Annotated in this window: 54 protein-coding genes, 1 tRNA gene and 6 pseudogenes (1 of these 61 running past the window's edge); 19 read left to right on the top strand and 42 right to left on the bottom strand. The window is 32.5% G+C overall.

Features of this window, described 5'->3' with window-relative positions; genetic code table 11:
- Positions 1–225 precede the first annotated feature (225 nt).
- Both ArsFIN_RS04350 and trmB read right to left on the bottom strand, forming a co-directional pair.
- On the bottom strand, positions 226–552 hold the full coding sequence (locus tag ArsFIN_RS04350) for a YggL family protein (RefSeq protein WP_026823824.1): 327 nt from the start codon (positions 550–552) through the stop codon (positions 226–228).
- Positions 552–1,271 carry a tRNA (guanosine(46)-N7)-methyltransferase TrmB gene (gene trmB / locus ArsFIN_RS04345; RefSeq protein WP_026823825.1) on the bottom strand — a complete coding sequence of 240 codons (720 nt, stop codon included), beginning with the start codon at positions 1,269–1,271 and terminating at the stop codon, positions 552–554. Before trmB ends, ArsFIN_RS04350 begins: the two co-directional genes overlap by 1 nt.
- Positions 1,272–1,520: 249 nt before the next feature.
- Here trmB and mutY point away from each other — a divergent pair, with 249 nt between their 5' ends.
- The 4 genes from mutY to ArsFIN_RS04325 all read left to right on the top strand — a co-directional run bounded on the left by mutY (position 1,521) and on the right by ArsFIN_RS04325 (position 4,256).
- Entirely contained in the window at positions 1,521–2,561 is a 1,041-nt protein-coding gene (mutY, locus tag ArsFIN_RS04340) for an A/G-specific adenine glycosylase (protein WP_026823826.1), read from the top strand.
- A gap of 24 nt (positions 2,562–2,585) precedes the next feature.
- Positions 2,586–2,858, top strand: coding sequence for an oxidative damage protection protein (locus ArsFIN_RS04335; protein ID WP_026823827.1), 273 nt, complete (start codon positions 2,586–2,588; stop codon positions 2,856–2,858).
- Positions 2,859–2,927: 69 nt separating this feature from the next.
- The gene (gene mltC, locus ArsFIN_RS04330; RefSeq protein WP_026823828.1) at positions 2,928–3,998 is read left to right on the top strand and encodes a membrane-bound lytic murein transglycosylase MltC; all 1,071 of its coding nucleotides are present in this window, start codon (positions 2,928–2,930) and stop codon (positions 3,996–3,998) included.
- 182 nt (positions 3,999–4,180) lie between these two features.
- A tRNA-Phe gene (locus ArsFIN_RS04325) sits at positions 4,181–4,256 on the top strand.
- A gap of 35 nt (positions 4,257–4,291) precedes the next feature.
- On the opposite strand, the gene ArsFIN_RS04320 is transcribed toward ArsFIN_RS04325, so the two are convergent.
- The 3 genes from ArsFIN_RS04320 to ArsFIN_RS04310 form a co-directional block, all read right to left on the bottom strand.
- Positions 4,292–5,476, bottom strand: coding sequence for a hypothetical protein (locus ArsFIN_RS04320; RefSeq protein ID WP_026823829.1), 1,185 nt, complete (start codon positions 5,474–5,476; stop codon positions 4,292–4,294).
- A gap of 240 nt (positions 5,477–5,716) precedes the next feature.
- A protein-coding gene (locus tag ArsFIN_RS04315) for an IS5 family transposase (protein ID WP_135677396.1) occupies positions 5,717–6,561 on the bottom strand; the annotation gives its coding sequence in 2 pieces (ribosomal slippage) (positions 5,717–6,216 and positions 6,216–6,561; 846 coding nt in all).
- A gap of 37 nt (positions 6,562–6,598) precedes the next feature.
- Positions 6,599–8,830, bottom strand: coding sequence for a hypothetical protein (locus tag ArsFIN_RS04310; RefSeq protein ID WP_051297184.1), 2,232 nt, complete (start codon positions 8,828–8,830; stop codon positions 6,599–6,601).
- 317 nt (positions 8,831–9,147) lie between these two features.
- Here ArsFIN_RS04310 and ArsFIN_RS28730 point away from each other — a divergent pair.
- Positions 9,148–10,366, top strand: a pseudogene (locus ArsFIN_RS28730) (IS91 family transposase).
- 29 nt (positions 10,367–10,395) lie between these two features.
- On the opposite strand, the pseudogene ArsFIN_RS04300 reads toward ArsFIN_RS28730, so the two are convergent.
- Positions 10,396–10,509 (bottom strand): annotated as a pseudogene (locus ArsFIN_RS04300) (ATP-binding protein); the annotation flags it as partial.
- Positions 10,510–10,573: 64 nt separating this feature from the next.
- Between ArsFIN_RS04300 and ArsFIN_RS04295 the strand changes: the two are divergent.
- A pseudogene (locus ArsFIN_RS04295) lies at positions 10,574–11,726 on the top strand (IS3 family transposase).
- 24 nt (positions 11,727–11,750) lie between these two features.
- On the opposite strand, the gene istA reads toward ArsFIN_RS04295, so the two are convergent.
- On the bottom strand, positions 11,751–12,455 hold the full coding sequence (istA, locus tag ArsFIN_RS04290) for an IS21 family transposase (RefSeq protein WP_246067336.1): 705 nt from the start codon (positions 12,453–12,455) through the stop codon (positions 11,751–11,753).
- A 121-nt stretch (positions 12,456–12,576) separates the two neighbouring features.
- Between istA and ArsFIN_RS04285 the strand changes: the two genes are divergently transcribed.
- The 6 genes from ArsFIN_RS04285 (at position 12,577) to ArsFIN_RS04260 (ending at position 17,137) form a co-directional block, all read left to right on the top strand.
- Entirely contained in the window at positions 12,577–13,794 is a 1,218-nt protein-coding gene (locus tag ArsFIN_RS04285; protein WP_135677489.1) for a phage portal protein, read from the top strand.
- A complete protein-coding gene (locus ArsFIN_RS04280; protein ID WP_026824207.1) occupies positions 13,791–14,129 on the top strand; it encodes a phage head closure protein in 339 nt (112 codons plus the stop codon). The genes ArsFIN_RS04285 and ArsFIN_RS04280 overlap by 4 nt, the downstream gene beginning before the upstream one ends.
- A complete protein-coding gene (locus tag ArsFIN_RS04275) occupies positions 14,125–14,424 on the top strand; it encodes a head-tail connector protein (RefSeq protein ID WP_026824208.1) in 300 nt (99 codons plus the stop codon). The genes ArsFIN_RS04280 and ArsFIN_RS04275 overlap by 5 nt, the downstream gene beginning before the upstream one ends.
- Positions 14,425–14,895, top strand: a complete 471-nt coding sequence (locus ArsFIN_RS04270) for an HNH endonuclease (protein ID WP_135677488.1) — start codon at positions 14,425–14,427, stop codon at positions 14,893–14,895.
- A 240-nt stretch (positions 14,896–15,135) separates the two neighbouring features.
- Positions 15,136–15,501, top strand: a complete 366-nt coding sequence (locus tag ArsFIN_RS04265; RefSeq protein WP_135677454.1) for a phage terminase small subunit P27 family — start codon at positions 15,136–15,138, stop codon at positions 15,499–15,501.
- A complete protein-coding gene (locus tag ArsFIN_RS04260; protein WP_135678158.1) occupies positions 15,476–17,137 on the top strand; it encodes a terminase large subunit in 1,662 nt (553 codons plus the stop codon). Before ArsFIN_RS04265 ends, ArsFIN_RS04260 begins: the two co-directional genes overlap by 26 nt.
- A gap of 474 nt (positions 17,138–17,611) precedes the next feature.
- Here the strand turns inward: ArsFIN_RS04260 and ArsFIN_RS04255 are convergent, their stop codons facing one another.
- The 34 genes from ArsFIN_RS04255 to ArsFIN_RS04090 all read right to left on the bottom strand — a co-directional run bounded on the left by ArsFIN_RS04255 (position 17,612) and on the right by ArsFIN_RS04090 (position 48,804).
- Positions 17,612–18,883: a glycoside hydrolase family 68 protein gene (locus ArsFIN_RS04255; RefSeq protein WP_026822335.1), complete on the bottom strand. Its 1,272-nt coding sequence runs from the start codon at positions 18,881–18,883 to the stop codon at positions 17,612–17,614.
- A 548-nt stretch (positions 18,884–19,431) separates the two neighbouring features.
- Positions 19,432–20,397, bottom strand: a complete 966-nt coding sequence (locus ArsFIN_RS04250) for a hypothetical protein (protein ID WP_135677487.1) — start codon at positions 20,395–20,397, stop codon at positions 19,432–19,434.
- Between the two features lie 18 nt (positions 20,398–20,415).
- Entirely contained in the window at positions 20,416–22,182 is a 1,767-nt protein-coding gene (locus ArsFIN_RS04245) for a hypothetical protein (RefSeq protein WP_135677486.1), read from the bottom strand.
- The gene (locus ArsFIN_RS04240; RefSeq protein ID WP_135677485.1) at positions 22,142–23,605 is read right to left on the bottom strand and encodes a hypothetical protein; all 1,464 of its coding nucleotides are present in this window, start codon (positions 23,603–23,605) and stop codon (positions 22,142–22,144) included. The genes ArsFIN_RS04245 and ArsFIN_RS04240 overlap by 41 nt, the downstream gene beginning before the upstream one ends.
- 382 nt (positions 23,606–23,987) lie before the next feature.
- Positions 23,988–24,266, bottom strand: a complete 279-nt coding sequence (locus ArsFIN_RS04235; protein WP_051296968.1) for a helix-turn-helix domain-containing protein — start codon at positions 24,264–24,266, stop codon at positions 23,988–23,990.
- Between the two features lie 172 nt (positions 24,267–24,438).
- Complete coding sequence (locus ArsFIN_RS04230; RefSeq protein ID WP_026822338.1) at positions 24,439–24,981, bottom strand: hypothetical protein; 543 nt, start codon at positions 24,979–24,981, stop codon at positions 24,439–24,441.
- Entirely contained in the window at positions 24,982–25,203 is a 222-nt protein-coding gene (locus ArsFIN_RS04225; RefSeq protein ID WP_026822339.1) for a hypothetical protein, read from the bottom strand. It abuts the gene before it with no gap.
- Positions 25,181–25,846 (bottom strand): hypothetical protein, encoded by a 666-nt coding sequence (locus ArsFIN_RS04220; protein WP_026822340.1) that lies wholly within the window; start codon positions 25,844–25,846, stop codon positions 25,181–25,183. The genes ArsFIN_RS04225 and ArsFIN_RS04220 overlap by 23 nt, the downstream gene beginning before the upstream one ends.
- Positions 25,827–26,372 carry a hypothetical protein gene (locus tag ArsFIN_RS04215; RefSeq protein WP_162143411.1) on the bottom strand — a complete coding sequence of 182 codons (546 nt, stop codon included), beginning with the start codon at positions 26,370–26,372 and terminating at the stop codon, positions 25,827–25,829. Before ArsFIN_RS04215 ends, ArsFIN_RS04220 begins: the two co-directional genes overlap by 20 nt.
- A 9-nt stretch (positions 26,373–26,381) precedes the next feature.
- Positions 26,382–27,038: an EscJ/YscJ/HrcJ family type III secretion inner membrane ring protein gene (locus ArsFIN_RS04210; protein ID WP_135677484.1), complete on the bottom strand. Its 657-nt coding sequence runs from the start codon at positions 27,036–27,038 to the stop codon at positions 26,382–26,384.
- A complete protein-coding gene (locus ArsFIN_RS28725; protein ID WP_135677483.1) occupies positions 26,992–27,171 on the bottom strand; it encodes a lipoprotein in 180 nt (59 codons plus the stop codon). Before ArsFIN_RS28725 ends, ArsFIN_RS04210 begins: the two co-directional genes overlap by 47 nt.
- A 1-nt stretch (position 27,172) precedes the next feature.
- On the bottom strand, positions 27,173–27,472 hold the full coding sequence (gene sctI, locus ArsFIN_RS04200; protein WP_051296970.1) for a type III secretion system inner rod subunit SctI: 300 nt from the start codon (positions 27,470–27,472) through the stop codon (positions 27,173–27,175).
- A gap of 37 nt (positions 27,473–27,509) precedes the next feature.
- Positions 27,510–27,821 (bottom strand): type III secretion system needle filament subunit SctF, encoded by a 312-nt coding sequence (gene sctF / locus ArsFIN_RS04195; RefSeq protein ID WP_081700630.1) that lies wholly within the window; start codon positions 27,819–27,821, stop codon positions 27,510–27,512.
- A gap of 12 nt (positions 27,822–27,833) precedes the next feature.
- Complete coding sequence (locus tag ArsFIN_RS04190; protein WP_026822343.1) at positions 27,834–29,012, bottom strand: PrgH/EprH family type III secretion apparatus protein; 1,179 nt, start codon at positions 29,010–29,012, stop codon at positions 27,834–27,836.
- Positions 29,013–29,154: 142 nt separating this feature from the next.
- Complete coding sequence (locus tag ArsFIN_RS04185) at positions 29,155–29,391, bottom strand: acyl carrier protein (protein WP_034249403.1); 237 nt, start codon at positions 29,389–29,391, stop codon at positions 29,155–29,157.
- Positions 29,392–29,625: 234 nt separating this feature from the next.
- Entirely contained in the window at positions 29,626–30,747 is a 1,122-nt protein-coding gene (locus ArsFIN_RS04180; RefSeq protein ID WP_026822344.1) for a hypothetical protein, read from the bottom strand.
- 16 nt (positions 30,748–30,763) lie between these two features.
- Positions 30,764–31,888 (bottom strand): IpaD/SipD/SspD family type III secretion system needle tip protein, encoded by a 1,125-nt coding sequence (locus ArsFIN_RS04175; RefSeq protein ID WP_026822345.1) that lies wholly within the window; start codon positions 31,886–31,888, stop codon positions 30,764–30,766.
- Positions 31,889–32,004: 116 nt separating this feature from the next.
- The gene (locus ArsFIN_RS04170; protein ID WP_026822346.1) at positions 32,005–33,096 is read right to left on the bottom strand and encodes a hypothetical protein; all 1,092 of its coding nucleotides are present in this window, start codon (positions 33,094–33,096) and stop codon (positions 32,005–32,007) included.
- A gap of 15 nt (positions 33,097–33,111) precedes the next feature.
- Positions 33,112–35,112, bottom strand: a complete 2,001-nt coding sequence (sctE, locus tag ArsFIN_RS04165; protein ID WP_026822347.1) for a type III secretion system translocon subunit SctE — start codon at positions 35,110–35,112, stop codon at positions 33,112–33,114.
- A 28-nt stretch (positions 35,113–35,140) separates the two neighbouring features.
- Positions 35,141–35,671 (bottom strand): SycD/LcrH family type III secretion system chaperone, encoded by a 531-nt coding sequence (locus ArsFIN_RS04160; RefSeq protein ID WP_034249404.1) that lies wholly within the window; start codon positions 35,669–35,671, stop codon positions 35,141–35,143.
- Between the two features lie 107 nt (positions 35,672–35,778).
- The gene (locus ArsFIN_RS04155) at positions 35,779–36,816 is read right to left on the bottom strand and encodes an EscU/YscU/HrcU family type III secretion system export apparatus switch protein (protein ID WP_026822348.1); all 1,038 of its coding nucleotides are present in this window, start codon (positions 36,814–36,816) and stop codon (positions 35,779–35,781) included.
- Between the two features lie 9 nt (positions 36,817–36,825).
- On the bottom strand, positions 36,826–37,596 hold the full coding sequence (gene sctT, locus ArsFIN_RS04150) for a type III secretion system export apparatus subunit SctT (protein ID WP_034249406.1): 771 nt from the start codon (positions 37,594–37,596) through the stop codon (positions 36,826–36,828).
- A 9-nt stretch (positions 37,597–37,605) separates the two neighbouring features.
- Positions 37,606–37,860, bottom strand: a complete 255-nt coding sequence (locus tag ArsFIN_RS04145) for an EscS/YscS/HrcS family type III secretion system export apparatus protein (RefSeq protein ID WP_026822349.1) — start codon at positions 37,858–37,860, stop codon at positions 37,606–37,608.
- Between the two features lie 12 nt (positions 37,861–37,872).
- A complete protein-coding gene (locus ArsFIN_RS04140; protein ID WP_026822350.1) occupies positions 37,873–38,535 on the bottom strand; it encodes an EscR/YscR/HrcR family type III secretion system export apparatus protein in 663 nt (220 codons plus the stop codon).
- A 34-nt stretch (positions 38,536–38,569) separates the two neighbouring features.
- Positions 38,570–39,502, bottom strand: coding sequence for a FliM/FliN family flagellar motor switch protein (locus tag ArsFIN_RS04135; RefSeq protein WP_026822351.1), 933 nt, complete (start codon positions 39,500–39,502; stop codon positions 38,570–38,572).
- Positions 39,499–40,551, bottom strand: coding sequence for a SpaN/EivJ family type III secretion system needle length determinant (locus ArsFIN_RS04130; protein WP_026822352.1), 1,053 nt, complete (start codon positions 40,549–40,551; stop codon positions 39,499–39,501). The genes ArsFIN_RS04135 and ArsFIN_RS04130 overlap by 4 nt, the downstream gene beginning before the upstream one ends.
- Positions 40,520–40,990 carry a hypothetical protein gene (locus tag ArsFIN_RS04125; RefSeq protein ID WP_026822353.1) on the bottom strand — a complete coding sequence of 157 codons (471 nt, stop codon included), beginning with the start codon at positions 40,988–40,990 and terminating at the stop codon, positions 40,520–40,522. The genes ArsFIN_RS04130 and ArsFIN_RS04125 overlap by 32 nt, the downstream gene beginning before the upstream one ends.
- Complete coding sequence (gene sctN, locus ArsFIN_RS04120; protein ID WP_026822354.1) at positions 40,974–42,266, bottom strand: type III secretion system ATPase SctN; 1,293 nt, start codon at positions 42,264–42,266, stop codon at positions 40,974–40,976. The genes ArsFIN_RS04125 and sctN overlap by 17 nt, the downstream gene beginning before the upstream one ends.
- Entirely contained in the window at positions 42,266–42,667 is a 402-nt protein-coding gene (locus ArsFIN_RS04115; RefSeq protein WP_026822355.1) for an InvB/SpaK family type III secretion system chaperone, read from the bottom strand. The genes sctN and ArsFIN_RS04115 overlap by 1 nt, the downstream gene beginning before the upstream one ends.
- A gap of 17 nt (positions 42,668–42,684) precedes the next feature.
- Positions 42,685–44,709 (bottom strand): EscV/YscV/HrcV family type III secretion system export apparatus protein, encoded by a 2,025-nt coding sequence (locus ArsFIN_RS04110; RefSeq protein ID WP_026822356.1) that lies wholly within the window; start codon positions 44,707–44,709, stop codon positions 42,685–42,687.
- 28 nt (positions 44,710–44,737) lie between these two features.
- Positions 44,738–45,796, bottom strand: coding sequence for a type III secretion system gatekeeper subunit SctW (gene sctW, locus ArsFIN_RS04105; RefSeq protein WP_162143412.1), 1,059 nt, complete (start codon positions 45,794–45,796; stop codon positions 44,738–44,740).
- 41 nt (positions 45,797–45,837) lie between these two features.
- Complete coding sequence (gene sctC, locus ArsFIN_RS04100; protein WP_034249407.1) at positions 45,838–47,457, bottom strand: type III secretion system outer membrane ring subunit SctC; 1,620 nt, start codon at positions 47,455–47,457, stop codon at positions 45,838–45,840.
- The gene (locus ArsFIN_RS04095; protein ID WP_135677482.1) at positions 47,429–48,217 is read right to left on the bottom strand and encodes a helix-turn-helix domain-containing protein; all 789 of its coding nucleotides are present in this window, start codon (positions 48,215–48,217) and stop codon (positions 47,429–47,431) included. The genes sctC and ArsFIN_RS04095 overlap by 29 nt, the downstream gene beginning before the upstream one ends.
- A 101-nt stretch (positions 48,218–48,318) precedes the next feature.
- Positions 48,319–48,804 carry a winged helix-turn-helix domain-containing protein gene (locus ArsFIN_RS04090; RefSeq protein WP_051296971.1) on the bottom strand — a complete coding sequence of 162 codons (486 nt, stop codon included), beginning with the start codon at positions 48,802–48,804 and terminating at the stop codon, positions 48,319–48,321.
- A gap of 1,643 nt (positions 48,805–50,447) precedes the next feature.
- On the opposite strand from ArsFIN_RS04090, the gene ArsFIN_RS04085 reads away from it, so the two are divergent.
- The 3 genes and pseudogenes from ArsFIN_RS04085 to hemB all read left to right on the top strand — a co-directional run bounded on the left by ArsFIN_RS04085 (position 50,448) and on the right by hemB (position 54,147).
- Positions 50,448–51,593, top strand: coding sequence for a trans-sulfuration enzyme family protein (locus tag ArsFIN_RS04085; protein WP_026822360.1), 1,146 nt, complete (start codon positions 50,448–50,450; stop codon positions 51,591–51,593).
- Between the two features lie 26 nt (positions 51,594–51,619).
- Positions 51,620–53,038, top strand: a pseudogene (locus tag ArsFIN_RS04080) (Na+/H+ antiporter NhaC family protein).
- Between the two features lie 131 nt (positions 53,039–53,169).
- The gene (hemB, locus tag ArsFIN_RS04075; RefSeq protein ID WP_026822361.1) at positions 53,170–54,147 is read left to right on the top strand and encodes a porphobilinogen synthase; all 978 of its coding nucleotides are present in this window, start codon (positions 53,170–53,172) and stop codon (positions 54,145–54,147) included.
- A gap of 30 nt (positions 54,148–54,177) precedes the next feature.
- Here the strand turns inward: hemB and crcB are convergent, their stop codons facing one another.
- Complete coding sequence (gene crcB / locus ArsFIN_RS04070; protein WP_026822362.1) at positions 54,178–54,561, bottom strand: fluoride efflux transporter CrcB; 384 nt, start codon at positions 54,559–54,561, stop codon at positions 54,178–54,180.
- A 212-nt stretch (positions 54,562–54,773) separates the two neighbouring features.
- On the opposite strand from crcB, the pseudogene ArsFIN_RS04065 reads away from it, so the two are divergent.
- From ArsFIN_RS04065 to ArsFIN_RS04055, 4 genes and pseudogenes are all read left to right on the top strand, one after another.
- Positions 54,774–55,027: pseudogene (locus tag ArsFIN_RS04065) on the top strand (hydroxylamine reductase); the annotation flags it as partial.
- 179 nt (positions 55,028–55,206) lie between these two features.
- Positions 55,207–55,317: pseudogene (locus tag ArsFIN_RS28720) on the top strand (IS6 family transposase); the annotation flags it as partial.
- 563 nt (positions 55,318–55,880) lie between these two features.
- Positions 55,881–56,630 carry a hypothetical protein gene (locus ArsFIN_RS04060; protein WP_135677481.1) on the top strand — a complete coding sequence of 250 codons (750 nt, stop codon included), beginning with the start codon at positions 55,881–55,883 and terminating at the stop codon, positions 56,628–56,630.
- Between the two features lie 851 nt (positions 56,631–57,481).
- Positions 57,482–57,671: the 5' end (the start) of a hypothetical protein gene (locus tag ArsFIN_RS04055; protein WP_026822363.1), read on the top strand. It continues 746 nt past the right edge of the window; only the first 190 of its 936 coding nucleotides appear in the window; it begins with the start codon at positions 57,482–57,484; the stop codon falls past the right edge of the window.

Here is a 57,671-nt window from a genome sequence, read left to right as displayed (position 1 = left end):
ATTCAATTTATTTTTCTTTAATTAATATTAACTAAAAAATAATAAGTGATTATCCTTAAAAAAACAGTTTTACAGTATAAAATACTATTAACAACCCTATTTACACCAAAAAACAATCGTTATAGATAGATTAAAGAATCACTTATACTTACTCTTAGGTTAGACAAATTAAAGATGCCAAAAATACTTAGTAACAATAATCTGTCTAATAATATTTAAAACAGATTAATCCCACCAAATATCAAATAATTCAGAAGTAACCACCTTCTTCATACCTTGGTTTTTTAACCATTCTTCGACTAATTTACGGTGCTCTTCTGTACATTTGCCAGTTTTTTCCATACAGATTAATCCTTCCCAATCTAAATAACCACTGGCATCCATCGCTAAACCATTAGGCTGAATAAGCTCTATAATAAAAGTATCAACCATACTATCAATCTTATCAACCGGTGTTTTAGCAGGAAAAGACCAATTTACTGAGAAACCAACCTCCTGAAATTCGTCTATATGTAGTTTTTTACGTAAACGGCGGCTACGCTGCTTAGACATTATTTTATCCTCTCAAACATAAGATCAAATACACCATGGCCTAACTGTTGGCCACGCTTTTCAAATTTAGTTATCGGTCGCGAAGCGGGTCGCTCAACATAATCGCCTGCTGCTGACAAATTTCGATAATTCCGGATTTCATGCATAACATTTAACATATGCTCGGCATAAGGCTGCCAGTCGGTTGCCATATGAAATATACCGCCTAATTTCAATTTATGTAAAATAAGCTCCGCAAAAGGTTGCTGCACAATTCGCCGCTTATTATGCCTTACTTTATGCCAGGGATCGGGGAAAAAAAGTTGCACCATATTTAACGAATCATTTGGCAACATTTTCTCCAATACCTCAATTGCGTCATGACACATGACGCGTAAATTACTCAAATTAGCCTGTTTGGCTGCAGCCAAACAGGCACCAATTCCCGGAGCATGGACTTCAATGCCCAAAAAATTTTTAGCTGGATTTTGTTCTGCCATGGTAACTAATGATGCTCCCATACCAAAACCTATTTCCAGGATCACCGGTGCATCATTACCAAATAGTGAATCCAATGATAGCAGCTGACCGGTAAAATCTACTCCCATCTTAGGCCATAACATTTGCAGCGCATTTTCCTGACGAGGAGTTAATCTTCCCTGACGGCGGACAAAGCTACGAACACGACGTATAACTTTGCCTTCTTCATTAACTTCTGGAGTAATAACATTTTTCATCATAAGTATTGAGATTATTTTTACCAATTAATACTATTCATAATAGTGACAATTATATTACGAGTAGTTGAATATGAAAATGGCTGATAAAAAAGCATTACTTTATTGACGGAATAAAAAGCCTGATCAAAGCTAATATCTGATTAAAAAGTAAAAATATATATTCCTAACAACAAAACGGCTATTAATGATACCACTGCTCATATCAAAACCTGCTTTTTATAAAAACTGTTTAGAGTAAAGACATTTTATATGGATACACTGCAATTTTCTCATTCTGTACTTAACTGGTATCATCGTTATGGGCGCAAAACGCTTCCCTGGCAACAAGAAAAATCACCCTATCACGTCTGGTTATCTGAAGTCATGTTGCAGCAAACACAAGTTGCTACCGTGATCCCCTATTTTGAGAAATTTATTAATCATTTCCCTGACATCACCTCTTTAGCAAATGCTTCACAAGATGAAATATTGCATCTATGGACTGGCCTCGGCTACTATGCCAGAGCTCGCAATTTACATAAAGCAGCCCAACAAATTGTGGCAAACTATGATGGCAATTTCCCTAATAAATTTGAACAAGTTATTTCGCTGCCAGGTATCGGACGCTCTACCGCAGGCGCTATTTTATCGTTATCACAAAATCAACATTTCCCAATCTTGGATGGTAACGTAAAACGCGTGCTTACACGTTACTACGGCATTGCAGGTTGGCCCGGTAAAAAAGAAGTTGAAAACCAATTGTGGACTCTCAGTACCCAGGTCACTCCTGCTAATGATGTCCAATATTTTAATCAAGCGATGATGGATCTCGGTGCTATGATCTGTTGTCGTAGTAAACCTAAATGTGAACTTTGTCCGTTACAAAAAGGGTGCCATGCTTTTATAAACCATAGCTGGCAAAATTTTCCTGCCAAAAAACCTAAACAACAAATTCCTGTCAAAAGTGGCTGGTTTTTGATTTTACAATATGAAAATTCAATTTGGTTAGAAAAACGCCCTCCTTCTGGTATTTGGGGAGGCTTATTTATTTTTCCACAATTTGATACGCTTAATACCCTAAATGAGTGGCTTGATAATTCAGGTATTGTATATAACAAAATAGAACAACTTATTACATTTCGTCATACTTTTAGCCATTTTCATTTAGACGTTATCCCTATTTATGTCACTATTAATCAATTTTCCGCTTGCATGGATGAAACGAAAGGGCTTTGGTATAACTTACAGCAAGATATAAAAATAGGCTTAGCAGCACCGGTTGAAAACTTACTTAAACAATTTAAAAATTAACTTTGCCATTCTGAGGATTACTTAATGAGTAGAACTATTTTTTGTACTTTTTTACAACGTGAAGCTGAAGGTTTAGATTTTCAGCTTTATCCTGGTGAAATAGGTAAACGGATTTTTAATCAAATATCTAAAGAAGCCTGGGGACAATGGATGAGCAAACAAACCATGCTGATCAATGAAAAAAAGCTTAGCACGATGAATCCTAAAGACAGAAAATTACTAGAGCAAGAGATGGTAAAATTTTTGTTTGAGGGGCAAGACATTCATATCGAAGGCTATACCCCACCCGAGAAATAATGCTCAACCCATCAGAATCTTGACCATTCTGATGGCTTTTTATCTGACAAACTGTGAATGACATGTGATATGAAAAAGCTGCTGCTCCCTATCTTCATTGCCCAACTTTTGCTGGCTTGCTCCAGTAAAAAAGAAATCTCATTTCATCCTGAATATGTCAAAGATACCAATGGATTTGATATTTTAGTTCAGCAATTTGCTCATAATATTGAGAATATTTGGGGTATTCACGAAGTCCTGATTGCGGGGCCAAAAGATTACGTCAAATATACGGATCAATACCAAACCCGTAGCCATATTAATTTTGATAGCGGCCGCATTACAATTGATACTATTGCTGGCGTAGAACCGAAGGAATACTTAAAAAAGGCAATTATTACTACCCTATTGATGGGAGAGGATCCAGGTTCCATTGATCTCTACTCTGATATTAATAATATCGCTATCAGTAAAGAGCCGTTTTTGTATGGACAAGTACTTGATCACACAAATCAACCGATCCGTTGGGAATGGCGAGCAACAAAATTCGCCGACTATTTATTAGAAAATAAATTACAGCGACGTCAGTCAGGCCTGCACGTCATCTGGTCAATTACCATCCAATTAGTGCCAAATCACCTGGATAAACGTGCTCATAAGTATTTACCGTATATCCGCCAGGCAGCGGCAAAATATGGCGTTGATGAATCGTTGATCCTGGCAATTATGCAAATAGAATCTACTTTTAATCCTTATGCAGTGAGTCGCTCTGATGCCTTAGGTTTAATGCAGATTATGCCAAACACCGCAGGTAGAGACGTTTTTCGTGCCCAAGGAAAATCAGGCATACCCAGTCGCAATTATTTATTTGATCCGGCCAAAAATATTGATCTAGGGACCGCCTATTTATCATTGTTACAAAACACTTATCTAAATGAAATTACCAATGCTACCTCGCGTCGCTATGCGATCATCACCGCCTATAACGGGGGAGCTGATAGTGTTTTAAGAGTATTCCATAACGATAAAAAGCTGGCAGCCCAAATTATTAATCAAATGCCACCGGGTGACGTTTACCAAACATTAGCGACTAAACATCCGGCAGCTCAATCACGTAATTATTTGATTAAAGTAAATAATGCGCAGAAAAAATACCGTTAATGACCTTTTTACTTAGTTAAATTGGTACCCTGATAAAAAGGGTACCATTTCTACTTGGCGCAAAAGCTTAGAACAATTTTTATATAGCACTACTTAAATTGTTGAAAAAACAAGCATAAGAAAGCGTATTGCTATAATTTTAATTGACGAAAATATTATAATCAGGTTTAATACGCCCTGTTGCCCGGATAGCTCAGTCGGTAGAGCAGAGGATTGAAAATCCTCGTGTCGGTGGTTCGATTCCGCCTCCGGGCACCACGTCCTAGTACAGTTATTGAAACTGAGTATTTCAATTATTTTTTGAAATCACCCTCGATTGAATATTGATTTAATGATTTTACTGCTTCAATGTTTATTCCCATAAATTTATCCAACAAAGTATAAGAGTTATTACTTAAAGAAAGAAATTCAATCATGAGTTCAGCAAATTCATCTGCATTAGTAACTTTTTTTATCTTTAATAGTCTATCGATTTTAGGGAATAAATATTTACCTAATTCACCATTATATCCATAATATTCTGGATGCAATTGTAAAAATTTATCAATAGTTATTTTTTTGGAAATTAATTTGACTAAGTCCAGTATTAAGAGGGGTACTTTATCTTCCAACACATGTTCAATACTTTCTGCTATATCGAGCAATTTATTTGTGTTTTCAAATAAAAACAATAATTGCTGCCAAAATAAAGTATTCAGATAACTCTGCTCACTGGCAAGCTTTAAATCATCCTCACTAAGGTAAACCCCGGCTTCATATATTTTAGGCGTTGGTGCTAATGGTTGATTTGTTACGCCAAAACCTTTTTCTGCTGAAAATGGGTGTATTATTACTTTTTTATTTAATTTATGTGCTATCACTTGACCAATAGGAATGCTACCAAATGGCCCAAAACAAGATTGTAATTCAATGACTTCTACTTTTTGCCAATTATTAAAACCAAGAGATTGTATTGCTAATCCTTCAATAATATTACTCAGCTCAGAGCCATCCATATAATTTACACTAGACGGTATTCCTTGTGTTTTAATAAATAATCGATTTCCGTCTAAATTGAAAATGGCATCTTTCCCGAGTAAAGTTTCTTGCCGGCTTCCCTGTACATTAACTGAACCTGAAATAACATTAACATTATTAAATTTGCCATTAATAATCTTCTCAAATTGAGAAGACAAAATAATATCATTAGAATTTTCTGTGGATACTCCTATGCTAGCGCCATTGCTAATCACAAATTTACCCTCACCTAAACTTATCATCATACTTTTTAATTCATAATCCAAGTCATAAAAAACCACCAAACGACCCGTTGGCAAAGAAGATAATTGCGTAGCACTGTTTATTGGTTTTACATTTGCTAGCAAGCTTCTCACACTTTTTGATTTGTTGTTATTAGTGCGAAGTAACTTCAAGTCTTCATAAAAAACTAACGCCTGTTCATCAGATAATACGTTAGCTTCCTTTAAAGTTTCTGCCATATATTCTGGTAATTCAACGAATTCTTCTTTTAAAGATTTTTCAACTACTTCATTAAGTGAATTGTGTTGTATCTGTGAACCTTTCGCTTAACCCACATAGGCATTTAGTTTTGTTACTGGCGTAGTATATTGCTCTAACTGACCTTGAACAAATAGGCCAATCTGTTCTGCCATAATAATACCATTGTTATTTTTAAGATAAGGGCATAATTTATTATTTTCTAGACTAGGCTGTGTCCCTTAATTGCGTAATCGGCGGTAAAACAAGCGAATGCAGCCCAGTTTCACCATTGCTAGATAGTTTCTTGCCGTTTTTTCATAACGTGTAGCGATCCGGCGATATTCCTTTAAACGGCCAAAACACCTTTCCACAACGTTGCGATGGCGATAAGCATCACGATCAAGTTGCGAGCGTCCATCTGAAGCCAGTTTTTCATTTGATTTTCGGGGAATAACCGTTTTCATCCCTTTTCTTTTCAACTCGTTACGTAGCGCATTCCCAGAGTAGGCTTTGTCAGCCAGTACCGTATGACCACGACGCTTCATGCTGCCGTTCTGGCGTTGCACGCCAATGCCGTCCAGGAGTCGTAGCGCGAACAGGCTTTCGTGAGCCTGCCCAGCACTCAGTACGATGTTTAGCGGGATGCCGCTTCCGTCAGTCGCCATGTGGATTTTGGTGCCATAACCACCTCGTGAGCGACCCAAGCTGTTATCGTCGGTAATATCGGGATGTTTTTTTGAGCACCAGCCGCACATTTGAGAGCACGAATATTACTGCCATCCAGCGCAATGGCTGACCAGTCAACCAGTTCATGAGCATCAAGAAATGAAAGCAACTTATTGAAAATAATGTTAATAGTTCCATCCTTTGACCATCTGTTGAAACGGTTATAAACGGTTTTCCATGGGCCGTAACGTTCAGGTAAATCACGCCATGGGGCGCCTGAACACAGTATCCAGAACATGCCGTTGACGATTTTGCGATGTTCTGCCCACGGCCGACCGACCCGCGAAGATGTCAAAATGGTTGGCAACAAGGGCTCAATGATTGCCCATGCTTCATCAGAAAGATCGTAGCGAGCCATAATTCAAAGTATCGTAGAAACAGATGGATACTATAGCTCAAGCAATTAAGGGACACAGCCTAGAAAATAAGCCATTGCCCAAACTAACCAACATCGAAACAAGCTTTCCTTCTTGGTTATTAAAAAATATAATTTCTCCTGGCTTAACGAGTAATAATTCATCCATGCTATTAATTTGACGGTAATTATCTAGTGCTTGCAACCACAAGCTTTCGCTATTTTTAATATTTTCATTCTGTAATATCTTTGATAATGCTCCTACTAATTTTTTCTTATTCTCTTTATTTAATAATATATTAGCCTGATATAAAACCTCAGCTATATAGTTGATATTATCTTTGGGTAAATTATTAAACCAATACATTTCATGTAATATATTGTGAATTGAATTGTTGTTAATTAAGCTATTAAATTTGTCTATAAAATTCTTTTGTCCTGTAAGTTGTGCAGAATACCAGGCTGGCTTTGTTAATGCTTTAGAATTTTTAATAGCTTCAGCAATCTGTAAATTTAAATATTTTTTGAATGAGCCTTCCGCTATTTCCTCGTTGACAAAATCATTATACCTAACAACACTATCAGCAAAAGCTTGCCGATATCTATTTTCCCATACGGCTTCTTCTAAAATAAGTGGACCATCTAAATTTGAATTACTAATATTTTTAAAACGTTCGGCTGTTAAATCAAAAATATAATTTTTATCCTGTTTTTTGCCAACCACAGCAAAATGCGTTATCGGGGTTTCATCTTTCACATTCTGCCAAATATATATTGCTCGATATTTAATATCAACCATACCATGCTGACGCATAAATAGGGCAACCGCACTCATTAAAACATTATCCTCTGCAGCAGGATTATTAATTATTTGAGCAGTAGAAGGATTGAATTGAAGTTCAGTTAGATATTCAGTAGCGGTTATATCATTTGTTAAATTATTTGGCTTGAAGGCAGGTTTAATTTCCAGTAAATATTGATTTTCATTTTTAATAGACCTTACGCCAAGTCTTAAATTATTTTGACTATGATGAAAATCATTAGCTAACTGTTGGATAGCATCTTTATCAATCTGAAGAATTTTTTGGTTAAACTTGTATTTTGCATAAAGATTAATTCCTTTTGACGTGCCTTTAGCTACCTGAATAATAGCCTCTGGAATCACTACGCCAAGAGTTTCCGCCATAATATTAATTACTCCTTCTTTTAAATAATTTTTATATTCAGCTTCTGTATCACTAATCGACGCTTGTAAAAATGAAGGCGTTGCTGATAAAACGCTACCATAAACAATCCCGGGGATATTACCCATTAAAAATGTAAAAAAAGTATAAGGAAATGTTATATCCTTAAGTCGATTAAATAATTCAAACAGCAAGGCCTCTTGATGGGATCTAATTAATACATCGGCTTTTTTTATATTAAAATTAATAATATCTTCAAATAAAAATGAATAATCCTCATTTTCTCTTTTTAATTTAAGTTGAGAAGGATTAATCTCACTGTAATTAGTGAAATGTGCCGCTACCCATAATTTTAATTTTTCACTTACGGTAATCGCGCGTTTAAAATCGCGGAATGAGGGATAATGAAGACATTCACCGGTAAAAATTGATATCACGGCAATAGGTGTGTTTTCCGGGTCAATGCGATTAACCTTTTTATCAATGCCAGTAACAGGTCCGCGATCTTTATCAAAAAAGATTAACAAACCCGGACTATCTTCCACTAAATAGTATAAAACGTCCTTTTTACCATAGGTAGTTAATAATTGGATTCTAAAGTCATTAAACAGCTCTTTTATCTCCTCATTTTTTTTAACTTCTTCCATTTCCGCAATATAACTATTCTGGATATAAGGAGAATTTATTTTACTAATAAGTTCTGTTGTATATTGAGTAGGATATAAAGCGCCTAATTCTTTATCTAATTTATAATTCGTATTTTCTGATAACCATTTTCGCTCTTTACCTAACATAATATCACGTACAGTATATAATTTTGCAACAGATGGGTGATAATGATTGATAGCAGCATTCAATTCAGGATTAAATGAAGTAGCTGTATAAGGAAATTCAACTAGATCATTTAAGTTAGTATGGCTAACATTATGCTCTTTACTTATTTTGGCTAAATATGTTTTTAAATAAGTCTCCATATTGGGTATTTTTTCTTGTAGTTTATCTTTTTTTTCTTTTAATAAATCAATATTTTTTATCAAATCAAGCTCTTTTTTTACTTGTAATGCTTCTTCATCTAAATATTTAATCAACTGGGAATTATATTTGTCAGGGAACTTTATTTTAATATTGTTTCTGGTTATTAAAGGAGAATTTTCACCTATTATATGACGAACAAGATAATCAAAAATAGTGAAAGTTGAATATTGGGTTTCATTATTAGTATTAATATAGCTATAAATAATTTCTGTATTGATGATATCTTCAATTGATAGATCCCCAAAACATGTTTATCAGTTTCATAAACTTGACAAATTTTTGAGAACATAAGCACGCCTTTGGCGTGAGCATCGCGGCAAAGGCGCTCTATTTCTAGGCAATTCCCTTCTCGTCTTTTATACTCTGCTCTATGTACATCCCCAGACCTGCAAAACTGCTATTTCAATACGATGACGGATGGAACCTTTTCATCGAAAATAATCACGTAGATGAATGGCAACTACTCTCTGTCGAAAAGATGCTCGCCTGCAGCACCTGCGCTATGGGCGTTCGCCGTTATTGCTGTTCTTCACCTGAATGCTCTCATTCACGCTTCTTTTGTCAAACCTGTAAATCCAAAGCCTGCAGTGCGTGTGGCCTCAAAGGCACCGAACAGTGGATTGCCCAGCAGCGCCATATTTTGCCGGATTGCGAATGGCAACATATTACCCTCACTATGCCTCACCTACTTTGGCCTTTTTTTAACAATAACTGGTACTTGCTCAACCAACTCTTTCTCTGTACAGCCCGCGCCATGCTCAAACACGCCAAGCGCCAAGGCCTCGAAATTGGCATTTTTTGTGCGCTGCATGCTTACGGTCGCCAACTCAATCAACATCCGCATATTCATTTATCCGTCACGCGTGGGGACTCACTCAATATGACACCTGGAAACCGATTTTCTTTAAAAGAAAGACGTTGAAAAGGTCTGGCGCAGTGCGGTCATTCGACTCCTTAGGGATAACTATTTTCAGTTACAACCCAATAAATTGCCTGGCTTCGGGCACATTCGCAATTATCAGACCTGGTGTCGTTACCTCAATGCCCAGTTTCAACGTTATTGGAAAGTACATTTTGCCAAAAAGACACGCGGGGCCTGGCATAATGTGAAATATCTGGGCCGTTATCTTAAACGTCCCCCTATCTCCGCTTCTCAATTGAAACACTACAGCGGCGGCAGCGTGGTTCATCATTACTATGACCACCACAGCCAACAATACAGACGACAGACCTTATCCCAAGAAGAAATGATACGGCGTTATGTCAGTCATATCCCTGCGCGACATTTTAAGATGATCCGTTATTACGGTTTTTTAGCCAATCGCAAACGCGGGTGCTTATTACCGAAGGTGTATGAGGCGTTAGACATGATATCTCCTAATGTGCCTGAAAAACCTGGGTTTGGGGCCCTTATCAAAGGTTTTTTAAATACTGACCCGTACCAATGTATTTTATGTGGAAACCGATTGCGGTTTATGAGTGCGGAAAAAGGAATACACGCCGTCACTTTACTGTCAGAAAGGCGGGATAAAATGGTCAAAAAACGATGGTGTCAACGATCACCGAAAACTGATCCACTTTTTATCTAAATCCGATCAATCAAAATTGATCCACTGTTTTACTCAGTTATTGCTCCTGAGCGCCGCTTATCTTTCAATCGGTAGCTTTCACCGCTTAATTGCAGTACATGCGAATGATGAAGTAAACGATCAAGCATAGCGGCAGTTAATGTAGTGGTCTAATAAAACTGTAGAGATTTATAGCTTATAATTAAGCCAAATCTTATAGGTATAAATATGACCCGAAAAGTAAAAGTAACCTTTAGCGGAAAGCAAAAACTGGAATATGCAAAACTCATGGTTGAAGGTGGATATAGCAATATCCAAGTTGAAAAAATATCCGGTGCGGGTAAATCTGCCGTATCACGATGGAAGCAACAATATCTTGCCGAGTTAAATGGGAATACGCCTGTAAAATCAAAAGCGTTAACACCCGAGCAACAGCGCATACAAAATTAGAAGTTCAACTTAAGCGTGCTCAGAGGGATAATGACATATTAAAAAGCCGCGGCTTACTTCATCCTCGACAATCAAAACTCAAAATCGTGAAGCAACTGAAAATCATGTACCCCAATTTTACGGTCACTGAGTTATGCCATCTTTTTGAAGTAAGCAGCAGTAGTTTTTATTATGAAACGAAAATACCGACAGTTGAAAATGAAAGACTGTGTGGCGAAATCAAACGTATTTTTTATACATCGGGTCAAATTTATGGCAAAAGACGTATTCAAGCCGAGTTAAAGGGTTTAGGCACCAAATTGGCACTTATAAAATATCGAACATCATGAAATTAAATCAATTAGTTGCAATTAGACCAACGAAAAGCACTACTATCACTCATCGGGTAACGAACATCGATATGCCCCTAATTTGCTTAAACGACAATTTTCCCTGAACAGCATAATCACTATTATGTCGGGGATATCACGTATATTAGACATCACTATGGGTGGAGCTATTTAGCCTGTGTGTTGGATTTAGCCACCAAAGAAATTATTGGTTATGCCTTATCAACAAAACCGGATTCGAAATTAGTGAAAGAAGCCTTAGATAACGCAATTGAACGGCAATTACCGGATACGACAAGTTTGATGTTCCATTCAGATCAAGGTTGCCAATATTCATCGGAGGAGTTTAGGGCGCACCTCTTTGAACGGAAAATAACTCAAAGCATGAGTCGGCGAGGTAATTGCCTCGATAATGCCGTGATGGAAAGATTTTTAGGAGTTTAAAGACAGAAAGACTTAACCGTTTATCGTTTATGAATCATCAATCTGTTGTCTGTGAAGTTGAAAATTATATTCAGTTTTACAATTATTATCGACGCCATTCAACGATTGGTTATTTAACGCCACATCAAAAATATCATGAACTAAAAAATGCCGCTTAGATCTTCTACAGAATTTGTTGACCATTACAGCTCTACTTTCCCTTTCGTTTTTGCCCTGTAGGGCTTGCAAGCCTTCAATTTAAACCCGTAATCTTTCGACATTTGAAGCATTTCGACATGTAATTTATGATCACCTTCTGCATAAGCATCCCGTTCGATGATGAGGGATTTTGCGTTATCACACAATACTTCCTGTGGTACACCACCAAAGTAGTCGAAAGCTTCTCTTAAACCTTGCTGCCACGATTCTGCTCGTTCATTATCAAAGAACTTTACATAACTCGCACGCGAATAGCCTAGCGTTGCAACAAACGCTTTCAGCGATTTTTTACCTCGCCGGATGCTGGTGAAGTCGATTTGCATTTGTTGACCTGGCTGTGTTTCAAAACGGACGACTACTTCGGGAACAATGCTTGGTTTAAATTGACAAACAAATCGGCGTAATTGAGCAATACCACCTTGATAGCCGTTTTCAACTACCTCATCAAATAAGACTGTTGCAGGGATCCAATCAGGTTTAGCCAGTTCAATTCGCTGAAGCAAATAAGGTTTAAAGGGGGATAATTTAGTCGGTTGTTGACTTCTTTTAGCATAAGTTGGCATTGTCTGTTGTTGTAAATGATGTTTTACGGTGTTACGGGATATACCCAACTCACTGGCAATTTTTCGAAGGCTTTGTCCTTGTGCAAAGCGAACATGAATATCCACAAATATCTCCTTGGTTAACATAAATTATCCGTACAAAAATGTGCGAATAATACCAAGTGGATCAGTTTTAGATGATCGTTAGTGGATCAGTTTTGCATGATCGGTGACACAATCGGTGGCTACAATTATCTGAGGTGGAATAATGTGGCCATTCAGACATAAAAAGGCAGAAGAACGCAGCCTTAGTATTGATGAGTTCCTGTCACTGGCTGGCATTCCTAACAGTCGGTCAGGCGAATATGTCTCACCGATAACCGCAGAAGGCTTACCCGCTGTTATCAATGCCGTTACGGTGATTAGTGAAGCGGTGGCGACGATGCCCTGTTTTTTATATCGGGTACACAATGATAAAGGTATGGAATCACGGGAATGGCTAAGTAACCACGTGGTAGATTATTTGCTCAATGAAAAACCAAATGATTGTCAAACACCTTTCCAGTTTAAACGAACCCTAATGCGCCATTGCTTACTCAATGGTAATGCCTATGCGCTTATCACATGGGGTAAAGACGGACAGCCCGCTTCATTACATCCTTATCCGCCGAGTGCGGTTGTACCTGAACGATTAAGTGAGCACCGTTACCGTTATACGATAACCGAGCCATACAGTGGTCAAGTCCGTATCTGTCTGCAAGAAGAAATCTTACATTTACGTTACGCCACGGATGATGGGTTTATGGGACGTTCACCGATTACGATTTGTCGGGAGACATTAGGTTTAGGACTAGCCCAACAGCGCCACGGCGCGAGTGTGATGAAAGATGGCATGATGGCAGCAGGGATTATTAAATCCAATGAGTGGCTGAATGATGCCAAAGGGCAAAAAGCCCTTGACGCGCTTGAACGTTATCGAGGCGCAAAAAATGCGGGTAAAGTGCCAATCCTTGAAGGTGGAATGGGATATGAAAAATTAGGCATGAGTAATCAGGATGCAGAATGGTTAGCTTCCCGCCGTTTTACGATAGAAGATATCGCCCGCATGTTCAATGTCAGCCCTATTTTTCTGCAAGAATATTCCAACAGTACCTACAGTAATTTTAGTGAAGCCAGCCGCGCGTTTTTAACCATTACCATGCGCCCTTGGTTAGCGAATTTCGAACAGCAAATCAAATCGGCACTACTACTTAATGTTCCGCAATCCGGTATGCGTTACCAAGTGGAATTTGACACCGCCGATTTACTCAGAGCCAACCCAAGAGAGCGTTTCTTAAGTTATGAAACGGCGATTAAATCCGGTGTGATGTGCCCCAATGAAGCCCGTGAACGGGAAGGCTTACCGCCTCGTGATGGCGGTGATGAATTTAGTCAGGCGTGGAAACAGCATATTGAGGTTAAGAAACATGCGGAGGACAACGCATGAGAGCAGGACGATTAAGACATCGTGTGACGATTCAGAAACAAGAGATTACATACGGTAATCTAGGTGACCAGCGAGTAACCTGGGTAGATGTTGAAGATGTCTGGGCAGAAGTAAAAGCGCTACGCGGTCAGGAGTTATTAACCTTTGGTACTCGCTATCCTCAAGCCATCGTCAAGATTTGGATGCGTTATCGTCCTGATATCACGATTGACAACGCCATTGTGTATAAAGGTGCTAATACACTGGGTTCTCGATTTGAGATAGCCGTTGTTTTATCCGATGCACGCCAATCAAGATTAGAATTGATTTGCAAGGGAGGAGGACGATTTGATTAATGTAAAAATCCCTTTAAATGAAATCAAACAGCATTGTCGATTAGAAGAGAGTTTTACGCTGGATGATAAATTATTAACCACGTATGCCGAAGCAGCACTTGAAGCCTGTCAACAACATATCGGCAAACGGTTTGATGAAGGATTGACATTCACGCCAGCAATTAAGGTTGGGTGTTTGCTCTATATCGGATTGCTCTATGAGAATCGGGAAATGGCAACAGATGTTGAGCTTAAAGAAGTCCCCTTTACGATTAAATCGTTATGGTCAGTGTATCGAGATATTGGAGTGTATTAAATGCCGTATCAACCATTAAAAAGATGTACAGAGCCAGGCTGTAGTACCCGAGTGAAATCGGGTAAGTGCGAGGCGCATAAACGAGCAGCCAGACGCAGAGTAGAAAAACAACGTGGAACGCATACCCAGCGTGGCTACTCCAGCCAATGGGCTAAATATCGTCTGATTTATTTGAAGGAGCATCCTCTTTGCGTGAAGTGCGAAAGTCAGGGGATATATACACCCGCTAAAATCGTTGACCATATCATCCCAATCGATGGAGATAGCGATGTACTGTTCTGGTGGCAAGATAACCATCAATCATTGTGTCAGGGATGTCATAACCGCAAAATTATTCAGCAAGATCCAATAACTAAAGCACAGCGTAAAGCTGGCATGTTCCGTGAGCAGGAAGAAAAAGCTGCTCATCGTAATGACTGGATACACGAGTATAACCTTAATGGACGAATATCAGATAAATCAATTGATTAAGGGATTACTTAGACATAGCCAAGGTTATCGACGCGTTAAGCCAAGCGCGAATAAATCCTACGTTAAACGATTGACTCAGCGTGACCGTGAGCTAATGGAATGTTTTAGGAATCAGCCTTGGAAGTAGGGGGTGGGGGAGTTAAATATGACAACCCCCTATTGCGCTGGGACCGCACGTCAATCGAATTTTTATGCGCGGTCATTTTTTTGAAAATAAAACAATAAGGAAAACAGTAGATTATGGCAAGAGCACCCAAAGCCCCTAGCTATCTTGATGAGATTGCTACTACAGAATGGAAAGCTAAGGCAAAATTCGTTGCAGAGCGTAACGACCTGAACCCCACTGATTGGAGTAGCTTTGAGCTGTATTGCGTCAACTATTCCATTTACCGAAAAGCCGTTGCAGACCTCGCAGAACGCGGATTTAGTATCGCCAACAGTCAGGGAAGCGAAAGTAGGAACCCCGCATTAAGCGCCAAAGCTGAGGCAGAAAAAACCATGATAAAAATGGCCTCCCTATTAGGTTTTGACCCCGTATCACGTCGCCGTAATCCGGTAGAAATGCAAGAAGAAGATGAACTTGACCGATTGGCATCAATACGCTGAGCGCGTCAGAAATAGCGATATTCCGGCCTGTAAGCGCTTAAAACAGGCGGTTAATCGTTATTTTAATGACCGCAATAATCCCGTTTATACCTTCGATACGCCAACGGTAGCACGTTTTATCGCTTTTTCCCGTCTCTGCCCCCATGTAAAAGGACATCTTCGAGGTAAGCCCATTCAATTAGAACCTTGGCAGCAATTTGCTATAGCGAATATTTTAGGATTCAAAGAAGTTAGCACGGGAAGAAGAAAATATCGTAGTGCGTATATCCAAGTGCCAAGAAAGAACGCTAAGTCTACATTGGCTGCAATACTGGCTAATTGGTTTTTAATCATGGAAGGGGGGCAACAGGATATTTATACGGCAGCCGTGAGTCGAGACCAGGCACGCATTGTTTTTGATGATGCCCGTCAGATGTGTTTGCTATCCCCTAGCCTAAAGAAACGGCTGACTATCCAGCAACATAAAATAATTTATCCTAAAAATAACAGTTTGCTAAAGCCGCTTGCTGCCAAAGCTGCCACCATTGAGGGCACTAATCCGAGTCTGGCGATCGTCGATGAGTACCATCTACACCCTGATAATGCGGTTTATTCCGCGCTTGAGTTAGGGATGGGGGCACGCCCTGAAGCACTACTTTTTGCCATTACCACCGCAGGGAGCAATGTTATTTCAGCCTGTAAACAGCACTATGATTATTGTTGTCAGATATTGGACGGTGAAGCGCAGAATGAATCACTCTTTGCCCTGATTTATGAACTAGACGAAGACGGTGAGCTTGATGATGAGCATAACTGGGTTAAAGCCAATCCTAATCTTAATGTCTCTGTAGAAAGTCATGCCCTGAACGATACGATTAAAAAAGCAAGGGGAATTCCCTCACAATGGACAGAGATGTTAACCAAACGATTTAATATCTGGTGTCAGGGTCAAACGCCGTGGATGGGTGAAGGGGCTTGGGCTGCCTGTCAACGGGACTACAAGGAAACGGATTTAAAGGGACAAACCTGTTATGCAGGGATGGATTTATCCTCAACAAACGATATTACTAGCGTCTGTTATACCTTCCCACAAGAGAATGCGCTCTTGCTATTGAGCCGTCACTATATCCCCGAAGCGCAATTACAGAGTCCAGCGAATAAAAATAGAGCAATCTATCATCAATGGGTGCGGTTAGGCTGGCTGAGAACCACCAAAGGCGATTGTATTGATTATGACCGTATCAGAGATGATATTCTCAAAGACAGTGAGCAGTTTGAGATTAAGCTCATTGGCTTTGATACGTGGAATGCGACTCATCTTAGAACGCAATTACAGGGTGCAGGTTTAGATGTTGAACCCTTCCCACAAACCTATATGCGTTTAAGCCCTGTCGCCAAGTCAGCAGAAGTGTTTGTTAATCGTCAGAATATCCACCATAACGGCGACCCTGTTTTAACATGGGCGATCGCAAATGTAGTGATGGAAACCGATGCAAACGCCAATATTAAACCGAACAAGAAGAAATCGGCTAATAAAATCGACCCGGCCTTAGCGTTTCTGATGAGTTTTGGCACATGGCAGATAGAGCATGAGGACTTTACCTTTAGTTTGACCGATGAGCAGAAACAACGATTAGCTTCATTTGATGGTGTGTAGCGGGTTGATGGATATGAGGTATTTTGAAGATTATTTTTTATTTATCTTGTTCTCATGTTGTGTTTTGTTTATAGACTCGTTCGGTGTATTGCGTATAAATACCTATATAAATAGTAACGCTAAATTACCTTTATTTTTAACAAAAAATTATTATTTATCATTTATTTATATTTAATTGGTTAGTTCTTTTCTGATAAATCAAATAAATATTTATTTCTCAATGACTATTAGGTAAAAATCTTTTACATCAATGCTAAATTATCTATCAAAATAATTTTATCTTTCTTACTGACTAATCGATATGAGCTAATAGCTGTATAAAAGCAACAACTCAATGTTATAGGTTAATTTTCCAGCTATAAATTGAAACTAATAAATTAAATAACAGAAAATATCAAATTAACCAGAAAATACGATTCTTAAATTACTATTCATCGGAACAAAATTTAAAATAGATTTAGCAACTAAAACTAGTTAACCACTACATCTCTTTCTTACGACGATATTCTCCATCGGCGGAATATAACCATAGCCAAACTCTTTCACCATAAATGTACGGTTTCCTTCAATTTTGACTTGGATCGTTGGTGCTTCAGTTCCACCAATGCGATATTGTCCTTTACCATCATCGATATTAGGATTAGGAATATTATCAATAAATGATGTGACTAAGCCATTGGGCATAACATAATGTGAGTAAGTTTGATAAGGGCGAGCCGATGGATTGCCAAGAACTAATCCAGAGCCATTTAATGGTTCATAAGGTCCGGTCAGCTTGTTACTAACAAAACCATATACCCCATCAGGTCCATTTAAACCGTCAGCATAAGTGTACTGATGACTGACGGTAAACAAATAATATTTACCGTCTTTAAATACATAATGCGGTCGTTCAGTCTGATCATTCACCCCCACAGCAGTGACCAATGGCGGAAGTAACTGCCAGTTTTCGCCAGATTTGTCTGTTGCTACCGCAATTCCTATACAACCACACTGAAAACGCGCCCCGCCAACCTCTTCATATCCAGGCGGAATGTCCCCCATATCATCACTGGTAATAATATGTGTACCACGTTCACCGGCTACATTGGCTTCAAAAACCATATAAAGCTTACCATCGATAGGATCGATAAAAGGCCATGGATCGCGAAAATTCCAGTATTGATTTTGTTCTTCTGTCTGATAATAAAAACCATCCGCCGAGAATAGCTGGCTCACTTCGTCAAAACCGACCATTCTAACATCACTGTTCGTTGTAACAACCCGACCACAAATTTTAGCCATGCATGCACCAGGGGTTACACAGGAATAATATAACTCTATTTCACCTTTATCATTCATAAGAATCGGTGTTCCAGCCCATTCTCTACTAGTAGGTGAAACCCCTTCTTGCATCACTCGACCACCGAATTCCCAACTTTGGCCATCTCTTGAATACCAAAAGCAGATACGAGCACGACCGTGACGATCATGCCAATCACTCGTTATATCGTAGCGGCCATCTTCGTATTTAAATAAATCTGGACGTCTTTCGGCCGTTAACGTAAAAATGATTGACCATCCATTAACCGAAACAATCGTTCCATCTAACTTTCTAAGCGGCATGGTATCCCAGATAAACAACGTTTCATCCATAACCGGAAAATTATAATCAATAAGTGGCTGCGTTGTTGTTGGATCATCAATACAAACTTTAAGCACATCCGCTCTAGTCCAACGACTACTTTTAAATGCTAGGTTAGTCATTTTTCATCCTCAAAATAAATATCTTACAAAACACAATTAATAAAAAATTCAATAAAGTCATTTCTTTATTTTGTTACTTATTAAAATAATTAGTAAAGATAATTTTGATAGTTTTTAATTTGGCATTAAAGCTAATACTATTTCATTAATAGATAAAGATATGGCAAATTTTATTTGCTGATTTTAATGTTTATTTTTAATTTAAAATTTAATTAAAAAAATAAAAGTATTTTTTTAAAAATTTAAATAAAAAATTTGCCACTGTCATTGATAATGATATTTATCCTATTGCAAGCACAGCAATAACTTTTAATGCTTAACCGCAATATCCAGCGTTAAATAGTAAAAATTTTCATACCAATCTTCTAAGATATCCGAGCGGAAAAGTGTTTTAACACCAGACACCTTTAATACCTTTTTAACGGCAATGATTCTACTATCATCGTTATGGATAGCAGAATTCAACGCGTCTGTATTTTTTACGGCTAAGCAGATTTATTATCAGTTACCTCTACAGCGGCTAATAATATTGTCATCTGTTAAGGCGATTATATATTAGAGAGATAGTTATCCAATAACTGAAATGAATATCTATTTAACGAGAAAACAGCAATTATCTGTTCAGCAAAACTTTGTTCATTACCCGGTATATCCTTTGCCAATAAAGTTTCTAATGCTAACTTTATCCCAGCGGGCGGAACCTCTGTTAAACCGTCACTATAATATTCTGTATGCAATTGTAAGAAATCATCAATGCTCATTTTTTTTAACACTAATTTTGCTATATCGTGGGTCATTGATTCAATAATGTTGTCCGCTTTATTATGTTCTACTGCCCGGGCAAGGCGACTATTAACCATTGTAACGTTTTTGTAGAGTCCAAGTAATTTATTCCAAAAGTTATGATTGCGCATGTGTTGCTGATTAATTAGCCATTGTTGGGTAAAATTTAAATCACTCGCTGGCATAAATGTCTTAGGGTATGGCCGCCACCATTCGGGATTTTGCGCAATCTTTTCACTGTATGTTAGCGGGTAAGCTGTGACTTTTTTGCCTAATTCATTGGCTAAAACCTGCCCAGAAGGATACCTACCATAAGCGCCAAAGCATGATTGTAACTCGATAGCGCCGACACTTCGTAAATCAATCGTATCTTGTGTTCTTAACATTAAACCTCTAACAACATTGGCAAATTCTATTGAATCCATATAATTAATAATCGATGGTGCCCCATGTGCCCTAATCAGTAATTTATTACCTTTTAAACCAAAAATGGAATCTTTACCTAACAATGACGCTTGTCGCATCGCCAATAAGTTAACCTTACCTGCCGTTACTTGATAGGGACCAAATTTACCATCAGCCAGTTGGGTAAAATTACCACCAAAAACCAATTCCAAACGATCGGTATGCCTAATGGCAAATTTTCCATCACCCAAGCTAACCATTAATTTCTTAACAGAAAAATTATTTTCGTGAAAAGCAACTAGGCTACCTTTAGGTAATGACGCCAATTCTGAATAATGATTAATTTATTTTTGCTGAGTCAACAATTGTTGTAACGCTCTTTGATGATTAGTGGAAGAATATAGTGATTTCGCCACACTATAGAATACCAATGCTTGCTCGGAAGATAACTCACCTGATTGCTCTAATAGTTCAGCAATACATTTTGCTGAATCTGCCATCGGCTCTGAGGCTAATTTTTTAGCAACCTGCTCTATTGGTTGACCATAGCTGTATTTTGCGCCTTTGGGATAACCGGCCCAGACATTTAATCCACCGACTTCCAATGAACCAGAATGTTTTAAAATACCACCTTCAAATTGACCTAGTTGTTCTGCCGTAATAATTTTCTTGCCATCACCTAAACTGGCATCTAATAGGCTATTTTTTATACCGGCAAAACGGCCATTACCAACACTAACCATCGCATGTACTGGCCTGTCTGTATTAGTCACTGTTTTGGTAAAAACAACAAGTTGTCCTTGTTTAATTTGCAAAAGATCATCTATGGTTGTTATTTTTTGCACATCATTAAATAAATCACTATTAGGCAAAAAATCAGTATAATGTTTTGCCTTCTTTAAATTTTCTATTAATGAGCGTTCTTGTAGTTCAGTAATGATATTTGCTTGTTTTAATATATCAGCAATGTAAAGTTCAGCTGATTCATACTTTATCCCAGCCAACATATTTGAGCGAATAGCCTCCCTTATGCGATTTCTCGGCGCCAATCCTATATAACTCATAGTTTTATTAATATTCTGTGGTTGCAACGTCATCCTTGTTGTTCCTAGCGCTAAACTAGCTGTAACAGTTCGATTTATGCCATAATGGGTCAAATCATCCACAATATTATTTGGTGCAACAAATACATCTTTAGCTAATTTAGTCTTGGCATAGAGCGTCGCTGCCTTAGAAATTATCTTTTTTAAAACCACAAGAGTGACTCTACCCGCAACTTCTAAAGCCATCGCAAAGGCGGCTTGTTTTAGATAATTATTGCGCTCTTCTTCAGTATCACTATTAGCAGCCTGGCCAAGTAAAGGTAAAACAGAAATTAAACTACCATATAAAAATCCAGCTACAGGGCTCATAAAAAAAACAGGTGCTATAAATAATTTAATATATTCCAATATGATAAATATTTTATCTTCACTATGAGAAAAAACTAATACATCTATATCGGCCAGATACTTTTCTAATATATTTTCATATAAATAAGAATAATCTTTACCCTTCTTTATTAGTCTTAATTCAGCAGCAGCCATTTTATGAGCTAGCGGAAAGTGATAATTAAACCAGGCACTTATTTCTTTATTATCTTTTATTTTATTTTTCATATCACGTAATGAACTAAATTGCAGACGTTGACCGGTAATAATCGAGATCACACTAATTGGAGTATGCTCAGGATGGAGGTTTTGATAATTAATTTGGTCATTCCCAGTGCGATCCATTATTTCATGCTGTGCATAAACTAACAATGATGGGCAATTTTCGATAAGATAATAGGGTTTATTTTTATTGTTATAAACAGTAAGTAACGTATCAATATAGTGATAAAAATTATTTTTCGAATTACCATTATTTTTTAATTGTTCTATCTTATTAATATAATCATTTTGAATATCAACTGAATCTATTTCTTCGATTATTTTTTTATTATATTTATGTGGAAATTTTCTATTTAAAGAATAATTAATATAACCTAATTCTTGTGATATATATTTTCTGTCCAAACCTATAAGAATATCATATATTGTAAATTTTTTTGTATTTGCTAACTGGATCAAAACTACTTAAAGATCCTAAACCTTCTTTAGTTATTTTATAATCTACTTCATCTGTTAAAGAAAGAGGTAGCACCCGATATTTAGCTTCTAAATTAGATAAAAAATTAGTTAAATATTCAGCTGAGCTTGGTATTAATTTATTAATATCATTTAATTCTTGTTCTAACTTTTGAAAATTTTTAATAAAATAATAATGTTCTTTAATATTTTCACACTCTTCTTCCAGATAATAAATTAAACCAGGTTGAAATTCAGCCGGAAATTTTAGTTTAATATGATCTCTTTTTGATAAAGGAGAATCAATTTCTTTTATATGTCGTAACATATATTCATGAATAGTGGTTGTATCAACTTGTGTTCTACCATTTTGATCTTTATAACTATAAACATACTCAGTTGATGTAATATCATCTAATGTTAATTTACCAAACACGTGTGCATCAGTTTCATAAATAGAGGCTAAAACAGATATTGCATAAATATTTAATGTTTCTATTTCTGGATTAATTTTAGCTTTACCTCTATTAAGTCTTGTTATTATTTTATTTGCTGCATTAATCATTTCATATACTTCTGCTTTTTCTGCCACAGTTTTATTTTTCCAACCGTCTACATTAAGTATAATTATATGCTGAATCAGATTTTCTTTATTAAAATGTATCGGTGTTTTTACTATACTTTTTAATTTATTTTCATATAATGCTTCTATCATATTTAAATAGTGATCAGAAACACATTTATCAGTTTGATCGATTAAACTAATAATATTATCTAATCCATAAATAAATGCTTTATTACTATCGGCGGAAAAGGAATAATGAAAATTTTTTGCAATTGTATTGCTTAACGCTTGAATAAACCGAAAAATAGGAATTGTGTTTATTGAAAAGCCTAGTGTACTTAGTTGATGAACACGAGTGGATTTTTCTGCTATCAACAATACTTTACGACAAACTTCAATATCATTTTCAATTCCAAATATTTCATTTTGTATTATTTTATATTTCTGTTCATCTGTTTTTAATACCGTTAATTGCTGTCGACAATTTTCTAGTTGTAATTTTTTGGTATCAATTTTATCTTTGACTGTAACATAATAATCCAACCCAGTTATGTTATTTAGATGTTTGATATTATTGTCAGCAGCATTAATTAAATTTAGAATATCAACAAGAATTTCGCTTGAAATTGTTTTCTTTACTTGTGTATTGCGTATATTTTCTGCGCGCTGAGCACTCCTTGCATTCATCATTTCAAAATGATCAGTGATTTCAAGCGCACTATCTGACGATATCACCGTCGTCGGTTTTTCATCTAATATATGTTTTGCTAATTTGTCTTTCTTTAGCTTATTATTACTCTCATTGTCCGTGTCTAATTTGCCAGGATTTATATTTGTAATACGACTAGAAGTTATTTCCATAAAATATCTCGATTAAACAACAAATTATTTTTAAAAATAAAATTACTTTTATAAAATAATAATTAGCAATAGAAGAATAACCGTCAGAAAACATATATTTCCTTATATTATCAAATAGTTATCTAGCAAATAGGAATAATTTATTCAATACAATTAAGCCAAATATAATATAATTATACTGGTGTAAATTTAGCTAAAACCAATAAAAACCCCCATTTTCTATCAAAAAATGGGGATAATAACACTGTATTGGTTATTAAAAAGAAAAATAAAGATATAGTTTATTTTTTTGTAGAGACGAAGAAGATTCTATTTATAAATTATAGCAATATTATCTTAATTTTTAATTTTAATAGACCGTTCAAAATAAACTGAACATATACTAACGTTTATTTTTAGTTACCATTAAACAATTTCCCATACTATAATAATCCTCCCAAAAATTAATTCTTGAATTAACAAAATAACTTTCTATAGCGATATCTAGTACCCTTGAAACTTTAATCAACCATTCAACATTAATCCTAACTTCACCTCTTTCATAGCGAGAAAGATGCTGTTGGCTAATACCTAATAAGGCTGACAGATCTGCGGCTGAAATTTGCAATTTTTGTCTTTTTTTTCTTATCATTTGTCCAATATTATAATTTATACAATCCATAATATTCACCATCAAATGAGACATTTAGCATGAAGTTATATTAACTTAAATATTAATCATAATCATGATGAGAAAATTAATAAATACTAAAATATAATATTTAAATAAAATAAAAGGCTAACTTATGATAAACAAGTTATTTTTTATAAAAAAGAGCTGTCAACTATTTATATTAACAATTCATGTAATTATTTAAACTTTTTTTAAATAAAACATAATCAATCTCATACCGTGAGATGGTACTAACTTTATTTCTCAACATATAAATGGGTTGATAATCAGGTGCTCCAACTTGCTCAATTTTGCTACAGATCATCCTTTTCTGCTTATCTTGCTGCATAAATTTATTTAAAATAATCCAAAAGGAGTTATATTCAGCTTTTGTTAAAAAAGCTAAATTTTCAGTCAATAAATCATGATGAACTTTTCTGGCATAAAAAGTATTTATACGATTGGCATCGTAATAGGTATAACTTCCGGCTAATAAATAAAGAAACATACCATTTTTATATTGATTAATTTTTATACAATCGACCATTCCCTTATACAAAACAATCGGTGTAAATTTATTGAAATTACCTTTTACCTTTGCACATTCTAGATTGTTATTTAAACCGCTAATTGGTGAAATATTCTGATCAGGAAAAGTATGGCAACCACTGATAATGCAAGAAAAAAATATGATAAGATAAATAAAAATTGTTTTACCTACCATTTATAATCCTTCCTTTTCGCTTTCTTCAGCTTTTTCATATAGTTCACGTAGTTGACTATAGAAAAGGGGATCTACGCCAGTTTTTTTATTTACCGTGCAGGAATCATGATAATTTGTAGCTTTTCCATTTTCTTTTAATCTATCATCTAATGATTTAGTTGTTTCGGTAATAGGAGATTCTATAATAGATGACATAATATTATTCATCATCGGAATTTTCATGGTTTTTTCCTAAAAGTGAAAGATTATCGATAAGTTGATCAATATTTTCGATCATTTCTTTATAAAAATATTTTTCTTGTATAGATAAATTTATATGTTCTAATATCAAGTTATGTTCAAGTCTAATCATATTATCTTTATATTTAATAAGAAAATAGTTTTCAGCATGATAATCAAAAATAATATTTTCTTGTTTGAACTCAATACAATTAACAATTTTATAGTCTAACTTTTTATATAATTCTGGCTGAATAATAATAAGTTCATCTTTCTCTAAATTATTAGAAAAACTAGCTAAACAGCTATTGATAAAATAAGCAACTAATTTTTCATCATCAATAATCTTATTTAAACATTGATTAATTTGATTTAGTACTTTTTGCTGAATTGCATGATAAATATCATCAGAATTTTTAAAATAACAGATAATATTGTCAATTATACTCTTTAACCCAGCTTTGTAGCCAATTAAAAATGCTTCTTTGCTTACTCTATCCGACTCTTTAACTGCATTTTTGACTATAGCCTCGGCATAATTTTTAGACTTTTCAGTAATTGAAAATGCTTTATTATGTTCAGTCAATATCTCTTTTTTTAATAAGACATTATCTATTATATTGAGACTATTGATATCTTTTTGCATATTGAACAGCCAATTTTAATAAATTAAATTGCGGATTTATTTTAGCGAAGTTATAATCATCATTGTCTATTCGAGGAAATAATATCGCCAATCTTTTCATTACTGTATCTGACAAATAATCTTGATATATATATATTTCTTTTCTGGCCAATAACCATAAATCAATATCAGAAAAATTGTTTTTTGCGACAAACACGAAATCATCAATAATATTTAACTCACAAAAATTTCTTATACTTTCATCTAATTTTACTATTTTTCCACTGCGAAATAATAGTGAACGATAGCGTAAACAAGCTAACATAAAGGAAACTTCCAATATTACATTCCAATTTTTTATAATATATCTTTCGATATGGTTGCAATTAAAAGTGCTATCAATCGGCAGGGAATAAAAATTTATTACTACACTATTAAAAATCGACCGACAAGCTTTATTATTAAAAATTGCAGGAAGAGAAAAATGATCGCTATGCATCCAAGATATCGGATCATATAAGAAAAAATTAATTGTATCACTAGACATCATAACCATTTATTTATTACTTCTATCTTTTAGAATAAGTTTTTCTTTAATGAAATTTGTCATAGAATTATTATTCATAGTAAGTAATGCTGGTACCTTTCTATTTTTATTTATCAAGAAAAATAGAAAACAGATAATTAAGATAATAAAAATATTAGCAAAAAATAACCATATAAAACTAGAGGTTGTACCCTGATGATTGGATATTGATTTTAATCGATTTATCTGTTCCATTTCTGTGGTAACTACAGAAATATCATCATAACTTACGCCATTTACACTATTTTTTAAAAATCTTTTTATATCGTTAATTAATAGGTTTACATCCTTGATCGTATCATTATATTTAATTAATGCCGAGACATGATATTTGTGCTCTTTTTTATTTTCAAGACTATTTAACTCATAGCTAATATGCACATGAGCCGTTACGATGCCTTCAATAGAATGTAAAGATTGTGCCAACCTCTGTTCAATACCTGAATAGAGGCGTGCTTTTTCAGCTAACGGTGATGATACTAAGCTATCAGACGGAAACATTTGCGCAATTTCTAATCTGGGTTTACGTGGTAAACCGTAACGATTAATCAAATCTACCGCCGGAATAAAATCTTCTTTTTCAATATAAATAATATAACCCGATTTTGCGCTCTCTTTTATAAGCATCAATATTATTTTGTTGTAATAAAGCTATCACTTCATTAGCTTGATTTTGATCCAAATTTTTAAGTAATTCCTGTTGATTACAACCGGTTAATAACAGCAATAACAAAATTAAGTTGAGATAAAATTTTTTCATACTAGGTTTTTAATAATGTTTCAACCGCGGTTACTCCTTTGCGAGAGAGCGTTTGTAACAGAGAAAGGCGTAAATTATAATCTGCCGTCCTTTGTTGAAGATAACTTAAACACTTTGGATCCGAATAATTTGCTGGGTTATTTGCTATATTCAATATTTGTTCGTATTCCATTTTGGTTGTATGAGATAGCCTAGCAAAATGCGCTATTAAATAATTATCTAAGCCGTCCAAACCAGGATGTAACTTAACAATATCAGTAATATGATTACTAACAAAAGAATTAATAATTTTTGTTATCATAAATCACTCTTAATAAAAAAATATTTTTCCATTAATTTTAACGGAAATTGGAAATAATATTGTTATCAACATCTTTAAGCGCTTTTATTACGTTAGATTGGAGATTACGATACAGAGTATATTCAGAAAGTAGAGATTGATATTTAGCTAACAGCATCGGATTTGATGGATCCTTAGTTAATTCACCTAAGGTGTTATTAAGAGCGGTATTCATTTCTTTCACACCATTATCAAAGCTTGCCGCTGTTTTAACCAGATAACCACCAACAGACTGTGTTGCATCAAATTTCTCTTGTTTGTGACCAGTATTAGCTTTATTAACGTTGCTACTGCCAATTGTTGCCGCCATATAAACCTCCTGTTAATTTTTATTAAAATAATAGTGAAATGGAGAAGTACGTATATAATTTTTACTACCATACCTAAAAGATTTATCTTGTAGCCAGTCACTATTTAACTCAATAGTAAAATAAATATAATTTTTTCCCCAATTTTGATAAAAATTATTAATAAATAGTTTTATTGACTGTATTTCCTGATCACTTAAATTATCTAAGATAAAAAAAGTAATACTATTTTTAGAGACAATTTTTTTATAATTTATTTTTAGTTTTTTAATTCCATTTTCTGAAATATTTTCAATATACTTATCGCTGATCGACTTAAAAACTACATTTTTTATAAATAAAAAATCTTTTTTTAATTTTTTGATCAGATAAGATTTTTCTTTATCTGTTAAGCTTGCCCTTTCTTTACTAAGTGATAGGACTGGCTGCTCAGCTTTATCCAGCTCAATAGCATGAAAATAAACTAGCGGAAAATTTTTTCTTAACCAGCTAGAAAGAGCTCTTATTTGCTTTTTTTTTGACAATACTTTCACTTGACTAGCATCATCGCTATTATTTAATAACTTTATAGCATGATATACATAACGTTCTTTGTTTGCTAACAGATATATAATGTTATCCTGCCCATAACTTATTCGATAATGTTCTAAATCATTACGCAATAAAACAGAAAGCTTAGATATTTTTCTTTGTTCACTAGTAAAATAAAAATAAGCGCAAATACCTATCACTAATGATATCAATAAAAAAAATAATGTAATGGCTAAATAATTTTTCTTGACTGGAGAAAATCTCTCTGCCGTTATATCAATAATCGGGTAACGGTAATGTAAAACCTCTTCACTAAAGCTATCACCTATGTTACGAATCGCAAATGAAAGGTCGTTAACATGGTTTATTTCATTCAAGATAATACTTTTTTCATTATTTACATTTTCATTACTGATTTCCCTAACAATAATATTACCATTAGCATTTAATGTATTATTTTCAATAATTATTTCAAAACTATATTCACGATCAATATAAGGAATATAAATAAGGTTATTTGGATATGAGGTTCCCTTATGTATCGTCTCAATAGTGTTATCATTTGTGACCATAAAAACAGTATGAAGATTATCAAGCAAAAATTCACACCCAGCTAGTTTTCCATTTAGGATCCTAAAAACAAGTTGTTTATCTTTATTCATCTCCATACAGTTAATACTTATCTAATTATTACTTTTGACTACAATACATTTTTTTACAAAAAAAAGCATAATCAGATAATCATCAAATTATAATGATAATTAGCAAATAAAAAAATAAACCATGTAATATTTACTAATGTAATTAATTTTTTTTATTTAAAACTAATTCAGATAAACCTAAAAAATTATAGATATCACCAACAGTTTCTATATTTTCAATATCTTTACGGGTGAAATTTATCTGATAATAATTTTCTAGCTCAATAAATAAATCTATTAACATTAAAGAATCAGCCATACAATCATATATTAAATGCATTTCTGCTGAAATTTCTGCAATGGATAAATTGAAACTTTTTGCAATAATATTATTTATCATTTTAAAACCTAAATTATCTATGTATTATATTATCTCAACGTAGATAGTAAAAAAATTTATTAAAAATAATATAGTACTATATTATAAAACAGAGCACTATTTTATTAAATTTGATATTTTTAAATTATAATTATTAAGCAAATAAATTGTTTTATTTATAAAATAAAATTTTAACTACATTTTTACTAATATAACTTTAATTATTTATATAATTCAACAATAACAATTGACAAATTAAGTATTTTTGGGATTATATTCCGGTTGAAATTCTAATCGATACTCTGGCTTCCATCCCATAATATATTTAACATTTTGAAAATTAGTTGCCAATGTTTCAAGCGGAGCACTCGCTTCATCTGATAGTTGTTGAAAAATACCTTTATTATTTTCAATTGATTGGGTACAAAAATTATCATTATGGTGATTTTGTGTAATATCACTAGCAGCGGCTGCTTCTATACCATATTTGTTTGAAAAATTTAATGAATTAAAAGCAATAAATTCACAATTAACTATATTATTAAAGCGCATTAAAATATCTGCTTCATTATTGATAGTTAGCATTCTTTTATCATAAAAAATATTAAATCCTGCTGAAAAAAGCTGTCCATTTTCTATTTCACTATCAATTATTCTATGCTCTATACCATATTGCTTAAAATGAGCATATAATTCTGTTAATGCAAGCTCTTTGATATAATCAGCAAATGATAATCCATTTTTATTTATAGTTTCGCTATATCTAGTTAATAAATATTTAGCCATTTTTTGGAATTTAAGCGTATCTTTTACGTAGCTAGTGGTTGTGCCATTTAATATGCTTATATCACATTTATAATCTACTACTTTTTTAAAAAAATCATTAAATTCTTCATATATTTTCTTTTTATTATTCTTAACTAAATTTGATGTTAATATAAAATTATTTAACGCAATAAAAATATAGAGATATTCTTTTTGTTTTTTGTTTAGTTGGTTAAAAGAATGTTTTTTGAATATCTCCATGCACCGATTTAAAATTAACTGACTGCTCTTTTCTAATCGATCTAATTGACGATCAAAACTCATCACTATTGCTGTTTTTTGATCTGGCATTTTAATCTTAGCTTCATATATACGTTCACTTAATGAAACAGTATCACTCTTATCAATATTACTATCAATTCTATGGTTAACCACTATATTAGGTTGTTTAGGATACACAATACCCGCTATCGAATCTTTATTACTATTACTAACTTTCAGGATCTTACTTACGTACACATTTGATGTATCTTCAGGATAATTAGTTGGATCTATGGGCTGACTAAAATTTGCGGTTAAACTAGCTTTACTAATACAAGATGGATTAGGCATAACTCCTCTCCAATTATTAAATAGTAAGAAATGATTTATTCGATTCTTGTAATTCCCTAATTGTATTGGTCAATATTTTAATAACATTATCGTAAATAGCATTCGCATTTGAATATTTCTGCGTCACCGTTTGTGAAATGGTTTGTGCTTCTGTTTTAAATTGGTCGAAACCAGATTGCCATGCCGCCCACCGTGCTGAATTATATTTAACATCTGATAAAAATTTTTTTTCACCTTTTTTATCGCTAACCTTTGGAAACTGGTTGATTATTTCATCAATAAAGCTTATATCCATTTTAAGATAAATATTTTTTCCGTCATCAAAGATGCATTTTTTGTTATTCAAACCAAGCTGTCTAAACCATGCCTCCGCCTCACCTTGATTTTTTAGATAACCTTCAGCGGGTACCAGCCTTCTATCTTTATATTTGTCTTTTAGCGCTATAAGCTTATCAATTATCTTTTTTGTTTCATCAAACTTAAATTCAATCGTATCTTTATCAGTTTTAATAGCATCTTTAAATGAGGCAAGTATTTCATTAAGTTCTCTTAGCGCATCCGCATAAGATTTAGCGCTATCCTGAAAAACTTTTAAATAATCTTTATTAATATTAGTAATACTTTCATATAAGCTTATAGCGATTTCTCGGCTTGATTTAATCTGAGAAGCATTAGTATTATTAAATAATGAATTTTTGGCACCAGGTATATTTTCTTCTGTATATTTATCTATTGCACTACGCATTTTTCTAATTTTTCTAGCAGTCACTTCTCTGTTTTTTCCCTCATAATCAAGGATATCCAAATACGATGCTATTTCCTGACTTTCTATTTGTTGGCCACCACGCAGGGCGTCTGCAAATGACAACAAACGTTCATTATTATTTATCTTTTCTGCCTGCTGATTTGCTTTTTCACTCCCTGCCGGAGTTTCCATTGCCTGAATTAACTTTTTATTTTTCCTAACTAAATCTTCATTACGGTTACGCAAATATTCTAGTTGATTTAATTCAACATCCTGATTAGCAATAACCGTTTTGCTATGACTTGCTTGGGAATAATGACTATTTGTATTATCACCATTATCATCATTTTTATAAAAAAATGATGCCTTATTTAAAACGGGATTATTAATTTCCATTTTCATACCTGTAAGGAGCTTGACTAAAAATTCTAATCAGGGCGCTTAATATTCGCCTTAAATTTCAGTCGTATTAGTCTAGCAGATTACTTTTTATCTCAAATGTCAGAAACATATTATCCAATAATAGATCGACAAGTTTGCGCTCTACGTTGACATTCTTCCGAGAGCGACATTAATATTTGTTTTAATAATGCTTGAAATTCATCTTGGGCTTTTTTAGAGATTTGCGCTATGTCACTAAAGGCACGTTCTTTTGCCAAATCAACCTGCGATTGCGCTGATTTTTCTGCCTGCACTGTTGCATTCTGCTGTCCGGCCATCTGGCCTACCACGGCTGAATTTTGATTTAGCGCATTTGCCGCCACTAAACCTTTTTGCGCCTGATTTTGCGTTTCTCGTCCAGTTAACTGAAACATCTGTGCTTGGGTTTGAGATTCCTGTGATTGAGCCATAAAAACTGCTGCCGTGTCATTATCTGTACCGGCACGAGATGCATTGTAGGCCGCATTTCGCTGCTCTATTGCATCTGCATTTAATTTAACGGCTTGAGTATCATGAAGTTTCAATGACGAATTTTGTTTAGATAAACTTTTAATTGACCCAAAAGTACCAAGACCAGCCATGGTAATGGAAACCCCTGCTGTTATCATTGCTTGTTTTTTCCCTTCCTGCGCCGCTTCAACCATATTATTAGCACTTGATTTAATTGAATCATAGGCGATCTTTACCTCCATATTGGCTAAATGACGACGCGTTTCTAACTGAGTTAAAGCCGCCATCAACATTGCCTGAATTAATTTATCCAGGTTACCGGTATAGCCATTAGCCAATCGGGTGATCTCAAAATGATTGCTATCATTTATGTTATCATCAATGTTGATAAGCCCTTCTTTATCTTTAACTGATTGCAAAAAGTTAAATAATTCTGAGCGATTTTCAACCTTAGCGAGTAAGCTTTCAACAGCGTCTTTTACATCACTAGCTAAATCTTTTCCACCAATCTTGACAGGTTTTCGTAATACAGGTTTTACTAATTCATCGTCTGTTATATTTATATTATTTATTATATTTTTTATATTAGCTGCTGTTGGCGCAGATCCAGCTAAAGAAGGTTTTTCCGTATTAGAAATACTCTCTACATCATCAATATTAGGATTAGTTGGGTATGAGATAGCTTTATTATCAGAATTACTTATTGCTGTCATATTTTCCTCTTTAATTTAAGCACGCAAAGACTTACTGATATATTTACTAGTATCATTTTGAGCAGTAATTATCTCTGTTATATCAGAAAATAATTTCATGATGCCCTCTTGCTGATGTTTATAAGTTGTAAATAAATGCTGTGAATCATCCATTAAACGGTCAATTTCATAGCGATCAAACAACATATCAGCATTGATATTGGCTTTCTGTAACTCAGCATTGGCAACATTAATTCTCAATCCTCCTTGTGTTGCTGTATTGCTAAACATGATCGCTTGATTAGCCATAGCTAATCGATTGCCAGTAATTCTCATCAAACGATAAATTTCTTCTGGCGTACTTAACTTCATATTTTTAAATACTGACTCATTAACGTGTTGAGTTGCTTTTTCCATCATCGCTGAAATCTTACTGGCAACTTGTTCTAATTTTTTTGTAAATTCATTAATTATTTTTTTTATCGCCACTGATGTTTGATTACTCATATTTCTTACTGCATTGGGAATAATTTTCTTTATTACCTGAGTAATAGCTTGTTTAGCGACTTGCATAATGGAGTTGATAAAAGTTTGTGACATTTTTTCAAAAAGAAATTTTGCCGCCGATTTTGCCACATAAGCTAAAGCAATAATTGCCGCAACCGCGATCGCCGCAGTTGCAATGGCTTTGACCATTGATGATAAATCAGTGCCAGCGGCCTTATCGATCTCTTTTAATAAATTACCAAGTGGCGTATATTCCAATATCGCATCGACAACTTTACCTATCATCTCCATTAATGGCATAAAAACATGCTCCATTAACGGACTCATGATCCTATCGGTTAATGATCGACCTGTCGCTTTTTCGGCAATAAAATCTGCTGCTAATAACGCTACACCAACCGCCATTAAAGCAATACCAGCGCCGCCAAATAACGCAGCCGCTGCACCAATAGCCATAACCAAACCACCCAAAATTTGTCCGACACATTTGGCTATTTTTTGCGTTTCTTCAGCTTTTTGTACCTGTTGTTCATATTCTTCCGCTTTGCGTTTCAGTTCATTTTGATTCGCCGTCGCTCGTTTACGATTGATCTCAAGATCATCCTTTAATTTATCAACAGTACTATTACCAATAGTAATAATTAATGTTGTTAAAATTTCTAACAACTTAGCTGTGTTTGACAGAGCTTCTTCAATATGCTGTTCAATAGGTTTATCGCTTTCTATTTCATTTGCTTTAAATTCACGCAATTTATTTAGTGCATCATCAAGTAAATCAGCACATTGCGCTACATTATTAATAGCAGCTTCACACTCATTTGATTTCATCTCAAATAAGTTATTTAATTCAATTAATTCATTTTCTTTTTGGTTAACAAAATTAGCAAGCCCATTTATTTCTTCTTCTAATTTTTTTTCTAATAAGAAACTATTATCAGTAAGATTTTCTGTTATATTTTCTGTTATATTTTCTGTTATATTTTTATAATCTAGCTGCTTGCTATCCAGTTCATTTTTTTTAGCGCTAACTTCATCCTCAAGTGTTTGTTTACAAGATTTTAGTTCTTGTAGTTTTATCATCATGTTATTTAAACACACTAATTGTTGTTGATATTCATGATTCAGCTGGTCAATTTCACTTGATAATTGATTAGCATTTTCAGTCTTAGCTTTTAATTTAATGTTAAACATTTCAATTCTTAGTTTTAAATTTTCCCCTTGAAGATCAATAGTAATTTTTTGCATTTCAGCCAAGATAAATAATAAGTTACCTTTTCCTGACAGTGAAGAATTTGGCTTTCTAATTTGTGGCATATCGATTAAGCTGTTAGAAACCTCATTATTAGGATCTGATTTTAGAATTAGCTCTAACTTAGCTTTATTATTTAATTGAGTTCTTTCTTTGGGAGAAATAGTTATTTTATTTTTAATAACGCTAGCAATTTCATTAAAATGATCATCACTGACATTTTCATTATTAAAATTATTAGAAAAATTTTTCCTTATATTTAATGTGTCTATCTCTCCCATATAATAACTCCTAATTATATATATGTTATTATGAAGTTGAACTTTCCGTTTTCACTTCTGATTCTGATAATCTCGTTTCTTTAATAACTTTTCGATAAACTTCAGCTTTTTTTACTAACTTAGCATCCGTACTTTCATTACAAACCAAATCAAAACAATAAAGGGCTTTAGCAATATCACCCATTTGTAAATGGCATTGGCCTGAATAAAAAACAGGACAATGATTATCTTTTGCCATTACATAAGATAAAGCATAAATATCACAAGCTTTGGCATAATCCTTTTTAAGCTGATAGACAACGCCTAACCCAATGAAATAATCCGCATTTTTTAAATCGTACATACATAGAAATTTAAAAAACTTTTCGGCTTCATCTAGCCTACCTTGTTGATAAAATTCATAAGCATGCGCGTAAATATTCTCTATAACATTTTCATCTATTTCATAGATATCTTTTAGTGTTGCACCCGTATTCATAACTGTCAGAATAGTTTCCTCAAGCCCAAAACTATCTTGTTCATTCTGAGTAAGAGATATATTTTCATTATTACAGGGCATAGTAAATCTCCTGAATTGCTATTAGCATTCATTTTCATAATTAAAACAGATAAATAAATCATGTTCACATAAATAACGCTCATACAAAAAGTAATTCTTTATGTGATTTAGTTATCCCACTCATTTTCAACTTTTTGCAACCAACTTAGAATTTTAATTACTTCACCAATTTCCTCTAAATTAATAAAAGAATAAAGTTGGTGTGTATTATATATTCGACGTGCTAATACAATATTCTCTATCACCGGTACGCCCTCTTTTTCAGCATAAGCACGTGCAGCCAGTGCTCGTTGATTGGTTTCCAATACCGAAACCATTGGTATTGCAACTATTTGTGGATTTAAATAGATACCAATAATAATATGTGTTGGATTAGCGATCATAAATTTGGAACTCTCAATATCACTTTTTACTTGTTCGGATAAAATCTCAACATGCAATTCTTTTCTTTTTGATTTTATTTCAGGATTTCCTTCCTGTTCTTTATATTCACGCTTAACTTCATTTTTATCCATCTTTAAATCTTTAATGTGAATAAAATATTCTGCAACTGCATCTAAAATTAAAATAATGAAAGATGATAATAATAAAATAATAATAAAATTACTAACTAACTCTTTCCAAACTATGAAAACACTTTCAATATTTAAATAAATTTGAGAAAAAATAATTTTTTTATTATTATTCCAATAAATATATGTAACAATAAAAAATATTATAATAAATAAAAATGTTTTAATGAAATCTTTTATAGTTCTAATACTAAATATCTTTTTAACCCCATTAATAGGATTTAAATTATTAAAATCAAATTTTAATACTTTAGTTGCAATTTTAAATCCTGTCTGTGCCATTGTTGTGAGCATAATAATTAATATACATAAAAAAAGAAAAGGTAAAAAAATCTTTAACGCCGTAAAAAAAAGAACAAAAGTATAATTTAGTGGTGTGATACTATGATTATTTTTTAATGTATTTGCCCAAATTTCTATTATAGTTGTAAAATTAATATAATTCGTCAAATATAAACAACCTAAAAAAATAAGGCAACTAATAACCAAGTCTTTGCTTTTAAAACTTTTTCCTTTTTGCGCTGCATCTTTTAATTTCTTAGGTGTTGGTTTCTCTGTTTTGTTTGCTGACATAGCTTTCCATTAGATACTGTTTTGCATTAGTTTAAAAGATATTTCCTGCATGATTAATACCGTTTCACTAAACGATGAAGAAAAATAAATCATCAATATAGTAAAACAAATTAGACTTTTAACAGTTAAAGCAATAGAAAAGGGATTTAATTGTGGAGCATATCGACCAAGCAGTCCAAGCATAATTTCAGTGACCAGAAAAATAATAATTAATGGACTCGCTAACATTACTGCTTTTGAAATTGCATAAGAAATAAAAGTTAAGATATTTGAAATTGATGGAAATTTCATTGAAAAAGGTAGCCACAAACGATAACTATGATGATAAATTTCTAAAGTTGTTATCACTCCATCATTAGCTAAAAATAGTGTCACCGCAAATAAATTAAAAAAATTAGCCAGTTCGGATGTATCTACACCATTAATAGGATCAATACTACTACTTAATGTCGCTCCTCTTTGATTATCAATAATATTTCCGGTTATTTGTAAAACACAAAAAGGTAAAGAAATAAAAAGAGCAATCATTAATCCAATAATAACTTCTTTTAACAAGATAACTAAATAACCCATCGATTCTAATTGAGGTAACTCATATGCATCATATGGCCATACCCCCATAGCAATAAATAATGAAAGAGGAAATTTTATTGTGGGAGATAGAATATTGTTAGATAAAAATGGAATAATAGAAAATATTGGAAAAATACGCGATGCTATGATCACTAAATGAGATAAAAAATTATAAATATTAAAATAAAAATTGGTATCTATATGCATAATATTACATCACGATAGAGCTAATTTAATAACTTCATGCGCATAACTTAAAAGAACTTCGCTATACCAACCTGATAGTAAATATAAACACCCCATTACACCAATTAACTTTAATCCAAAAGGCAAAGTTTGCTCTTGTAGTTGAGTTACCGTCTGAAAAAGTCCAACTAACAACCCAATTATTGTTGCAACTATGACGGGTAATAATGAAAATATTAATATTAAATATAATGCTTTATTACTTGCAAAAATAATATTACTCATAATTTTTATACATTATCCTGCTGCTAGTTCAATATACTGAGTTATTAATCCTTTTGACAACAAGCTCCATCCATCTAAACATATAAATAAAATTAACTTTATGGGAACAGATATTGTTACCGGACTCATCATCATCATTCCAAGCGATAATAAAATACTTGAAATAAGTAAATCGATAACAACAAAAGGCAAATATAAATAAAATCCGATAGTAAAGGCGTTTTTTATTTCACTTAAAGCATATGCTGGAAGTAATGAAACAATAGAACTATCATTACCATTTTCATATTGATTATCATTTCCATCATCCGATTTTTGATGTAATTTATCAAAAAATGAGACTAAATCTTTATCTGAATATTTTATTAAATAATTTTTATATCCACTTAGGCCAGAATTTACTGAATTAATAATAGAATCAATATCTTTATAATCTATATTCACCTTATTAAATTCTTGATAACTGGTTTTTACTATTGGTAGTAAGACAAAAAATGACAACATTAATGCTATACCATTTAACACCATGTTAGAAGGAATTTGCTGTAGTCCTAAAGCATTCCTTGCCATAATAAAAACAATAGAAAATTTTATATAGCATGTTCCCGTCGCTATAATAAATGGTAATAAAGTAGAAAACGCCAATAGGGTAATCAGAGAAATATCATTATTCATAATTTCTATTTTTACTCTCTATATTAGTAATTGTTTATTTTTCGTTATGAAACAAATGAGTGATCTCTACACCTAATCTATCTTCAATCCATATTATATTTCCTTTTGCAATTAAAACTCCATTAGCAACAATTTTAACATTATTTTCTGCTGCTAAGTCACATGGTAATACTTTACCTTGAAAAATATTTTCTAATTCCAATAAAGGAATTTTTCTTTTTTGTAAAATATATTCAAGGGTAATAGGAATATCATCTTTAGATCTTATTTTATCGCCAGGCTCAATTAGAATATTATCCTCACTGATTGTATCATCAATACTTTCATCATAAAAATTAGTATTTACCATATAAACACCATTATCGTTAGTAAAATGACCAATAACTTTGTTCTGAATAACCACATCATACGTTTGCTGATTTACAAATAAAATATCACCCACATTAATCTTATTTAAAGTTGATGCAGTTATATTACTGAAACCCATTCTGAAAATTAATTCCACTGGAATATGATCACATTTATATTTTTCTAATTTACTTACATGATTCAAGTTATTATCAATATCATGGATCCATATATTACCATAATCTGTCCTAAGCATAGCTATAATATTTTTATAATCGCTATCATTACAACTAACTTTTCCATTACTATATATAGCATTAAATTCTAATTCAAAAGGTAAAAGTTTATTTATTGTATGGCTATTTAAAAAAAGAGCTTCTAATTCTTCAAATTTCCAGGCATACATAGATAAACCGTTTAAATCTGGTTTTATTAATTCTAACCATTGACTTAAATCTATGATCCCTTTCCAATTTTTATTAGTAAAAAAGGATAATAAAAATTCTCCATTTGGTAATGGAAATTTCTTTTGACTAATTCCTTTTTTTTGCCAAGAAATTAACAATTGTTTAAAATTAATTTCCTTGTAGCTTTTTATAGGAAAATAATTTTTTATCATTCTTCATCCTCGGAAACTATTCGATACTTATCACTTTTTTCATTATATTCATCTTTATTATCTTGTTTTATAATGAAAAAATTTTTTTCACAACTATTATTACTATTTAAATAGTTATGAATTCTATTATCAACTAATGAATCTGAAGGACAAAAGCTAAATAATGGATAATGCTGTAAATTCTTATTTATACTTATATCCACATAATGTGTTTTTCCCCATTTTTTAAAATAATATTTTAACTCTCTATTTTCATTACTATTAATAAAGCTATTTTTTATATTTTTATTTTTTAGTGAATTTTCAAATAAGGGTAACTCTATATTTTTATTAAACTTTTTTTTAGACAACAAAAATGGAGTATGATAATCGTAATCATTACTACTTTTATAACTTACTGGTATTGTTTCATAACTGGCTGTTAAATTCATTTCTTGATTGTAAAATAAATTATTTATGCTACATTTTTTGTTCTGTCCACGAGATCCTAAATCAATAGTGTCAACTAAAGTCGTTATATAACTAGCATCAACTGGATTACTGATACTTAATTTATTGCTAGTATTTTCTTTTTTTACAAGGCTATGTTCATGTTTTATAAAGTGTATTTGGCTGGATATTTTATCAGTGGAAATATAATTTTTATGATTGTTAAATTTATCATTCTTTATCTCCTCTCCATTTGCAAAATCTTTAAATATTGAGTGATTACTTGTTATAATATTTTTTATATTAGCTTCAGATAACTTTAAAGACATATCATAACTTTGATTATCTACTATTACACTATCTTTTTCTTCATTTTTTATTAAGAAATTAATTTCATCAATATTTCTAGGATAATCAACTTCTTCAATTTCATCTTTATATTTACCATCATAAAAAAAAGCATTATCATTTGATAAATCAAAATCATTAGTTTTTGTTAAATCAATTTCAGATAATGATTTATTATTTTTTATATTCTCTTTAATAATATCATCTAATGAGCATGTTCTATTTTGCTTTGATTGCATATTATGAATTTTTATTGAGCTTACTTTTAGCATAAAGAACTTCCTCTATTTCATTTTCTTCAATAAGATATTTCCTTTGAATAATTTTAATCATTTCTTTTTTTAACAAAAAAATATACTTTTCACTTTTCATGTGTAAAATTTTTTTAATATTTAATTTTTCTTTTTTTTCTATAATAATAGCCTGATGGGCAGCTTCTTTTTTTGCTTTCTCCAGTTTTAAATCGATTAATTTATGATTAAATACAGCTTGTTTTCTTTTTATTGCTAATAACTCATCTTTTGATAAAAATCCCACATTATTAATATCTGCCAATAAGCTATTTATAAATAAGATTTCTTTATTAATTTCATTTATTTCATCTTCTATTATCATTATCTTGTTATCTAATTTTTGTATTAAAATATCGTTCTGATTTATTTTTTGACATATTAGCGCATGCCTTTTTTTTACATTACGATAAAATCTCATACATCTCCTGTTTTATTGATTCAAAAGATTTTTTTTCATCAGGAGATTGCATAAGCCAATTATTTATTTTGTTATATTTATATAACATTTCATCATTTTCACGGTTTTCACCTTCTTTATATTCGCCTAAATCGATAAATATTTTCAATTCTTCAATTTTACTTAAGATTTTTTTTACTTGAGCGACATGACTCAAATGTTTCTGATCACATATTTGAGAAGCTACACGACTTATACTTTGTAAAATACTAATAGCAGGATAATGACTCTTTTCTGCCAACTTACGATTTAGATAAATATGTCCATCAAGAATAGAACGGATCTCTTCTGCAATCGGATCTGGCTCGTCATCATTTTCTAATAATATAGTATAAAATGCTGTTATTCCCCCTTTTTGTGTAAGCCCCGGCCGTTCCAATAATTTTGGTAATGCTTCAAATACAGATGCTGGATATCCTCGTCTAGCGGGTGGTTCTCCCGCAGCCAATGCTACGTCGCGTAATGCCCTTGAATAACGGGTTATTGAATCTAAAAAAAGTACTACGTTACTTCCAGCATCGCGAAAATATTCAGCAATTGTTGTGGCAACCAGCGCAGCATTTACCCGATCGATTGAAGAGTAATCAGAAGTTGCATAAACAATAACGCATTTATCGATATGACCAGTTTGTTTCAATGTATCAACAAATTCAGTCAGCTCACGCCCCCGCTCACCTATTAATGCGATAACAAAAATATCTGCACTGGCATGCTGTATCATCATATGTATCAGTGAAGTTTTTCCACATCCAGCAGAAGCAAAAATACCCAATCGTTGACCAATACCACAGGTAATTAGCCCATCAATCGCTTTAATACCCGTTACAAAGGGATGTTGTATTGGTTTTCTTTGCAAATAATTTGGTGGACTTTGGTTGATGCCACGCTTTTCATTAGTTAATAAGCCACGGTTTTCTTTAAAACGTTCAGCAATGTGTCCCATTGAATTAATGACACAACCTAATAAATTTGGTGAAAGTTTTATGGTAAAATGTTCTTTTGATGGAATAATGACACTCTCTTTTGAGATCCCTATCGATTCACCTATTAGCCCTAGTATTACAGTCTCTTTGCGAAAACCCAGCACTTGTGCCTTGGCAATAATTTTTGTATCCCGCCAGTTTTTATGAATATGGCAAATTTCACCAATTTCACAATCAGCAATATTGGCCTCAATCATTGTTCCTAATAGAGACTGAATCTTATATATTCTATGGCTTAAGGTGAGTTGATTCATTAATGCAGCATCTCTGAGTAATTATTTATTAAGTGAAAAAATTCCTCCAATGCCGCAGAAAAGCCTGCTCCATCGGCTAAATATGCTGGTGATACAACGCCAGCCAAATTAATATATCTATTACGAGAAATTAATTGTAACTGTTTTGTCACGGTAAACTGACATTCTTCCATTAATTTTTTTAATATTTTTTCGCTTAATTGATAAATCACATTACTTTCCTCTTCGCACAGAGGGCTCCACAACCATACATAATCATCATCAATGCTTATATTGATATCTAAGGAATTACTAAATTCTAATGTAATCGTAGAATGTCCATCAAAATCAGAAATTAAATTTTTATCACAACCACTATGTACCAGTGCATCACGAACTAATAAGGCAATATCAATATGCATACTCTCTCCATTTAGCTTTAAATCGTTCTTAATACATTTACGGAAACCGTTTCTGTTAATTCACCAAAAGAAATAACATCTACATTGTTAAATTTATTTTCAACAAATTTTTTTAAAAATCTTCTAATATCAACTGAACATAGAATTACGAAATCATTATAAGAGAAAGGCAGACTATTTAATGCTATTGAGATTTTATCTAATAAATATTCAGACTCTTTAGGTTCTAAATTCAAAAATGCACCAGCCGAGGTATTCCTAATATTACCTCGAATAACCTCTTCATTTTCATTTGATAATAAAATAACGTTTAAATTATTTCCTCGCGAAAATTTATGACAAATATATCTTCCCAATGCACTACGGATATGTTCCACAAGTAAGATAACATCTTTCTCCTTTGGTGCCCATTGTGCAATAGTTTCCATAATTAACTTCATATTTTTTATTGATATTTTTTCATTAATTAGCCGTTGTAATATCTCAGCTATTCTTTGAATAGTTGCATGTCTTACGACTTCTTTAATAAGATCTGGATATCTTTCTTCTAAATTATCAATTTCTTGCTTAGCTTCTTGTATACCAAAATATTCGTGTACATAACGAGTGAGTATATTGGCTATGTTAAAATAAATTTCATCTATATAATGACGACATAAATAACCTATTTCTTTTATTTTTTCATAATCCGTTTCATTTATCCAAAAATCATTATTAATAGTCATCTTTTCGATCCCAAGATGTTCAATTTCATCTGTTTTATTAATAAGACGATATCCATCACATCTAACATAGAATTGATCTGCTTTTATTTCATTAATCAATAACAACATAGTATTTTCTTCTAAATTATCAGAATCGCTTATTATTATATCAGGTAAATTTATTCCATATTCTAAATAAAAATTATTCTTTAATTTGGCAGAAATATTTTCTTTCTTTAATTTTTCAATTACGCTTTTATTAACAACCAAAATTAAAGGGATCGTTTCATTTGTTTTTTTATTGATTACTCCTTGATTATCTATTTCCAAATCCGTTATTTCATTCTTTGTAATTAATGTTGTATCTTCTTTCTTTGGTTTATTTTTTTTAAATTGAAGATAATAGATACTAGCCAATATTGCCGAAATCAATAAAAAAACAATAAAAGGAAAACCAGGTAAACTACCAATACTCAGTGCAATAATTGCTGAAATAATCAAAATTAAAGGATTAGTCAATAATTGGTTAATTATCGTTCTGCCTAAGTTTTCATTATCACCATTAACTCTGGTAACCACAAAACCTGCCGCAATCGCTATTAATAAAGCAGGTATCTGTGCAACTAATCCATCACCTACCGTCAAAATCGTATATGTAGCCAAAGCATGCGAAAAATCCATATGATGCTGACTAATACCAACACTAATACCACCGATAAAATTTATGAAGATAATAATAATACTAGCAATTGCATCACCTTTGATAAATTTCATTGCACCATCAAAGGATCCATAAAGCTGACTTTCCCGTTCGACCACACTACGGCGACGTTTAGCTTCTTCCGCATCAATAATACTAGAGCGTAAATCAGCATCAATACTCATTTGTTTGCCTGGCATACCATCAAGAGAAAATCGAGCAGCAACTTCGGCAACACGTTCTGAACCCTTAGTAATAACCATAAACTGTACAATAGTCACTATGGCAAAAATGACAAACCCGACAACTAAATTATCAGCAATAACAAATTGTCCAAATACAGCGACAATCTCCCCTGCATCAGCTTCACTTAATATTAATCGGCTTGTACTGACGGTTAACGATAATCTAAATAATGTTGTTATCAATAAAATAGCAGGAAATGATGAAAAATTTAGTATTCTATTTACATAAAAGGAAGATAAAAATACTAGTGCAGATAAAATAATATTTAATGCGATTAAAAAATCAACTAAATAGGTAGGTAAAGGAATTACCAACATTGAAATGATGATGAAAACTAAAACTAATACAAACAGTTCTGAATGTCTTTTTATTTCATTTAGAAAATTATTCATATTTACTCAATTATTATAGTGATTTATACTATCTTATATGAAAAAAAGTATTTAATTTATCTATCAACTGATCTTTTATTATTTCTTTATCATTTTCATTAATAAAAATATATAGTGGTAATTTTTTCACTAAATTATATATTAATTGAGTTATTTTTCCTTTATCTTCATTGCTACTATCTACTTTTAATAATAAATCTAGAAAATCCCCTGTTGCATTAGGTTCCTCAAGTGCGCCAATAAAAAATAATGCTATATTCAACTCGTGAAAGAGAATTGCTTTACTTTTATAGTAGTTAATTAAAGATTCAACAAAAAATTCATCACATGATTTTATTGTCTTTATCTGATTTAATCTTGACAATAGATTACCAAATTCTATTCGACTACAACTGGGATCATTGGAATTAATATCAGTAATAGTTGCATTTTCAATGAACTGTAAAATTATTTTTCGATTTTGTGTTCCATAAGTTGAAATCCAGCTAGCATAAATTTTTATCTCAGACAAATCTGTTTCAATAAATTGTCTATAACTTTCACGCAATAAATAAGGTTTAACATCTATTTTAGAGCTAAATATACGTGCTTTAAGTGCAACATTAATCCCTGATTTTAATCGTTTTTTATTGGTAGTTTGTTCTACATAACTTAATACATCTATAATTTTTTTTCTATTTTTTTCATGTAGATTATTACGCTTAATTAATGCCCGTAATACAATCACTAAATCACTATCATCAGTTATTAACTTTCTAAGCTGTCCTACTAAATGTTTTGTAATAAGATCGGCTTTTGATAAAATATTTACTACTTTATCTATTTTTTGATCGATTTCATCATCTAAAACATTGTCAAATTCATTATAATTTTCTGTTTCACTTTTTCTAACTAATTCTCTTCGCTGTCTAATTTGTGTTAGTAATAGTACTTTCCCTTGTTCATTACCTAATTTTTTTCTTTTTTGATTATATTGATACCTTTCTTCTACTTCAGTCTCACTTTCAGCATCGAATCTCTCCTGCCGATCTATTTTTTCCCGATCATTCACTTTGTCCATAATTAATTTTTGCTTATGGCGCTGCATGAGCTGCACCATATTATAAGAATTATTTATGTTATTACTCATCAATGATTACTCAGAAAATTTGACATCCAGTCTTCTAATTTATTATCAAATTTATCTTCTTTTACTTTTTTAGCAATATTTTCCGCACTAGTACTTAAAGGATTAATAATCTCTCTAGGCTGTATAAGAAATACTCTAACTAAACTATCTTTTTTTTCAATATTATAACGAAATAGACTACCTAAATAAGGGATATCACCAAGTAAGGGTATTTTTTCTTCTATATTTCTATGTTCGTCACGCGTATAACCACCAATTAACAGACTTTTATTCTGGGGAACTCTAGCTATAGTACTAATATTTGTTCGACCTATTTCTGGTAAATGATCGGTTATTTGCCCTGCGCGGCTACCATCTTCAACAGTAATCATCATTTCTATTTGATTATTAATAGTAAACCTAGGTAATACACTAATCGCGGTACCATAAGTAACATTTTTTAAATCTGTCGCTCTTTCACCAATCAATTTGGTATAAAAAGTTCGATTATTATCAAATATTGCTGGAATATTTTCTTGTGTTAGCACCATTGGTCTAGAAACAATATTTGCTTTATCATTCCTTGTTAAGGCAAATATAGCTGTCATAAAACTGGCTCCATCAATAGTGCTTGTTCCTGCATTTAGTGATACACCTAATTTTTGCCCAATTTTAGCGCCACCACTCCATTTTATACCGAGCTGGTCAAGTGCTTTTTTTTCTATATCAATAATCCATACCGATAGTTCTATATGCCTCTTGGTTATATCTAACTGTTCTACAATTTTTCGTAGATAATTTACTTGCTCTTTATTACCTTTTATTAATAAGCTATTATTTCCAGGATTAGATATAATAGAAACTAAGCCTTTATTTAACGGTGAATTTTCTATTAGAGATGAATTGTTGCTCTGATTAACTAATTCATCTTGATTTTTTTTTTGTATATGATTTTTTAATTTTGAAATATTATTACTCGATGCATCCATCAATTTATTTATTATTGATGCCATTCCTGGAATAATAATATCATTAAACCTATATTGATAATGACGATCTTCTACAAATGTATTATATAATGGCACAATTGCTATTTTTTCTCGGCCATCAAATTCTGTCGTAGTTTCATCCAAAAACTGCGTAGTATTAATTATTGTTTCAATATAGACTGGTGGTCCAGATATATAAAATAAACGATTGTTACTCCCAGAACGTAATGGATAACGTTCATCATATAAACCTGAATCTTTTAAAAAATTTTTTATCTCTTGAATTGTTGTATTATTTAAAGTAATAACGGTATTACGCATTTCAATCGCATCACAAATATATATTACTTGGCCATTATCGTACCACATCAAGTTAAGTTGCTGAGTAATATCTCTTAAGGTATCAAGTGGATATTTAAGATCAAAATCGCCGGTTATTTTCTTTTTTATTGCAAGCTGACTAACTATAATTGGTTTATTAATAACCGAAGATAGAGCATCAAAAACACCACGTATGGTTTCATTTTTAGCAATATAACCTGATTCAATTGTTTGCTCTGATACAGCTTTAGAACTTGACAATAATATGAAATTTAAAAACATAAAAAAAATTAATATACTGCTATCTTTTCTTATCTGTAATCTCTTCATCGGTGACACTAGGTCCTTTCTTTTGATAGTATCTCTTTAACCGGCTTGGACTTATCCCCAAAAAACTCTTCACTTCATCAGAAAAATGAGACAAATTGGAATAACCATATTTAAAAGCTATTTGTGTGATATTCTGATTTTTATCATTCAGATCTAATAACGCATTAACTAACCGCCATTTTTTTAACTCAGTTTTAGGAGAATTACCTAATGCATTTCCTGCTAGCTTCCTAAAATAAGATACAGATAATCCATATTTTATACTCATTTTCTGTAATTTTTGATTTCCTTCCAACAACGATTCTTCAAGCAGAAAACGAACTATACGATATTCTTCATTTTGGCGTAATAAAGAAGAAAACCTTTCTGCCTTTTTCTCTTTATTAATTTGTTGACTCAAAAACCAATATTCAAGATTTTTTTGTTTTTTATAAGTATCAAAATTAAAATTAATAAAAGCAGAAAGATAATTATTTTTGAAATTATGAATTTGATTATTTGCTTTATCAATAAAAGCCTGCATTTTAGCTAAATGTAAGATATTTTCTTTTTTTAACCTGATTTCACCTGATAAAACATCTATTTTTGAAGGTAAAATCATCATGATCCCACTCTCTCCAATATCAAAACAGCAAATTTCTTGATTTTTTTTTGAACTAATGCGAAGTTCTGTTTTAGTTACTGCAGTAATATAATAAAGAACTGGATTTTCTAATAGAATTTCGTCATATTTTAACCACATAGATTCACTCTGCCGCAAAACTTGCTCCTTAACATGAAACCAGCTTCTAGCAAAAAACACGATCCCATTAAACCTTAAAATAAGACAAAGATCACAACCAAATTATGACGAAATCATGACTATTTACATTTAATGTTCAATGTTAAGCGCTGAAAACTATCCTTTATTGAATTTGAAGAACAAATACCCTCTTTAAATACAGGTAATATTCTGCCAATACTTTGCATATAATGCCCACTTTGCCGCTTATCGTGGTTAGGAATTTCGTACAGATAATCATTCCTTGCGCCTGAATCAATAAGTTTTACATCACCATTAAAGCAATATCCTCTACCATAAATGGTTATAATCAAATTTTCCTGTTTAAATAATTTTCGTAAGGAATATATGCAACGAACAACAGATTCATCTTTTACTTCTCCACCTTGCCAAACATAAGCAACGATATCATCTTTCTTTATAATCTTTTTACTATTAGCCACTAAACAACTTAATGCCCTTAATTCTTTGGGTGGAATTGCAATAATCTCTCCATTTTTCATCAGCATTTCATTGCAATGTAATCGATAATCTAAAAATTGAAAAACTAAATCTCGATGTATCATAATAAGCATCCTCTCTACGACTCTATTTAATAGTCTAATTAATAGCCATCCTTGAAAATGGCATCCATAATAAAATTGCACTATACTATCTATTATTCTACAGATTTTTTATTATTTATATTAAATAAAATGATTGAAGGTTAAACAACTCTTACCACTAATATGAATAAATTTAAATTTTTTAATTCCATTACTTAACTCCGCTGATGAAACAAGCATCAGTATGATTTTTAAATAATAAAATATATAAGAAGTATAATAATATATTATAATAGTTCTCTATTACAAGAAAAGATTAAAGTCATATTACCTCAATTATGCAATTTGTTTTTATCGATCCGTTTTGCATTATTGATAGCCTAAAACTATCAAAAAACAAACATATTGATAACCAATTGATAACAAAGAATATTATTATATCGCTTATTTATTTATCAAAAAATAAACATAAATAATATTTATTTAATTTTAAATCAATATTTTATTCCTTAAATTAACTAAAATTAAACATTTTATTATCTAATAATAAATTTTTTTGCAGATTTACAATAAAATATTCTTTTTTGATATTTTATTTGATAATAAATTTATTTTGGTCTAAATATTTTTATCATATAAAATCTATTGTTATAAATTTATTATTATTTGCACGCAACATTAATCTAATGACTAACACAGTAATTTATTAAATATTTTTAATGATATTTCAATCTATTTATGTTTATTTTTTAGACAAAATGAATATAAGATGCTTTTATTCATTCCAATACAAAATTATACCAATAAATTTATATCTGATATATGCTACAGCTTTTCGTTTACGACTAATTAATTCAATATCTTTTAAGATGCTAATTCCCATTATCAATTATTTTTTCTTCTGTATAAAACTAAACTAAATTTTAATAACTAATATTTCGAGCACTATATATAGCTAAGATACTCTTTATCCTTTTTGACTATTTACCAAACAACGACTTTCCTACTAGTCGAATTGGTAATTTTACTTTTTAAGGTGTTTTTTAATTTTCTTCAACCACGTATTAATTATGATACTTATCTTTATCAATTATAATTGATAGATTTTAATACTAAAATAATGCTAAAACTTGACTATTTTATCTAATACAACAAATGGAAATTAATTTAATATTATCGATAAAAAACTTTATCCTGTAAAATTAAACTGACATTATGATTATCTATCATATAAATATTAATCTAACAATATTTTATTTTTGTTATAAATATTTAATTGTTTTTTTATATATAAAAATTAATAGTAAAACCTAATAAAACAAAAAAAGATTATTTTTAAAAATACAAATAATTAACACGAATATTACTAAAACTATATTTCTCTCTAATTTTATAATATTCCTTTTTTTCAGCTATATCGTTATAAACATCACATCTTCAGTTAGTTAATGATCCAAAATAGCAAATAAAATAATAATTATAAAACTTTTATTTTTTATGAAATACGAGCATTACGTTTAGCGTATTGATTTATACTGTCATATAAATATATCAAGCAATGACTTTCATTTGACACGAATCTATTGTAATTCTATCTATTTATACAACTATACTTATTGTCATATAATGAATTAACACTGATTAGAAAAAATATAAGGATTATAATGGCAAAATTTTCAACTATTTTAATTCATGAAGGGAAACAGCTTGATAAAGCTAATAATGCTATTTTCCCCACTATCACCACAGCAAGTAGTTTTATTCAACAAAATGTTGATATAAATGGTGAATATAGCTATTCACGAATTAAAAATCCAACGCGTTATGCTTACGAAACATTACTTGCCGACATTGAAAAGGGTATTTATGCCACCGCTACTGCTTCTGGTGTCGCAGCAACATTACTAGTATTAAATTTACTACCAAAAAACTCGCATATTATTGCCATGCGAGGTGTCTATGGTGGCACTTACCGCATATTTGAAAAACTCATAAAAGAAACAAGTGGTCATAAAGTCGATTATATTGATCTCAATAATCTGCAACTAGTTAAAGAGCATTTACACAATAATACTCGACTGATTTGGATAGAAAGCCCAACTAATCCGCTATTAGAACTTGTTGATATCGGTAAAATTTGTCAGCTAGCAAAAGAAAATAATATCTTAACTTGTGTCGATAATACCTTTGCTACTGCCTGGAATCAAAAACCCCTGGTATTAGGCGCTGATATTGTCATGTTGTCTAGCAGTAAATACATAGGCGGTCACTCAGACTTAATCGGTGGTGCTGTCATCACTAATCAATCCACAATTGCCGATAAAATTGATGTTCTTAAAACAACCATCGGTGCTATTGCTTCTCCTTTCGATGCTTATCTAGCATTAAGGGGATTAAAAACTTTAGATCTTCGCATGACAAGACAATGCGCTAATGCACTGGCAATAGCCGAATTTTTAAATAATCATCGTAATATCAAAAATATATACTATCCAGGACTACCAGATAATCCGCAGTACTCTATTTGTCAGACACAAATGAAAACAGGTGGCGCTGTTGTTACAATTAACATTAATGGCAATCGAGAAAATGTAAAAAATATTATCGATAAATTGCAATATTTTGTTCTGGCCGAATCATTAGGTGGGGTCGAAAGCATGGTAAATCATTCAGCAACTATGTCCCACTCCGCTATGACGGAAGAAGAAAGAGTCAAAATGGGCATTTACGATACAACCTTACGTTTATCTGTCGGGATAGAAGATATTGATGATCTACTTAACGATTTAGAGCAAGCACTGAATTTTTAATACCCAGCTAGAGAAAAGGTATCGCAATGAATGACTACGGGATCTGGACAGTAATTACGCCACTTATCACTATTATACTCGCGATAATGACACGCCAAGTTATCTTATCGTTACTGATAGGTATTTTAGTTGGTTATACCGTTATTAACGATCACAATATTTTGTTGGGTATTCAAGCGACACTGACCGGAATTATTGCTACTTTTGCCTCCCCCGGCAATACACAAACAATTATTTTTATTTTATTAATTGGCGGAATTATGCGGTTAATTAGCGTCACCGGAGGGGTGAGAAGTTTAGTGTATTTACTAACCAATAAAACGCGTTTAATAAAAAATAAAAAAGCAATCCAACTACTAGCCATGTTTATTTCAATAATCATTTTTATTGAAAGTTCGATTAATCAATTAGTCGCTGGCGCTTCTACTAAAAATATTGCCCGCTATTATGGGGTTTCCGCAGAGAAAATGGCCTATATTATTCAAACGTCGGGTGTCTCGGTATGTTCTTCTGTTATGATCAATGGTTGGGGAGCTGCTATGATGGGGGTGATTGGCGTACAAATCTCTAAAGGTTTTATTTCAGGCGAACCATTTGAAATTCTGGCTACCGCTATGCCATATAATATTATGGCTTGGTTATCATTAGCCTCAGTACTATTTTATATCCTTACCGATTACGCCTGAGGTCCGATGAAAATAGCGGAACAAAAAGCGATTGCCAATCAACATGGAACTCATCAACCATCTGCCATTGCTGATGAAGACGTCATTGATCATCCAGCGACTCATACTGTATTGAACTTTTTTATTCCTATTCTGGCAACGGTTTTAATGGTACCTATCGCTCTTTATATTACCGGTCATGGCGAATTTACCAAAGGCAGTGGCTCAACCTCTGTTTACTGGGCGGTGATGTTTGGTACTTTAGTCTCATTTATCTGGTTTTTAGCCCGCCGCATTTTGACGATCGAAAGTTTTTTTAAGGAAGTTTATATCGGTTACGCCAGTATGATCAAAATCAGCTCAGTCATGATTTTAGCTTTTTTAATGGGCAATGTTTCTGCCGATCTTAATACTGGTGCTTACATTGCACAAATTTCCAGTGGCTTATTGCCGGCAGGGTTTTCGGTAGCTTTTATTTTCTTAATCAGCGCCATTATGTCGTTAGCAACCGGCACTTCATGGGGAACTTTTGCTATCATGATCCCTATTGGGGTACAATTAGCGCTTTCCGTCAACATGCCTACCGAATTAATGATCGGCGCAGCGATTACCGGTTCGATTTTTGGTGATATGACTTCCCCAATCTCTAGCGACGCCATTGTTGCTTCAATGGCAACCGATTGTGATCATATTGAACATATCAGAACACAGATGCCTTATGCCATTGTTACCGCAATAATCGTGCTAATTATTTATCTTTATTTAGGATTCAGCCAATAAATCAAAATAGCATGTATAGAAAAAAGCCCTCTCAATAAAGATGTAAGATGAATTAATAACATTTATAATAGGCAGCAAATATTAAAATAATACGATTAATTATATTCCTGTAGCAGTAGCAAGGAGAATGTGTGCAACATCAGCAAACTATTCGCCGTTTAAGGCGATTACGTCAAACAGAAACAGTTCGCAATTTATTTAAAGAAACCACTTTAACGCTAAATGATCTTATTTTGCCCATTTTTGTTGAAGAAGAAATTAACGATTATCAGCCGATTGCAAGTATGCCTGGGATTTTTCGTATCCCAGAACACAAGCTACCCTATGAAATCGAACGGATTGCTAAAGCTGGGCTCAAATCAGTAATGTTATTTGGTATTTCCCATCATCTTGACGAAATAGGTAGCGATACCTGGCAAGAAAAAGGTTTAGTTGCTCGCATGTCAAAGGCATGTAAGGATACTGTGCCTGAAATGTTAATTATGTCAGATACCTGTTTCTGTGAATATACCTCTCACGGCCATTGCGGAGTTCTAGGTAGAAATGGCGTGGATAATGATGCAACATTACTAAATCTCGGTAGACAAGCAGTCACTGCGGCCAATGCTGGTGCTGATTTTATTGCCCCTTCTGCCGCAATGGATGGGCAAGTCAGCGCCATTCGTGATGCATTGGATAAAGCAGGTTTTACGGCTACCGGTATTATGTCCTATTCAACCAAATTTGCTTCCACCCTTTATGGCCCTTTTCGTGAAGCGGCAGGCTCTTGCTTAATTGGGGATCGTAAAAGTTACCAAATGGATCCAATGAACCGTCATGAAGCAATTAGAGAATCATTGATAGACGAACAAGAAGGCGCTGATGTTTTAATGATAAAACCGGCTGGCGCTTATCTGGATATTATTCGCGATATTCGTGAACGCACTCAATTACCACTAGCAGCTTATCAAGTCAGTGGCGAATTTGCTCAAATTAAATTTGCTGCTAAAGCGGGCGCGATTAATGAAATCGATGTTGCGCTAGAAACATTAGGAGCCATCAAGCGTGCCGGCGCTAATCTGATTTTGAGCTATTTTGCGTTAGATTTAGCAGAAAAAAAACACCTTTAAGCAATCTATGTTGGCAAAAAAAGTTAGACGCTAGCGATTCTGGATCAATTGGTAAACCAACATACCAAAATAAGTTACGAGTAGTGTACTTACCACATGAATTAAGATTTCCAAAAATCCGTGATAGTAGCGCTGTTGCTGAAAGGAAAGCATAACTTCCAATGAAAAGGTAGAAAAAGTTGACAACCCGCCACAAAAACCAGTCATTACCATCAATCGCCATTCAGGAGATAGCGTATAATGGTTAGCAAAATAAGCAAAAGCAATACCTAATATAAAACTAGCAATCACATTTGAGAGATAAGTCCCTAATGGTAAAAGTGCAATTAATGGATTTAATTTCGTTGACAAAAGCCAGCGTAAGATACCACCAAGGGCAGAACCTATTGAGATCGCCAAAAAGATTTTAATCATAAATTATTTTCATCCAATAAAAGACTTGATCATCAATATTTTGTGCTATTTTTGCTACAGCAGCAACCGCATTGATATAACAAATAATTAATATTAAATAATACAATAATAATTTGTAATTTTATCCAAGCTGGAAATTATGCCTACCCTACTGCCAAAGTTCACCTCTTTTTTGGTCACATTCATGATAAATTAGAGTGACTTAACGCGTTTACCTTAATATTGTTCTAGCCACTAAGCTGGCGGAAAAATTAGCCTGTAGCGTGAATGATCTGCCGCTATCACTGGTTTTTTCCTGGTTTGAACAAAAAGCGATTGCTATTCTTCTCAGCTTGCTATCACTTGGTATAACGAATATGGTCCTTGGCCCAACGACACCCGCTTTTTTGACTCCAGATTTGCTCGCTATCTTGCAGGAAAATAGGGGTTAAGAAAAATCACTAATGTGGAACAGGATATACAGTAATTGCTGTGTGCTTGATAATAAGAGCTCTCAATAGCAATATTAGCATATGGTTGATAAATGCCCGAGCACATAAATTAAAAAATGTCAGATGTGGCTGGGAGCTGCTACTTTTATTGGCATTGTTGTAAGATTAAGGCGCTGATAATCTTGCTTACGATTTAATCAATGGTACGCAGTATATTTGTTTTAAAGGTCGACACTTTACTTGCAACATTATTCTTTGGGAGGTACGCTGTTACTGCCAATATAGCATCATCTATCACGAATTGCCGAAGTTGCAGGCACTGCGTAAAACGTTGGCAGAACGAATTTACTATAACCATTCCTCAAATAAAGTAGCTCTGATGAACCGAGTTTTTAAAAATGTAATTCTCTGTTATTGTACAAGAGCTTTACCATATTCATGTTTGCAACAGTGCTCTTTTTATTAATAAACCTATTTTATTTAAATCACTATTATTATGTATAATATTCTTTCTATTTTATTTTTATTATCCTCTCTATTTAAAGAAAAAACTTTCTAAACAAACCAATTAAAATTATAAATATTAAATTTAAGCTCACTAAATTAATTCAATAAGGCGTGTATTTAATGCCTTCGCCAAAGCGAATAAATAATGATAAGATGGAAACGGTTATAACAAAAATCATTTAATTAAAGTAATGCAAAAATAGTAATACTTTAAAATAAATAATGAAATTAGGTAAAACTCTACCCATTAATTTTTCTCTATTAATTAATAATCAATTTAGGTTTGTCGCAACAGAATATCAGCAAACTATCAATAAGTTACCATTCGGCACATATATATAATTAATAAGCTAAAACTATTCTTTTTAAGGATAAAAACAGATGAAATTAATCTATAAACTAATACCTTTTCTTATAGTAAACATAGCATGGGCTTATGACATACAACCCGACTATGTCGCAGATAATAATGTTCATTTTGCTGGCACCGCAACGATAAAATCAAATATGCCTATCGGTAGCAGAATTACTGGACCTATTGAAGGACAGATGAGCACTAAAGTCCATGGCCGCTGTTCAAAAAATAATATTCGTATATTAGCAAGAATAAGTGATTATAATAGCTATGTAGATACTTATAATGGCAAGAAAGTTTATGCTACTGGAACGCCAGGTATAGGTTATGCAATAAACGATCATCAACATAATACAGCTGATCTCGATAGTTGGTTTATGTGGGGAATGTTAAAAAATAACACCGACTATGTAACTGGTAAAATGGGAGGATACGTAGGCGTTAGTTTTTATAAAACCGGTAATATTCAACCAAATGCCACCATTACAAATTTAAATTTGGCAAAATTTTACTTACGCTGTCTTGGTGGTAACCCAGGGTCACGTCGTCTTATGGCTAGCTTAAAATTTGTTGGTAAACTAACAATAAAAGTCGAGCAAGATAATAACCGTGGTTCGAATAATAGCGGTTGGAATAATGACGGACGAGGCGGTAACAATAACAATAACAATAACAATAACAATAACAATAACAATAACAATAACAATAACAATAACAATAACAATAACAATAACAATAACAATAACAATGATACCAAAATTTGGGCGACTCATTAATAAATAAAATAATGATAAAAACTATTTTATAAAAATAATTTTCCGTGGAGTTTTAACCATAACTCCACTGTTGTTATTAATTTTTTATTTATATATTTTCCTCTGTTCAATGACTTTGAATTTTAAAAAATAAAAATCTTATCTCTTACGAATAACTAAATTAGTGCCATTTATTGCTATTAAGCAGTAATAAATGTATTACATAAATATTTAGACTATAAAATATAACACTAAACATATTTTTTAATGAATAACTCAATTAGTAATATTCCTCCGGCAATATTCCAGTAAGACTTTATAATAGTTATTTTAATTTGTAACCCAATGTTGGTATTTTATATTTTATTAAATTCTGCATCCCTATCGTCATCTTAAAGAAATTCAGGAAAAATAGCTAAATTTAAAAAGATTTTTTTAAGCGAAAAAAAATGAAAACACTAAAAAACTCCAGTAGATGTTGCGAGCAGAGGCTATCGCTACTTTTTCAATTAATATAATCTATCGCATTAATAATTATCGAACGTAATGACTTAAAATATTAAATTTAAGCTATTAATACAACTAGTTTACTAAATTAATTCAATAAAGCGTGTATTTAATGCCTTCGTCAAAGCAGATAAATGATGATAAGGTGGAAACGGATATAACAAAAAACATTTAATTAAAACAATGCAAAATAGCAATACTTTAAAATAAATAATCAAATTAGGTAAAAACTCTATCTATTAATTTCTCTCTATTAATTATCAATTCAAGCTTTTTACAACAGAATATCAGCAAACTATTAATAAGTTACTACATAACATAAATATAAAATTAATACACTAAAACTTTTTTTGAGGATAAAACCAATGAAATTAATATATAAACTAATACCTTTGCTTATGGTAAACATAGCATGGGCTAATGATATAATACCCGACCATATTGGAGACAATTATGTCCATTTCGCTGGCGCAGCGACGATAAAAGCAAATATGCCTATCGGTAGCAGAATTATCGGTCCTCTTGAAGGACAGATGAGCACTAAAGTTCATGGCA

The organism is Arsenophonus nasoniae, from assembly GCF_004768525.1.
Lineage (GTDB): Bacteria > Pseudomonadota > Gammaproteobacteria > Enterobacterales > Enterobacteriaceae > Arsenophonus > Arsenophonus nasoniae.
This window is presented reverse-complemented; position numbering and strand designations above follow the sequence as displayed.

Excerpts from the sequence above, each read along its gene's own strand:
- ArsFIN_RS04220 (WP_026822340.1), bottom strand. The coding sequence starts at position 25,846 with ATGCAAAAAGATATCAATAGTCTCAATATAATAGATAATGTCTTATTA.
- ArsFIN_RS04175 (WP_026822345.1), bottom strand. The coding sequence starts at position 31,888 with ATGGAAATTAATAATCCCGTTTTAAATAAGGCATCATTTTTTTATAAA.
- ArsFIN_RS04215 (WP_162143411.1), bottom strand. The coding sequence starts at position 26,372 with ATGTCTAGTGATACAATTAATTTTTTCTTATATGATCCGATATCTTGG.
- sctI (WP_051296970.1), bottom strand. The coding sequence starts at position 27,472 with ATGATAACAAAAATTATTAATTCTTTTGTTAGTAATCATATTACTGAT.
- ArsFIN_RS04225 (WP_026822339.1), bottom strand. The coding sequence starts at position 25,203 with ATGAAAATTCCGATGATGAATAATATTATGTCATCTATTATAGAATCT.
- sctF (WP_081700630.1), bottom strand. The coding sequence starts at position 27,821 with ATGGCGGCAACAATTGGCAGTAGCAACGTTAATAAAGCTAATACTGGT.
- ArsFIN_RS04185 (WP_034249403.1), bottom strand. The coding sequence starts at position 29,391 with ATGATAAATAATATTATTGCAAAAAGTTTCAATTTATCCATTGCAGAA.
- ArsFIN_RS04255 (WP_026822335.1), bottom strand. The coding sequence starts at position 18,883 with ATGACTAACCTAGCATTTAAAAGTAGTCGTTGGACTAGAGCGGATGTG.
- ArsFIN_RS04235 (WP_051296968.1), bottom strand. The coding sequence starts at position 24,266 with ATGGATTGTATAAATTATAATATTGGACAAATGATAAGAAAAAAAAGA.
- ArsFIN_RS04230 (WP_026822338.1), bottom strand. The coding sequence starts at position 24,981 with ATGGTAGGTAAAACAATTTTTATTTATCTTATCATATTTTTTTCTTGC.
- ArsFIN_RS04135 (WP_026822351.1), bottom strand. The coding sequence starts at position 39,502 with ATGATAAAAAATTATTTTCCTATAAAAAGCTACAAGGAAATTAATTTT.
- ArsFIN_RS04155 (WP_026822348.1), bottom strand. The coding sequence starts at position 36,816 with ATGTCAGCAAACAAAACAGAGAAACCAACACCTAAGAAATTAAAAGAT.
- ArsFIN_RS04145 (WP_026822349.1), bottom strand. The coding sequence starts at position 37,860 with ATGAGTAATATTATTTTTGCAAGTAATAAAGCATTATATTTAATATTA.
- ArsFIN_RS04285 (WP_135677489.1), top strand. The coding sequence starts at position 12,577 with ATGTGGCCATTCAGACATAAAAAGGCAGAAGAACGCAGCCTTAGTATT.
- ArsFIN_RS04180 (WP_026822344.1), bottom strand. The coding sequence starts at position 30,747 with ATGCCTAATCCATCTTGTATTAGTAAAGCTAGTTTAACCGCAAATTTT.
- crcB (WP_026822362.1), bottom strand. The coding sequence starts at position 54,561 with ATGATTAAAATCTTTTTGGCGATCTCAATAGGTTCTGCCCTTGGTGGT.
- sctN (WP_026822354.1), bottom strand. The coding sequence starts at position 42,266 with ATGAATCAACTCACCTTAAGCCATAGAATATATAAGATTCAGTCTCTA.
- ArsFIN_RS04085 (WP_026822360.1), top strand. The coding sequence starts at position 50,448 with ATGGCAAAATTTTCAACTATTTTAATTCATGAAGGGAAACAGCTTGAT.
- sctC (WP_034249407.1), bottom strand. The coding sequence starts at position 47,457 with ATGAAGAGATTACAGATAAGAAAAGATAGCAGTATATTAATTTTTTTT.
- sctW (WP_162143412.1), bottom strand. The coding sequence starts at position 45,796 with ATGCAGCGCCATAAGCAAAAATTAATTATGGACAAAGTGAATGATCGG.
- ArsFIN_RS04190 (WP_026822343.1), bottom strand. The coding sequence starts at position 29,012 with ATGAATAAAGATAAACAACTTGTTTTTAGGATCCTAAATGGAAAACTA.
- ArsFIN_RS04280 (WP_026824207.1), top strand. The coding sequence starts at position 13,791 with ATGAGAGCAGGACGATTAAGACATCGTGTGACGATTCAGAAACAAGAG.
- ArsFIN_RS04350 (WP_026823824.1), bottom strand. The coding sequence starts at position 552 with ATGTCTAAGCAGCGTAGCCGCCGTTTACGTAAAAAACTACATATAGAC.
- ArsFIN_RS04110 (WP_026822356.1), bottom strand. The coding sequence starts at position 44,709 with ATGAATAATTTTCTAAATGAAATAAAAAGACATTCAGAACTGTTTGTA.
- ArsFIN_RS04060 (WP_135677481.1), top strand. The coding sequence starts at position 55,881 with ATGAAATTAATCTATAAACTAATACCTTTTCTTATAGTAAACATAGCA.
- ArsFIN_RS04265 (WP_135677454.1), top strand. The coding sequence starts at position 15,136 with ATGGCAAGAGCACCCAAAGCCCCTAGCTATCTTGATGAGATTGCTACT.
- ArsFIN_RS04210 (WP_135677484.1), bottom strand. The coding sequence starts at position 27,038 with ATGCTTATAAAAGAGAGCGCAAAATCGGGTTATATTATTTATATTGAA.
- ArsFIN_RS04335 (WP_026823827.1), top strand. The coding sequence starts at position 2,586 with ATGAGTAGAACTATTTTTTGTACTTTTTTACAACGTGAAGCTGAAGGT.
- ArsFIN_RS04270 (WP_135677488.1), top strand. The coding sequence starts at position 14,425 with ATGCCGTATCAACCATTAAAAAGATGTACAGAGCCAGGCTGTAGTACC.
- ArsFIN_RS04130 (WP_026822352.1), bottom strand. The coding sequence starts at position 40,551 with ATGCTAAAAGTAAGCTCAATAAAAATTCATAATATGCAATCAAAGCAA.
- ArsFIN_RS04140 (WP_026822350.1), bottom strand. The coding sequence starts at position 38,535 with ATGAATAATGATATTTCTCTGATTACCCTATTGGCGTTTTCTACTTTA.
- sctE (WP_026822347.1), bottom strand. The coding sequence starts at position 35,112 with ATGGGAGAGATAGACACATTAAATATAAGGAAAAATTTTTCTAATAAT.
- istA (WP_246067336.1), bottom strand. The coding sequence starts at position 12,455 with ATGTTAACCAAGGAGATATTTGTGGATATTCATGTTCGCTTTGCACAA.
- trmB (WP_026823825.1), bottom strand. The coding sequence starts at position 1,271 with ATGATGAAAAATGTTATTACTCCAGAAGTTAATGAAGAAGGCAAAGTT.
- mutY (WP_026823826.1), top strand. The coding sequence starts at position 1,521 with ATGGATACACTGCAATTTTCTCATTCTGTACTTAACTGGTATCATCGT.
- sctT (WP_034249406.1), bottom strand. The coding sequence starts at position 37,596 with ATGCATATAGATACCAATTTTTATTTTAATATTTATAATTTTTTATCT.
- ArsFIN_RS04240 (WP_135677485.1), bottom strand. The coding sequence starts at position 23,605 with ATGGAAATAACTTCTAGTCGTATTACAAATATAAATCCTGGCAAATTA.
- ArsFIN_RS28725 (WP_135677483.1), bottom strand. The coding sequence starts at position 27,171 with ATGAAAAAATTTTATCTCAACTTAATTTTGTTATTGCTGTTATTAACC.
- ArsFIN_RS04160 (WP_034249404.1), bottom strand. The coding sequence starts at position 35,671 with ATGCCCTGTAATAATGAAAATATATCTCTTACTCAGAATGAACAAGAT.
- ArsFIN_RS04125 (WP_026822353.1), bottom strand. The coding sequence starts at position 40,990 with ATGAGATTTTATCGTAATGTAAAAAAAAGGCATGCGCTAATATGTCAA.
- ArsFIN_RS04170 (WP_026822346.1), bottom strand. The coding sequence starts at position 33,096 with ATGACAGCAATAAGTAATTCTGATAATAAAGCTATCTCATACCCAACT.
- ArsFIN_RS04090 (WP_051296971.1), bottom strand. The coding sequence starts at position 48,804 with ATGATACATCGAGATTTAGTTTTTCAATTTTTAGATTATCGATTACAT.
- ArsFIN_RS04115 (WP_026822355.1), bottom strand. The coding sequence starts at position 42,667 with ATGCATATTGATATTGCCTTATTAGTTCGTGATGCACTGGTACATAGT.
- mltC (WP_026823828.1), top strand. The coding sequence starts at position 2,928 with ATGAAAAAGCTGCTGCTCCCTATCTTCATTGCCCAACTTTTGCTGGCT.
- ArsFIN_RS04320 (WP_026823829.1), bottom strand. The coding sequence starts at position 5,476 with ATGGCAGAAACTTTAAAGGAAGCTAACGTATTATCTGATGAACAGGCG.